Here is a 41,772-nt window from a genome sequence, read left to right as displayed (position 1 = left end):
CGCGGGTGACCGCGGCTTACACGCGGGTGACCGCGCATAACGCGCGGACGACCATACAACGTGCGGGCAGATGCCCGGGGGGTGCCCCGTTTCCTTGACTTCCACGCTTTCATCATTATACTTCATACTACAGACGTTTTTTTAACGGAGGCCTTCTCTTATGGAAGACAAGAACGCGGGTCTGGAGCATCTCAATCTCGTCCGGCTTATGGCTTATGTCATTCAGGCGGACGGCAAGGTATCCGATCAGGAGATCGATTTTTTCAGCAAATATATCAGGGAATATTACCCCAAGGATGTCGCTGAAGAGGTGTTCAACGGTTTCCTTTCCGCGTTAAAGGAAGAACCCGTCCTCGAATCGATCATCGACAATGTCAACAAGGCGTATGGGGAGGATTACCGGCGGAAGATCGTGCTTCTGATAAAAATATATGAATTGTTCGGCGCGGACGGTATTACGGAGAGTGAACTCGGCCTTTTCGACAATATATGCGGTTTTTTTTCCATTTCCGCAGAGGATTCGGACCTGATAAAAAGCCTGCTGGTCGACGCATATCAGTACGAATATATCGGGAACGTAAACAGGAAAATTTCTTTTGGCGGCGATCCCCACACTTTCGATCTCATCTATCCCGGAAGCAATGTCGAAATATTCGATATCAGGGAGAATTTCTTTCTCGTCAACAAACGCTCGTCATCCCGCGTGTTTATCGATGAAGAACTGGTGCACGACGGGCAGATCGTCCCGCTTCACGGGAGGAAGACGCTTTCGCTGGGCGATAAGGACGTCCGTCTCGCGGATATTCACCTCTTTTTCAGACTCAAGCGCAACAATTACACGAAACGGATATATTTTGCCTATGAAAACGGGAATATGGTAAAAAAGATTTCCTTTTCAGAGGCCGATTTCAGAATGGATATCGACGCCAATATCATTCGATTGTACAAAAATACGTCTTCCGGGATATCGCTTGTCATTAATCGGACCGATGTCGAAGATTTCTCCTTTGTCAATCTGAACGATATCGTGGTACTCGCCGGCGGTTTCAGGATCCCGTTGCGGGAGATAATTCTTTCGGAAACCCGTGATACCTATGCCCTCAAGGAGGTTACACCGGAAAAAAATACCCTCGTTATCAGCGACCGGGATCAGTGCGCGGATATTTATATCGATGATATGTCGGAAAAACCATTGTCGTTGACCATCACCCCGCACAGGCGCGATGAGGCCGTGCATTTTACGTTGTCCGCCGAAAAACTGCCGTATCCCGTTTATCTCGGTTCCGAAGAAGTGAAAGAGGGGCAATCCGTTTCGATCGATCGCGACTCGACGCTGACCATCGGAAAAAACCGCCTGCTTTTCAATACCGGAACGGGAAAGATCGTCACCTCATTCGTCCATTTCAACAGGTTTACCGTCGACCGTCTCTCCTACCGGTTTAAAAACGGGAGGATCGGGATCGACGATGTGTCCTTTGAGGCGAAAAGCGGAGAACTCGTCGGATTCATGGGGGCAAGCGGCGCGGGGAAATCCACCCTGCTTCAACTGCTGCTGGGATATTACCGGCCTTCCGGCGGAAGGGTGCTCGTCAATGGAGAGGATTTTTTCGCCAATTTCGACAGGGTCCGGCACTATATCGGGTACGTGCCGCAGGATGATCTGCTTTTGGAAAATCTCTCGGTGTATGAAAATCTGAAGTATGCGGCAAAAATAAGGATGCCGGAAAAGTCCGGAAGGGAAATCGATTACCTCGTACAGACCGTGCTAAAGGATATCGGGCTGCTCGACAAAAGAAATCTGAAAGTGGGAAGCCCCGTTCAGAAGGTTTTGAGCGGGGGCCAGCGAAAGCGGCTCAATATCGGTCTCGAACTGCTTTCCGATCCCGACCTTTTTTTCCTCGACGAACCGACATCGGGACTCTCGTCAAAGGATTCGGAGATGATCATCTCCCTTCTCTCATCACTTTCAAAGAAGGGAAAGATCGTGTTCGTCGTCATTCACCAGCCCGGCTCCGAGATCTACAAGAAGTTCGACAAGCTGCTTCTCCTCGATGTCGGGGGCAAACTCGCGTACTACGGCGACAGCATGAAAGCGATCGGGTATTTCAAGCAATTCTTTCCGGTGCGCGACGATTTTATCGAATGCCCGTCCTGCGGAAACGTGAATCCGGAGATTATTTTCAATGTCCTCGAAAAAAAGGAATCGGGAAAAGACGGTCTTCCTCTCTACAGGGAAAAGGAGGAGTGGGGAAGGGGAGTCGCCGGGATATTCCGGAAGCTGTTCCGGCGGCCGAAATCCGTTCCGGTCCCCGTCCGCCGGTATGAACCCGATTACTGGAAACAGCTTTATCTGTCCAAACAGGCGGCGGGGGAAGCGGACGCGAACAGAGGGGCCGGTGAAGCGGGAGAGGCGGCAGGCGGACTCCCGCCGGCGGTAAAGCGCCCTTTTGCCGTAAAGCTCGGTATTCTTCTGACCCTCTTCAGGCGGACATTCGCGGAAAAGCGGAAGGACCTGACCAACATGGTGATGACCTTTCTCGTTCCCCTCACTCTCGGACTCATACTCGCATTTCTCCTCAGGGGCGGGGGCGAACCGTATATGTATTTTTCCAATACCCAGCTGACCAAATACCTCTTCCTTTCCGCGATCATTTTTATTTTTTTCGGACTGATGTCGAGTGTGAACGAAGTCATCAAGGACAGGCCGATGCTGATCCGCGAAAAGATCGTGGATATAAAACCGTGGCAGTATCTCGTTTCCAAAGCGATTACCTTTTCTTTGTTCGCGTTTCTCCAGGTATGTCTCTACCTTATCCCGGGATTCATCATCCTCCGGATTCCCGTCTCGCTTCCTCCCGAACTGGCGCACCTTCCGGTCTCCAATTCCTTTTTCTATTTCCTTCTCATGGGATTCGTCACCACCTATGTGTCCTTCGCGCTCGGGCTGCTCGTTTCATCGCTTCTCCGGAGCGAGCTCGCCGCGTTCAACATCATCCCGCTCATCATCATTCCCCAGATCATTTTCGGGGGTATGTTTGTCGACTTCTCCGATATGGGCAAACTCGTCAACAAGGAAATTCCCCTTTATTCCAACCTTACCTTTGCCCGATGGTCGTATGAAGGATTTCTTTCCGCGAGCGAGTATTTGAATCCCCTGTATCAGGTCACGGATACCGATCATATCATGACGATCAAAAAGGCGTATGAAAGGGACAATGGCGGCGGCTGGGACAGTGACCGCCTGATATACACCCCGCTCAGGCGGCTTTCCGGGGCGCCGGCCGGGGAAATCCCCGCGAGGATATCTTCAGACACCTTTACGGGCCGGCTTCTTGAGAAATTGGAGACCGAATATCCCGAACGAGCCGAAAAACTCGCTTCCTACTACACTGAAGACCCGGACAACGCCATCTATCGTCTGAGAAGCGGCCTCATGGCGTCCGAAAAGGCCGAGATAGAAGCGATTTTTCAAAAAGCCGGGCCGAACGGGTTTTACACGAAATATTACCTTTATGAGGTAAACGAGGCGGTCCATAAAGAACTCGCCGTCGCGCGGACGCCGGCATGGCTCGCCATGATCAAACACCGCAGGACGGGGGATGTATCGCTCTGGCTGAGGGACATGAATATTTTTCCGGCACATGAAAAGGTATGGGGGCGGTTCACTTTTTTGACGATCCGCTACAATGTGGCCGTGCTTCTGGTTTATGCGGTCCTGTTTCACCTGGCGACGATCGCGATACTCGGAAAATTATAAGGTGTGTGTAAAAATAAAAAATATCCGGGGGCTTTCCGTTTGAAAAAGGCGCCCGAATTCACTATAAAATAAGTGGTTGCAGAATTTATTTAAATTAAGGAGGAATTTGTATGCGTAAAAATCCGAAGGTTTTTACCGGAATACCGCTTTTGATATTCCTGTTGCTCTTCGCAGCCGGATGCGGGCCGCAGGAAAAACCATTGCAGCACAATATTATCATTTTCCGGTTATCGAATCCCGACGAGGCGTTGAACGCGCTCATCGCGGACACGGACATATCGCTGTGGTCCGCCTGGCTCGATACGTCGTCGGGTATTACGGCAACCGACCGTGAGGTGATTTGTTATCACATCGGTGTAAAAAGCGCAAACGCACTGCTCGCCGTTTTCCTGAACGATTACGAGACGGCGGAAAAGATAAGCGGTTCGATCAAGGATGCCGCGGACAGGCTGAATATCAAGTCCGATGAGATAGAGACCGCGGCAAAGGGGCTTGTGGATGCGCTCGGCGAAAAGGACGAGAACAAAAAGGCCCAGCTTGTAAAAAAGGCCCTGAATTCTCTCAAGGATGTGGTCATCGAAGCACTCGAGGCGATCGGCAACAGGGGGGAGTCGGTGATGATCGAGTTCGGCGCCTGGATCGAGGCGCTGCGGCAGACCTCGAGTATTATCCTCGAAAACTACTCGATGAAAACTGCCTCAGCCCTTGTCCGCAAGGCGGAAGCAGGATATTTCAAGGCCAGATTCACGGACCTGAATCTCCAGCATCAGAAACCACGTTACAAAAACATCCTCGAGATGACATCGAAACTGCTCGATCTCATGAGCCTGGACGAAACCGGTTCGATATCAAGGGACGTCGTGGAACAGATAAACGCGCTTGCCATTGAGATCAATGGAATGGTTAAATGAGAGGAGGGGATGAGATGATGAAAAGAATACTGGTATGTATCGTTATAACGGGAGTGTTTTCCTGTGTGTTCCTCCATGCCTCAGAGGAAGAGGCGATCGAGAATCTGCTGACGTACGCGGAAGCCGCGATCGTCTACCTTCAGAACGAGGGATATGCGGTGACGGTACCCGACGACGCGGGACAGATCTTTTACATGCAGGAAGGACAGTACATTCAGATAGACGGGACGTTTTATTACGGAACCAATTACGTTTTCATCGCGTCCGCCAGTTCGGAAGCCACCGATGTGGATATCGAAGTCTACGACAACAACTGGAACCTCATTTTCAACGGTAACACGGACGGGATCGACAGTGACGTCATTCTCACCCCGTCGGTGACCATGGAAATGCATGTCATGGTCAAACTGACCGGTGTGAAGACGGCAAACAGGGCCGCGCATGTCGGGTTCCTCATGTTTTATGTCCAGTAGCCGGACGACGAAGGGGTCGCCCGGTCCTCCGGCCGCACGCGGCCCCTTTCTGCAGGGGTAATGAAATACACGATACACGCGTTTAAGAAAATTTTTTCCCTCAGGAAATATTCAAAGGAATTGAAGCTGTCTCCCCTGTTTATTGAAACCACGGTTTCGATTCTGGCCGGACTTTTCATGTTCATCTGGGGTGTCGTCTTTTTTTCCAATCCCCTCTATCAATTTTCGCTTTTCACGAAGCTGCGGAATATGATGATCCCTGAAAGCGGGGCGGAAGCGTATTTAGAGGATATTTACTGCATCGGGATCGATCCGGAAGCGCGCCTCGCGTTCATGGCGGAAGATGAAGGGATCACGTATTACGATATGATCGCGGAAGCACTCGATGTCATCGCCGATTACGCGGAAAATCACGGAGAAAAGCGTGTTGTCGCCGGCATCGACTACGCCTTTGCCGCACATGAAGCGGCCGAAGTGTTCGGGGAGATGAGGCGGGTGCTCGGCGGGATGCCGGAAAACATGTTTGTCGTGTTCGGCGGGCTTCTGGTCCGCAGGCCCGATACGGTAACGACCCTTCGCTCGCACCTTCTCGAAGACCGTCTCTACTGGCCGCTTACCGATATCGATCCGGCACTCGGCGACAGGATGTTTATCGGCAACCTCCATGTCGCAAAGGGGAGCGTACGGTCCGGGTTCGAGAACGGGGAAGATATCAAGGCGGCGATCGGCTATATCCCGCTCATGATATGGGACCGGAAAACATTTTGCTCCATGTCCCTTGCCATGTTTCTGGCCGGGGAGGTCATGGAGAAGCAGGAAGACGGACGATACGATTTTTTTACCGATTTCGCCGAAGGAATAAGCAGATTCGCGGAAGAAAGCGATATCGAAAGACGGCTCGAACAGTCGACCGGCAAGCGATATCATGACCTCGGGAAACAGATTTTCTACAATTTTTTTACCGGCAGGGATATTTTAGAGTTCAAAAACAACTATATATGGCTTTCCACCGTTTCTCCCCGGTTCGAAAACTCTTCCCGAAGCCTCGACAATTACTTCGGACAGCCTTTTATAAAGAAGAATGACAGCGCTTCGGGGGTTGAGTATTTTTTCGTTTCACAATCCATGATGCCGGAATTCCTCCTTGAGTCCGGTGAAGAAAACGATGTCGTCCTGACGCCCGCTGTGGGAGAAAATCCCTTTACCTACGAGAAAAAGACGGTGATGGGTGTCATGAGCCATGTAACGGCCCTCTCGAATCTGCGGCACCGGTTTTATATCGATCAGTGTCCTTCCTGGCTGATGATTGTGTTATCGATCCTGGTTATCGGCGCGGTCCTGTTTTTTTCATGGACAAAGGAGCTCGGAAAAAGTCTGCTTTTTTCTTTTGGCGTTATTACCGTCTTTATTCTTGTTTCGTTTGTTTCTTTCTGTTTCGGTTGTTTTATTCCGATAACTACCCCGTTCGCCTTCTCGCTCATGACGTTCGGGATTATCGCAATTCTGCGTTTTATTCTGACGACAAACAGGTACGAATTATACGAGATGGTCGCGAGCAGGGTTTTTTCGGCGTCCCAGATGGAGAAGCTGAGGGATGTGGAAGAATGGAAACGGCCGAAAGTGATTCCCGACGGCGTGATTATGGCGGTCTTCCCGAGAAAACTCCCGGATTTCGGAAAAACCGAGGAAGATGCGACACGCTACACCAGCATCTATGAAAAATACCTCTCCCTTGTTTTCAAGGCGATCGAGCATCATGAAGGAAACCATCTTGTTCTGGGGATGGACGGGGTACTTGGTTTCTGGAATATTCCTCTCCCTGAAGAAGGAAGTGAAGCGAGGGCCTTTGCCTGTGCCCGGCAGTGCCTCGATGAGGTCGGGAAGTGGCAGACTTTTATAGACGCACAGTACGGCAGAAAAAAGGCGTATATCGCTTCGTTCGATATCTGCCTGCACGTATGTGAATGCTACGCGGGTTGCGTGGGGGCGGGAAGCGAGATCAATTATTCATTAAGCGGTTCGGGAATCAATGACGCCGTCGAAGCAAGCTTGTTTCAGACAGGTGACAGGCTGAATACCCTGCTCGTGACAAAGGAGTTCATGGACCGGCTATCGGCAGCCGGTGAGGTCGAGGCCCGTGATTTTAAGGAACTATCGTATGCCAGGATTAAGCTTTATCAATGGAAATTTACCCGTTAACGGTGTATAGTATGGACAAGGAGGTGTCACGATGAACAGGGCAAGGTATCCCCGGAAGGCCGTACACGCGGTTTTCATGCTGCTGATCTGTATCGCCGCCCGGGCGGATGATTCCGAGGGGATCATCGGTATCGTTCTATCGGTAAGGGGGGAGCTTGTTCAGACATATGGCGGGACGGCGGCCCCGGTGAAACCGGGCGGAAAAGTGTATAAAAAGAGCGTGATTGCCCTCGCCGAAGGTGAAAAACGGGGAAAAGTCCAGGTCGGGCTTAATTCCGGACCGGTTGTCTATACCCGTTTTCCCGTTTCGTTCGAGAAATCCGCATTCGACGAGATTAATCCCGAACTCAAGGACAATTACATTTCATGTATCGGCGGAACGGTCCTCAGGTCAAAAGGAATAGAGAATGAAACGAAAATCCTCGAATGGTACATGCCGTATCTCGGGGCGATCGGCGCCGGGGAGCTGAAAGGGGGATTTTCTTTAGCGTTCGGAAAAACATATCGCTCCGACGAGAGTCTCGTGATCGATCCGCTTTATTTCAAGTTCAGGCAGGGGGTATCGATACAAAACGCCTCGTTTGCAATCGTCAACAAGGAAACTGAAAAAACGGAATGCGAAGCGGCGTCGTTCGAGAAACAGGGCGGCGATTATACCGTACGGCTCGATCAGATAGTCTACGGCTACGGCGTGGAATACGCCATTGTCGCTGACTTTAGGTTATTCGACGGAACAAGTGAAAAAGTCGAAATCACCTATTATGTGTACGGCGATGAAGAGATCGCCTTTATCGAAGAGGAAGTCGTGGGGATGTTCGGTGAAGGAACGAGTGATTATGAAAAGGCGCTTATCAGGGCGGGCCGGTACCGGTACTATGAGATGAATATCAAGGCGCTTCTCATTCTCAAGTCGATCGGAATCGATCTGGACGGGATGTTGTAGGGGCGGGATGAAACGGGAATACGGCATGTATATGCTGTTTGCCGCCGTCTGCACCGCGGTGAATCTCGGAAGCCAGTACGGGGCGGCAACCGCATTGGAAGCGATGGGCCTTTTCCGCGGCAAGCCGGATGTGTCCGTTTTCGGGCTGGAGCCGGTTTTTGTCGTCTCGCTTCTCACCGGCACGATCCTTGGATTTACCGCCAAGTTTCTTCTCGACAAATTCATCGTATTCGGGGAAAAGCACGAGACGATCGGCCATACGGTCAGACAGGTCGTCGTCTACGGCATGCTCGCCGTTGTCACCACCGCCGTATTCTGGGGTGTCGAAATACTTTTCAAGATTGCCTTTCATTTCGAAAACAGCCATCTCGTGGGCGGTTTTTTCGGACTCGCGGCCGGCTACACAATAAAGTTTTTCCTCGACAAACGCTTCGTATTCACTGAAAGCCGCGCGTCGGGGAAAGAGGCGGGTCGATAACCCGGCTGTAGGCGGACGAACGGCGTGAAGTACGACGGAGAACTCAGCCGCGAAAGCAAGCGATTGTTTTTTCAAAGTGTTTTTCGATTTTTTGGCGGATGAATTGCTTTATTGCCCGAAAGGTTTCCCTGTGCGTATCGGTCTGATAAATAAGAATAACGTAGTGTTCTTTTTTTCCGATGCTTTGCCTGCACACTAACGGATATTCGTTTCCCTTTATCATGAGGGAAACCGGTAACCGTTTCATGTTTTTCAGTTGGGGAATGTCCTCCTCGATATAGCAGAGGAGCGCGGCCGAGCTTATGTTTTCGACGCGGCCGGTGTGTGTCCGTTTGTCGATCGTTATGTCGACACTCACCGCGTCGCCCTCTTCGCAGTCGACCCGTATCTGCTTTCGTAATCCACGTGCCTTATGCCGTTCGGCGTAGGAAAGGATTGTTCGGGCGTTTAAACCGGGATCGTCCGGGTCAATGACGATATATTCACACTTCTGCTTCGCCCCGAGTTCGGGAAAGGGCGGTGAGTTGTTCGAGGTGAGAAGACCTATATTGAGACCCTTGAGTTCCGGCAATCTGGCGATGGATTTTACGAATTCGGAGAACTGAAACCGGGAAGGAATATTGTCGCAGTTGATGAAGAGAAGCGAATTTTTTTGTTCCTTGAGTACCGGTTTGCATATTGAATGGTCGCCGATTGCAAAGGCTTCTATTTCATGGGACAAAAGGATATCGATGTAGTGAACGGTCGATGCGTCCGGAAAGAGAAAATATACTTTTTTACCCAGATTAAAAAAATCGATTGATTTGTTCAATACCGTAACGAATTTACCTATCTCGTTGAGCTGGTTGAGAACCGCAACGGTGGACTGTTTCGATTCCTCGTTCGTCACCGTCACTTTTTCCAGAATATCCAGCGTTTTTGTCGTTGCCTCATCGAGATCGTGGGTCTCGAGATTGATTTTTTCGACATTCTGTTTGATGGCTGTCGAGGCCTCCTGTACCGCTTTTGTGATCAAGAGCATCCGTTCCGTTGCATCCTGAATTTCCTTGGTCTGGTCCGCCATCTGTTGTGCCTTGTTCGAAATCTCAATCCAGGTATTTGCCGCACTTTCGACTTCCTGCGAAACATCACTGAATGTCTTGCCGCTTTTATGACTCTCGCTCAGGGCAATGTTGATATTATTGATCTGGTCGTGGAGCAGGCGGGAGATATTGCCGGCGTTCTTTCTCGTCGAGTCGACGAGTTTCATTATTTCATCCGCGATAACCCGGAACCCCTTGCCGTGGATTCCCGCGTGGGCCGCTTCGATACCCGCGTTGATCGAGAGGATGTTCGTCGATTCGGTAATATGATTGATAATTTCGATTATTTTGAGCATTTCGTCCGTGTTCTCGTTCAGGACCGTGATGATATCGGAAGTGTTCTTTACCTTTTCGCCGCCGCGCTGGGTGATCAGTTTGAGTTCCTCGGCCATTTTATGTTTGTCGAGGGTAAGATCGGTAATCACGGAGATGGCGGAAAGAAGGGTCGTGAGTGCCTCGGATGTTTTATTGATTACATCCGCTTCATGGCTTGTCTGGTTAGCCAGGTCGATGATCGATCCCAGAATCGTTTTCGTGGAGGAAGAGGCGATACTCAGGCGATTACATATCGATTCGAACTGCTGCCGCACATTGCCGATATTCACGACTTTCTGGATATATGAGATCATGATGAGTTTGATGTTTTCAAGCGCGCTGATGCTTATTTTCGTTTCAAAAAGATTTTCTTTGATATCCCAGAAGACCTTTTTTATCTCCTGAAGCATCAGGTTGAGATGATGGGAGAGTTGTCCGATTTCATCGGTTCCCTTTTCCTTGAAATTGAGTTCGACGATGTACGAGAGGCCTTTTTCCGGAATGACCTTGAGTTTTTCCTTGATCTCCCGGCACTCGCTTTTCATTCTGATGAAAAGGAACATGCAGATAATAATCAGGAGAAAAATAGCGATGCCCGTCATCGTTTGTATTACGATATCCATTCCCGCCAGAATGAAGACAACGAGCGCGACGGAAAAAGCCAATGCGAGGGACAGATAAATAACAATGTTTCCAGCTATAACTTTTTTGATCATAAGCACATATATCGATGAAATTCTAACGGCTTGTCCGTAAAAAATCAAGCGACAAACAGTAAAACGTGAAAAAACGGATTGTCCGGTTATTGTGAGTATAGGCGTGTGAAAGACATGCGTGTGGACTCCGGCTGCCCCTGCGGGGGGTCATATGAGGATGAAAAAGTGAAGGAGAACCCTTGTTTTCTCGATCGTCCGGGCCGGTATGAACTCGAGAACTGACGCTGAAATCTGTTTCCTGCTTTCTTTCAAACTAAAAAAAGCAGTACATGGGGAGTATTCCAGAAATCAGTCGTGATATAAGGAGGAAGTGTGTATTAGTTGAGTTCCTTCTTTGCGAGAAGGAATCGGCTTATCCCCCGAGCAAGGGGATATTCTCTATTCATCCCGCATTCCCTTTCGTCTCGTATACAGGGTTCTCCCTTCACCTCTTATATAGAATGGAAGGTTTTCCGTTTCCGGAAAAACCTCTCATTTCCTGGTCGTACGACGACAGACCGTATATGCATTCCTCTGTCTGAATATAAAACATCCCGGGGAAGAGAAAGTTACACATAACCGAACGATACGTATCGATTCCGTTCGCGGGACGTTCGGGTCAGCGTGTGTTGATGTAGTTGCTTATTTCCTTTTTGTCGGATTCTTCTATGTCGACGAACTCGATGCCGTTTTCATAAAGATGGGGAAGTGACTCTTCACTCCAGACGACTTTCCCGAGTACCTTTATCTTTTTGCGGGGCATGGAAAACTCGAGATCCACAAGATGATTGAGAAGAAGCTTCTGGTGGGAGGTGAGGCAGATCCCGCCGTTGCTGATATTCTTTGTTTTCGCGCTGCCCTTTGTGCGGCTTGCATTGTACGAATATTTGACGGAGACAATGAGGCAATACCTTTTGTACGATCGTCTCTCATCCACTTTTCCGTCACCTCCCGCCCGCGGCGAAACAGATATGCCGCCTTCCGGTTATCGTGCGATGATGCACCGTTTTTTACATTATAGGCTGCACGGTATCGTGTTTTGTCACCGCTTTACAATCTCTCGAAAAACCGGGATTTAATCCTTGACTTCGAAATTTATTCCCGCCGTAAACGTAAACCGGGGATTTCCGTAACTGGGATAAGGGATAAAATAGAGATTAAGCGGAACGGAGAAATTTTTCCCCTTGAAATTCCAGCCCAGGCTGTAGGTTAAAGCGAATTGCATCTGGAGTCTTTCGGCCGTATCATTGAAAAAACTGAAGAAAGGACCGATGCCCGCTTCGAGACCGATGTCCATTCGATAACACATGAGCAATGTGATAAAGGGAAGTGCGAAACGCTGATCAAGACCGCTTATGAAGATGTTTTGTTCGATCACGAGGTAATTATTCGAATCGCCGAGATCGATTTGCTGCTGGCTGCTGAATCCGATTTCGGTGAAGACGGGAAAATATTTGTCGTCGCTTGATATGATCTTCTGGATTTGATCATTGAAATCATCTTGATCCAGAATTACCGCTGAGACACCGACCCGTGGTCCGAACAAAAAAGTAACCGGTGCCACCTCTTCCTGGGCGAAAATATGCGGAATGAAGATCAAAACACATAATAAAAGCAAACAGGTTTTTTTCATTATCGTCTCCTTGTTTTTCCGTATGGTTTTTTTAATAGGTTGTATTGGCTTGTTGGTTCGTCTGAATCAGCCGAACGCCACATGTCGCCCGGTGCATAAAGAATTTTCGATATTCGTTTTGACAATACCGCATCTCTGCAACAATGCCTGTGCTCTTTTATTCAACCGATATCCTTTTATACATGAATAAAATTATTTTGTCAATCTCACCCGGTATGGTAACAAGAGTTTGTTTCGGTATGGACGCCCGGTTCTCCCCGGTGTACGCCGTCAGTGCTACTGGATGTCTTTGAGTGCAAACGAAAGAGAATCATCGAGCCATGTATCCATATTGAGCACCGACCGCCGCCTTTTATAAGCGATTGACTGCGCCGTCCACTGTGCCCATTGAATCGCCTGTTTTCCCGCGAATCGTGAACCGGGTATTGCATTACCCACCTGCCACTTTATCAGTTCCCTCAATGACCTCGGTGCGTATCGCTCAACCAATTCATCTTCCATGCTGACAAAGAGACGGGAGCTTCCCGGATCTCCCTGGCGTGCACACCGGCCGAAAAGCTGGCGATCGATCCTTTTTGATTCATGACATTCCGAAGCGATAACATGTAATCCGCCCCGTTCGGCAACACCCTTGCCGAGTCTTATATCGGTACCCCTCCCCGCCATATTTGTCGCGATGGTGATGGTACCGGGTTCTCCCGCCTGTGCGACAATCATGCTTTCTTTCTTGTGGTTCTTTGCGTTGAGAAGTTGATAGGTGAGTTTCTCCTTTTCCAGCCGCTCGGCAAGGGCTTCACTCGCTTTTACACTGCGCGTTCCGATGAGAACCGGCCTGCCGAGTTTATGCATTTCACTGATTTCATGAACAATCGCCCGCCACTTGGATTCCTGATCCGGAAAAACCTCAACGGGATATTCTTTCCGTATACAGGGTTTGTTTTCCGGCACCGTCGCGACCGTCAATTCGTATATATCCCATAGTTCGTGGGCGGATTCCCTTGCCGTTCCCGTCATACCCGCGAGGTTGTGAAAAAAGCGAAAAAAGCGCTGGAAACTCAAACGCGCCAATGTTTCGGTCGGTGAAGTCACGGGAAGGTCTTCCTTTGCTTCGACGAATTGATGAATACCGGCCCGCCATTTCCTCTGGGGCATCTGTCTGCCCGTAAACTCGTCGACGATGACCACCTGTTCTTCCTGGATAATGTATTCCTTGTTCCTGTGAAAGAACTCTTTGGCGATCAGGGCCTGATGAACCAGTTCGTTATAGCCGCTCGTGCTTTTGAATGCACATCCGGAGTCTTTTACCTTCTCTGCGATGAGTCCTGAAATATCTTTTATAAACTCGATATCCCTGAATTTGATGTCGACCTTGTAATCCTTGCCTCGTACAAGACCGTCCGCTATGGCATACGCCAGCCGGCACGCTTCGATAAAGGATTCATTACTCGTCGCCTTCGAAATGATGAGGGGGGTGACCGCTTCATCGATGAGGATACTGTCCGCTTCATCGACAATTGCGGAATGCAGACCCCGCATAACAAGCCCTTGCTCGATGTTTCTCTGGCGTCCCAAAAACCACGCGATTTGACGCCTCCCGGTTTTTTGAAGCGTCCCCAGCCAGAGTCGGTCCCTGAGAAAATCGGCGACGATTTCCTTGCTCGTCGTGTAAACGACATCGTTGTGGTATCCTTCCCTTCGTTCGGCCGGTTCCATTTCACTCCCGACATGTCCCGCGGTCACTCCGCAAAACCGGTAAAGGGGGTTCATCCATTTTTTATCACGTTCGGCGAGGTAATCGTTGACGGTGATGATGTGGCAGGGAAGACCGCTCCAGCCGTAAAGGATGCCGGCCATGGCGGCGGTGAGTGTTTTTCCTTCACCTGTCGCCATTTCCGCTACATGCCCGTTGTAGAGAGTCAGGGCGCCGGTCAATTGTACGACGTAAGGCTTAAGACCCAGCGTACGAAGCGCCGCTTCCCGAATCGCCCCGAGGGCGTCGGGTAGCCGGAGCCTGTATCCCCGTTCACGCCGCCTGAAGCTTTCCTTCAAATGCATCAGATGTTTATGAAGGGTTTCCTGTGAAAGATTATGCCAGTATGTTTGCCGCGAATCGATTGCTTCCGCTTCCTGAAGATATGTACGGACGATATCATGTCCCGTTCTCATATATGTCCCGACAAATGAATGCAGCCATGCATCGAGGCCTTTCAGGAGGGGGGGAGGTGTTTTTATGGTGCTTCGTTGATAATCCCTGGTTAAAAAATACATATTATTTCTTTCAAACCGGTTTTACAGCCGATATCGTAGCTGTGTTACAGCTGATATCGTTTCTGTATGAGCTGAATAAGTTTAATCCACCACTGCTGCAGCAGGGGTTCCATGGGCAGCCTGAATTGGACACGGCCCGTACGCCCGTGAAGCAGGCCGCCGAGACTATCTTCGGCTATGGTGAGTCTCACCTCATAGAAGGGTTCCGTCGTTTTGGTGCCGCTTTGATCCTTTATATCGATGGTAACCTCGCCGCCGGCGGCAAGACCGAGTGCCGGAGAAGGCAGGGAGGTCTGTTCCGCAGGTATGATCGTGAAACCGCTGATCCGGACGGCTTTATCCGATTCTCCGTACAATCTGACCTCGGCGGATTTGATTTCATCGGAGAAAAAACCCGAAACCTCCTGTTGGGAGATGACGGAACTGAAAAAGAATCCCGAATTATTGATAAGCTGGCCGATCGGGGTTCCCCGGTGGATCCACATTCCTTTCAACTCGTCGATATACGGGGCGACCCAGACGCCGTCGATCTCCGCTTTCACTTCGCAATCCCGTATGTCTTCTTCAAGACGATCGTAGCGTTCGTTGATCGCGGCGAGAAGGCTGTTGATCGGTTTTACATCCGCGAGGCTTTCATGCAATGCCTTTTGTCCCATAATCGATATTTCGTCGATCTTGGCGGACATTTCCCTTATTTTAAAATCGAGTTCCCTGTTTTTCAGGTAAAAGAGGGTCTGGCCTTTTTTAACCCAATTTCCCGAAGGAATTGTAATATCCGACACGTAACCGCCCACCTTGTTTGTCACTTTCATGTATTCATATGCTTTTATGACACCCGGCGAGGTAAAGGTATGGGGAAAGGGAATGACGGACAAAAAAAGAAAAACGGTGACGGCAGCGCCAAGACTTACCAGTATGGACCTTATTCTTGTCCGGTCGAGGCGGGGTTCGGTGAACAAATACTTGATGAACCGCACGGCGGGGACCAGAATCCATGAGACGGCGCATACAACGGCCATGATAATCCCCAAAAGCAGGAACCGGTCGGCGACAAAGAGGAGGATCGTCGTGAATACAACGATACGGTAGATACCGCTCAATATCCCGAAAATCGTAATCAGGACCGCTTCTTTCATGGAAGAGACCGGAGTCGTCGATTTTTTATATCCGAACGCATACCGTTCGACAAGATGCCGCAGATGCCGGGTCGCCTGGGTATGGAGATTCGGAATATCGAGAAGATCGGAGAGAATGTAATAACCGTCAAAGCGCAAAAGCGGGTTGATGTTGAACAGAATCGTCGAAACCGACGCGACAAAAATAATATTGTAGGTAAGTGAATGGAGAACGCCCGGTCCCGTATTGGACCAAATTATTGCCGCAATCGCGGCGATGAACAACTCGAATATCATCCCCGCCGCTCCCACAAGGACGCGCTTCCATTTGTTTCTGAACGACCATGCGGCGGTCGCGTCCATATAGGGAATGGGGTTGAAAATCAGGAACATGATTCCCATCGTATGGACTTCTCCCCCATACCGGCGCACGGCAAAGGCGTGCCCGAACTCATGCAGCGCCTTTATAAAGATAAACGAAAGATAGAGAAGGGGGATGTTCGCTGGGGCGAGAATGCCCTGACTCTGGACGCCGAGTTCCCGGATGTTTTCGATTGCGACCTTTATCCCCATCCCGATGACGACAGCCCATATAATTAGACCGACAGGACTTATTATGGCGCGCAATACGGGAAGTATTCTTTTGAGTATGTTATCCGGATCGAAAAGAGGTATACGGAAAAACATAATATTCGAAAGTGTCGCCTGTGTCACCTTTTGCTGTTGTTTTTTATACCGTTCAAAAAGTTTTTCGCTGTCCGCGGGAAGTGAATAATGAAGCAGATTTGCGTGATAAAGCTGCGCGAGGAGATTGATCACGTCTTCCTGTCCGGGGGCGTCGTCGGGATTTTCGGCAATAACCTCTTTCCATACTTCCTCGACGGTTCGGTTCAGCGAAAGGCGTGAAATGAAATTGTATGCTGACGGCCGTATCCTGTAAAATTGATTGGAGAAGGGATCCTGAAGCACATACCAGCGCGATCCGCGGTACAACTGCCTGTTTACTTTTATACACGATCTCAGACTGATTCGTTGTCCCGCGATTCTGTACCATGATTCGTGAAAAAGCTTGCTTTCTTCCATTGTAATTATATTCTCGTTCTCATTGTTATGTTATCCGGCGGTAAATGCATATGAACAGGTTACTCGTCCGGCCGCCTCAGAACCAGAGATGCATCCTGAGAAAATCGATTGTCCGGTGCGTGATAATCCAGAGTATATTTCTTTCACCCCCGTTTATTTTTGCTATGCCGGTCATACCCGGCCGCCACCATTCTTTCCTGCCTTCAGGAAACGTGCATCTGACGATGAAAATATTCCCTTTTTCTTCAGGGATCGCCAATGGTTCGATACGGCCGACTATGACGGGGAAGACATCTTTCGGCCTGCTTGCAAGAATGATCTCACCTTTCTGGGATTCGTGGACTTCATGGATATCCGCTTCATCCACTTTGAGTTCGGAATAAAGCTGATCGACACGTGCGAGCTTAAAAAGTATTTCTCCCTGTTTTATCGGAGAACCGATGCGTTCCATCTGGTCCCCTTCGACAATAATCCCGTCAAACGGCGCAATCAGGATCGATTGATTCAACTGGTATTGCACGAGTTCGAGTCTGGCATCGGATTGTTCCAAAAGGGCCTGGGAAATCCTCATATCCGCAAGCGAATTTGCCGCGCGCGCTTTTTCCACTTCGCGTCTGTAGCGGTTTCTCTCGGCGATGATCCCCGCTTCCTGAAGCCGGAGGTCGCTCTGGTCCAGAAGGAGAAGGGCGTCGCCTTTTTCAACCGCGTCCCCCACCCTGACCTTGACCTTGTCGATATGTCCGTCAAATGGCGCGGTAAGATAGGTGATGTTATCCGTCCTGAGAATCACCGGGGCGCTGATTTTGTATTCAAGTTTACCGAAAACGAGGATACCGACGGCGATCGCGATGACGATCCCCAGTATCTTGATCCATGTATGCGTATATCCGATTATTTTCCCGAGTTTCTCCCTTAAAAAGTCGACGAATCTGAAGCCGAACCATCGGTCTTTTGATTTGAGATCGGAAAGACGGCGTGATACCTGGTCGCAACACAATCTGAGCAGGCGCAATTCCGTTTCGGTAAAGGGGGAGGTGTTTCGTTCACAGGAACAAACGGCGACCGCTTCATTGTCGAGTCGAAGCGGCATTGAACAGATATGGGCGACATCGTTTGCCTGCGAGAACGACATGTGGGCCCTGTTAACGGCACCCCCGCCCCCTTCGGCCGGCCATGTCACCTCGGCGTTCTGATCGATACATTCTTCCTGGGCTTCTTCGAGCTTTCTGACAATTTCCGCTTTTTTATCAAAGCGGTCGACATGACTCATCGCTTTTAGCCTGATGTAGCCCTTTTCGAACCACCCGATACTCACACGTTCGCATTTGAGTCTCGAAGCAATTTCATTGCAGAATGTCATGGCGGAAGGGAGAAACCGTTTTTTCTCGTTCATGAGGGCCATGAGGTCGAGGACGTTCGATAATTGTTCGACACGGATTTTTGCGTCCATTGCAGTCCGTTGAAGCTGCAGACCGGCAGGTATATCCGAAGCCAGCATGAGGCGCCCGCCGATTTCATTTCGCTCTATCCGGCCGCCGGCCTGAAAGAGGAAGCATGCGAGGCAATAATCCGTTGATACGCCCGTATCGAGTCTCACCGCACATATGAGGTGCTCAGCGTGATCGATCCAGGCAATACCGTCCTTTAGTTGATCATGAACAAGACCGACGATCTCTTCCGATAATTTCTTGCGGTCAGCGGAAATAATCGAAGCCGCCCTGGAGAACGCGACAACATGCAGGACGTCCGGCTGTATCGTATTCGCTGCGGTAATGACACCCCCTTCGGCATCGGAGAGCGAGATAAGAAGACCCAGGTACATATTCCAGAACCGGGTGTTTGATCCGTGAAAGTTTCTCAATTTCTGCAGATCCGAGAGACATGAATATAATGTCGTCAATGCGTCTTTGGTTTTCATTGTTCCTGTCGGTTTATTTTATTACCATCTTTGCGGTGATTCCGGGTTTCACTTTCCCGTCCCTGTTTTCAAAAAGCACCTTGACTTCCCGCAAACCGCTCGAAGGATCGATCACCGGTGAGACGAACTCGATAACGCCCTGATAGCTGCCTGCGGAAGAAGTCGAGTCGATTTGTACCGTCACCGACATTCCCTTTTTCAGATTCACGCGAACGCCTGCTTCCACGTACGAGATGAGGCGGACCTTGCTGATATCGACGATGCGGACAAGCGGTTGCTGCGGGCTGCAATTCTCACCGATCTCCAAAAAATGTTTTGTGATAATACCGCTGAACGGCGCCCTGATAATCCGCTTTTCCAGCTGGGCGATCGCGATATTGTGTTCGATCGCTTCGAGTTTTTCAACAACAACAAGGCGGTCCAGTTCTGCCTGCGCCAGTTTGAACTCGAGTTCCTTTTTCTGGAGTTCTTCTTTTGACACCGATTGTGTTTCTTCAAAGAGTTGCCGCGTTCCTTCGAGGTTTTCCTTTATTGTTTCGACCTGGCTTTTTGCGGACTCGATTTCAATCGTGCTTTCGGCGACCAAACGCTTTCGTTCCGTCTCGAGTGATTCCAGCCTTCTTTCGAGTTTCAGGATGGATTCTCCTTTTTTAACGAACTCGCCTTCTTTTATATCGATCACTTCGATGGTGCCCGATACGGTTGCGCTGAGGGTCGCGTCCATAAAAGGTTCCGTTATACCGAAAGCGACAGCGGAATCTGTAAATGCCGGAACGGCGGCGACTGCGAACGACAACATTATCACCACCGTTGCCACGGATGTCTGGATAGTTTTCATCGTATAAGTTTTCTCCACGGATTTAGCGCCATTATATCACAGGTTTACCGGTTTGTAAAGGATAAATTCGTGTGAACTAATCTCCTAAAATCGTTGCAAACACCTTCCTTTAATATGCTTTTTTTATTATAATGAAGAGCAATCCCTTAACATAGTGAAGAATATCATGAAAATAAATGTAATGTGGCTGATTACCATCTGTATATTTCTCATTACGATTACGAATGTTTTCCTGTACGCGGAGGAAAGCGCCGTTGATGAGGTAAAACGGGAAATGACGCTGGCCGATGCGGTGGAGACGGCAGTCAGATTGAATCCTTTAGTCGAAGAAACCCGTTTGGAGTGGCTGATTGCGACCAGGAATGTCAATGCCGAATGGGGCCAGTTTGAGCCGAATATTGTCGGCTATTACAGCCTTCAGGACTTCAATCACAGAAACAACATCAAGGAGACTATTGAGCAACTGGGGAATACCGAATATTTTGAGGACACTGAAGAATACGCTTTGGGCATTGAAGGCAAAACGCCGACCGGTTCGACATATAATATCGGTTATACGCTGAACAAGAAAAAAAGCACGTACGCTTCCGATCATGAATATAATACATATATCGGTATTACACTGGAACAGCCCCTTCTCAGGGGTGCGACGCGCGGCGCGCCGCGTGCCGGGATCAATGTCGCAAACAGGGAGAGGATTATCGCCTTTCACAAGTACAGAAAACAGCTTATGGAGACAATTACGCAGGTCGAGGCCGCATACTGGAACCTCGCATTCGCTCAGGAGTTGTATCAGATACATCTGGACTCGGTAGATATCGCGAAAAAACTCGTGAAAGATGCGGAAGAGCGTGTCAAAACGGGAAAGATGTCGCAACTTGAGTTCACCGAAGCGGAAGCGGGGCTTGCGTTACGGGAAATCGCCCTTGCCGAAAGCGAACAAAACATTATGAGTGCGATGACGGAATTGAGACTGCTTGTTGCGGATTACCGTCTTAACGAGGATCGGGAACTGATCGCAATGGATTCCCTTTTTTCCGTCGAAGAACCTTCGGGTCTCGAAAAAATGGAAATCATGGAGACGATCGTCAGTATGCACCCCGATTATCTCATACGAAAAAACGAAGTGGAGCGGGAATCGATTGCCTTGAATTATTACAAAGACCAGTGCCTGCCGGTCTTGAATGTCATCGGCAACTATAATCTGACGGGCATGGGCGGTTCTTTCGAGGATTCGATACATATGACCTTTGATCAGACGAATCCCTCATGGTCGTTGAAGCTCGAACTTCAGGTGCCGCTTTTTGGAAGTATTTCACGAAACAACCAGCGTGAGGCCGCACAATTAAAGAAGCACATAAGTGAGAAAAATTTCGAAGCGACGGAGTATGAGGTGGTCAATGCGATCACAATGCTGTTGCAGCATATCGAAACCCTTTCAAAACGAAGAGAAAACATGAAAAAAGTGGTGGGAGTGAAGCAACGATTGCTCGATGTCGAGTTATCACGTCTTGAAGCCGGATACAGCAACAGCCGGCTGGTCTATGAGGCAGAAGAGGAACTGTTCGATGCAAGACAAAACGAGATGGATACCATTGTCCGTTACAAACTCGCGGTATCACGGTTGGCAATGGTGTGCGGAACAAGTCTCAGCGACAAAAATCTGGAAAAGCGTGAAAACGGAAAATTTTTCCTCGAAGAACGGCTCGTGAAAAAAACGGGAAAATAAGGGCACCTATAAAAAACCGGAAATAACATACCGGGAAATATATACAACATTACCTTGACACCTCTGTGACGGCATCCCTATAATATAAACAGGAATCGAAGCTTGAAAATACGAGTATTATTTGTTGACGATGACAGAAGTCTCCTTGACAGGTTTGTCCGTCTGTTCAGACACGATTTTGAGGTAATGACCGCAGATAGTGCGGGAAAAGCTCTGGAATTGATAAAGAAAAATGAAAATATAGCGTGTATGGTGGTGGATCTGCGAATGGGCGAGATGAACGGCATCGATTTTCTGTATGAAATCAAACGGCTGAAACCCTTTGTATCGAGAATCATGCTGACCGGTTTCCCGGATATGGAGGCCGCCGTCAACGCCGTGAATCACGGTAAGATACTGGCTTTCCTGCAGAAACCGGTAAAGAAAGAGAAACTGAAAAAGATAATCGAAGAGGGAATCTCTAATTACTATTATCTCAAGGACCTCGAGGATAAATCGGTCAAAGACAGTCTGACGAATCTGTATAATCATAATTCGATAAAGGAGAAATTGAATCATGAGGTCAGAAGGGCCGGAAGGTACGGGTTTCCCTTGTCGGTTATCATGATTGATATCGATCATTTCAAAAATATAAATGATACATACGGTCATCCTTTCGGTGACGGTGTTTTGATAAAAATAGCTGGAATACTGAAGAACAACACGCGTATGGTCGATTCGGTCGGAAGGTACGGCGGTGAAGAGTTTCTCGTCATTTTACCCGAGGTGGAGATGGAAGCTACCTATGCGGTGATGCAGAGAATAATGGAAAAAATGAATCTGGAAAATTGGGGAGAAAAAGATCTCGCCGTCACCCTGAGTGCCGGTATTGCCGTGTATGCCGGAGAGGACCCGGAGACACTTATAAAACTCGCGGACGAAAAACTCTACCTTGCTAAAAGAAACGGAAGGAACAGGATAGAAGGGTAGAAGGCAGCCCGACAAACGATTACCTGTCTCCCGCAAGGGCATGCAAGATAATATCCTTATAATTGTTGGCGTTTTTCACATTCTTTTCACCGGCGATTCTTTTTGCATGATAGATATTGCCGGAGTAAAACCTGTTGAGCAGAAAGAAAAAGACCATTGCCGCATCGGCGTAGTTTCCCTCGACAATATTCATGACGAAGACGGCCATGACTGAGGCATTGAGAATAAATGCGTGTATTCCGTGAAAGAAATCCCCGGCGTAGATCTGGCCGCTTCCCGGAATCAAAGCGGAAAGAAACGCGGCGGCAAGGATGGGGATTTCTTTTTGATTCTCTGCGGCATCGAGAAGGCGATTTACCTTTTTTTTATCGTCATCGGAAACGTGCGTGTTGTCTTCGAAATAGCGTCCAAGCATTTCTTTAGCGTGTTTCCATTTGCCCGTATAAATATCTGCGACGGCGGAAAAGAAGGCGATCCTTTTCTTTTGCGTTTCGGTTTCAGCCAGGGGGGAGAGAGAGGTGAGCTCCTTTTCCGCGAGAATATAGCTGCCCGAGGCGATGAATATCGTTACACGTTTGATCCTGGATTCAATGACGGCCGCGCTATCGGCGGCGGCATTTATCGCGAGCGTAATGTGATATTCCGCCTCGTTCCAGTCGCAGCAAAGCATGTAAAGGTCCGCGAGGGCGGTATGCGCATAAACGGTTTCCTTTTCTTTCCGGTGAAAAAAAAGAAACCGCTTGACTTCCGTAATCGCTTCCTCATAACAGCCGGCGCGGTGAAAGCGACGGGCCAGTACGAGGGCTTTATCATCGGGATACTCGTTCGGATCGGGAAATGAAATTTCAGAAGCCAATGCACGGAGGACCGCCGAGGTAAAAAATAAAATGATCAAAAGCTTTATTTTACCTGCAAAGGTTTCAGAAGAAATTCTCAACGATACCGTCCACCTTTCTCAGGATATCGTCTTCCCGTTCGCGGGTGTATGCGATTGCCGCGTTCACGGAACCATATATATTCCCCAAATAAAATATCCCGCCGATCGATGCGTAGATCCAGGCCTTTACAGAAGAAACGCCTTCCTCATAAAAGCCGTATGCCGCCATTCCGCCGAAAATACCGATGGTTAGCAGTGAAAACAAGCCGTCACCGGGTTTGCCGGCATACATCTTGCCGAGGCCGGGAACAAGGGCCGATAGAACTCCGGCACAGAACGGATTTTTACCACGGATAACCATGGCACTTTCCGACAATTCGAGAAGGCCGGTAATATCCGGCGAACCGGTATTGTCGACCTCATGTAACAATCGGTATGCGGCATGCCAATCCCTGAGATACAGATAGTCTATTCCGGCCAGGATATGAAAACGCCGGCAATCGAAGGAAGAGTCCGGCGTCTCGGCCGCGATAAACTCGAGTGATTCGGCGTACGCCGAGCGTCTGTAATGGATGAGTGCCGTCTCATACCTGCTTTCGCAGATAAAGGCGCTTTCCGGATAAAGCGTGATGAGGTCGCCGAATGTCGTGATCGCCTTATCGTACTCGCCGGATCGTGAATAGCACAAACCGATTCTGAAAAGCGTCCCGTCGTCCGGTGTTTTGTCGAGCATGAAAAAATATCTGAGGTACTCGCCGGCTGAGCGTTTGTAGTCGCCGGTGGCATACAGCCAGTCCGCGAAAGCTTTTACCGATTCCGGACGATAATAGTCGGGTTCATCCGTGAAGACGGGAAATGTGTGGAGTGATATCAGAAGAAGGATCATCGGTGCGATTTTCAACGGGGGTTCCTTTCAACGGGATCGAGAAATTTGCCCGACCGTATGTCGCGGGGATAGTATTCCATGTCGAGGTTGTTGCAGCGAAGAAGCCTGTCGGCCCCCGCCAGTATGCCGCTGATTATTCCGCGAACGCGAATCGCTTCCATTGTATATTCGGAACATGAAGGAATGAAAAGGCAGGACGGCGGTGATTGACCGGAAAAAAGCAGCTTATAGCAGCCGAATAAGCCATAAGCGACGAGAGTAACATCATTTGTGATAAGCGGCGGGTAGTCTGTTTTCGCTGTTTGTGTTTTCGGGGTAACAACGGGATTATGGTAAAGGATGAACGCAAGATCGTCCAGTTCATCACAATAGAGCGTGCTTAAAGAAATGAGAAGCAGAAATGACAATAACGGTTTTTTCTTCATACTCATGAACATATCATCGTGACGCCGTTCTTAAAGGCCGATTATGCATCGATGCCGAACATTAATACCGCTTTTCATCGTATTATGACCTATTCGCCGATATTATTAAAGTGAAATCGAAAAAAATATGAAAGGGTTTTCTGTTGTAACGAGGGACGAGTGTTATTGATTTTTTTCCCGACATCCCGCATGTTCATTACATGCGTGTTCGATAAAATGATTGATTTTTTCCCTGTACAGGTTGTCCATGAAAAAAAATTCGATTCCGGTTTCAAACTCATTCGGACCGCTGTTTCGGGACCATCGAACTTCACCGATTACTTTGACGAGTTCCTTGTCGGGCAGGGTGAGTGCGAGAAAAAGGACGGTGCCTTTTGCCATCATTCTGGATGTGATAATCTTTAATCCTTTGATGCTGATATTTTTTGCAAGCGCTTTTTCCGCGTATGAGTAATTGACCGCTATTTCGACATCGACTCTCGATGTTTCCCTTCTTTCGACGTGTGTCATTTGACCTCCTCCTCCTGCATAGTATACAAGAGTAATTGCCTACTGTCTATAGGTATTATCGATCTAGTACTTTATATCAGTATTGTCTTCATGCGGCACTAGAGTAATTGACTTATGAGATTTTAAAAAAAACTGATACTTACGGGGAGGCCGCGGTCGTTGGCTAAAAAGCAGTCTGAAAAACGGACGGTTTTTTACCTGATCAGTCAACGAGGAAAGCGATATCTTCCGGGGAAGCGACGACATCCTTTCTGTCCGGCCCGAGTATCCGGCGAATTTCCTTACTGTGCTTTCCGATCAACAATGTCAACTCCTTGCTGCTCAAGCCGGTGACGGCTTTCGCCACATTGTTAAGCATCACGACACTTCCCGCCTTGAATATTCCGGAGACACCGGTAATACCGCTGGGGAGAAGGCTTTTATTGTCGCGGAGGGCCCTGATTGCGCCCTCGTCGATCGTGATGATACCCTGCGGTTCACTGTTGAGAATCCAGCGAAGCCTGCTTTTGAGCCGCTTTTTAGGTAAAAAAAGCGTTCCTATCTCTTCACCGTCCATTATCCGGGTAATGATGTTGTTTTCTCGGCCGCAAGCGAGTACCATACGGCAACCGGAGTAAAATACGATTTTAGCGGCTTCGAGTTTCGTTTTCATACCCCCCGTCGCATGCGTGCTTCCGCTGTCACCCGCATAATTCATGATCGTGTCGTCTATTTTCGTGACCAATGTGACCGGGGTCGCGTCGGGATGGAACCTGGGATCTTTGTCGTAGAATGCATTAATATCGGAGAGCATGATGAGAAGGTCGGCGTCGAGTTTGCTTGCAACGAGCGCGCTCAATCTGTCGTTATCACCGAACGCGGTACCGATTTCGGCCGTGGAGACGCTGTCATTCTCATTGAGGATGGGGATGACGCCGAGGTGAAGGAGGGTTTCGACGGCATTCTTGAGATTGTTGAAACTTTTCCGGTTGTTCAGCAACTCGGAGGTAAGCAGCACCTGCGCGATGGAAATCGAGTAAGCGGCAAAGGCCATGTGGTACTCGTGCATGAGAAGCGGCTGGCCGATAGCGGCACACGCCTGGCGCATGTTGACCTTTTTTACCCTTTTTTTAAGCGAAAGCCGGCCCGCCCCCATGCCGATCGCCCCGGAGGTGACGATAACGATTTGTTTTCCCTCCTTGTACAGGCCCCGTATCTGATGGGCGATGTCCCTTACATAGAGGATATCGATTTTATTATTCTTGCTGAGGGTGTTGGTCCCGATTTTTATCACGATTCGTTTTATATCCTTGAATTGCCTCATTACCGTCTTTCCTTCCCACCGCGCGGGGCGTTTTACCTTGACGAATCAAGATGTATATTGTCGATGTCAAGCCTCTTTTTCAGCGGTATATGGGTGAACCGGCGACCTCCGTCCCCGGCGTAATCGGCAACGATATGACCGCCCCCGACGAGGAGCCACCGGTATATAAGTAATCCTTCGATACCGACGGGTCCCCGTGCATGGATTTTTCCCGTGCTTATACCGACTTCGGCACCGAGTCCGAACCGGTACCCGTCAGAAAAGCGTGTGCTGCAATTGACGAATACACAGGCCGAATCGACACGTTTCAGGAATTCGGACGCGCTTTTTTTGTTTGAGGTCACAATCGTATCGGTATGATGGGATCCATATGTATTGATGTGATCAATCGCCTCATCGATATTCTCCGTGACTTTTATCGAGAGTTCCAGATCGAGATACTCGGTTTTCCAATCGTCTTCCCCGGCAGGAGGGACCGGTATGATGGAGACGGTCTTTTCACAGCCGCGCATGACGACACCGCGTTCCTTGAGGGACCCGTGGATTTTGGGAAGCAAAGTTTCGGCGCAACCGGCATGGACAAGAAGCGTTTCGGCTGCATTACAAACGGCGACGTATTGACATTTGGCATCAACGGTGACGGAGCACGCCATTTCGGGATCGGCATCTTCGTCAACATAAACGTGGCAGATTCCGTCCGCGTGTCCTAAAACCGGAATACTCGTGTGCTCTATGATATAGGTGATGAACTCCCTTGAACCGCGGGGAATGAGAAGATCGATATACTGATGCAGTTTCAGGATTTCATTGACATCCTCCCGTGTTTCGAGGAGGGTCAGCCATGACGCCGGAAAACCGGCCCTGACGGCCGAATCCCTGACAATGTCGGCAAGAATCCGGTTCGTATTGATCGCTTCGCGGCCCCCTTTGAGAATGACGGCATTACCGCTTTTCAGGCAGAGTGTCGATATCTGAACGAGTGCGTCGGGCCGTGATTCAAAAACGATCCCGATCACCCCGATGGGCGAGCTTACTTTATAGAGGTCAAGGCCTTTATCGAGTTCCGTTGCACACAGCGTTCTACCGACGGGATCTTCCATCCCGGAAAGCACATCGATCCCCCTGCACAGCGAGTCGATCGTATTTTCATTACAGACAAGTCGTTTGAGAAGCGGGGCGGAAAGGTGTTCATTTTTCGCGTTTACGATGTCGATATTGTTGGCCTTGACGATTTCGTCTTTTTTTTCCCGGAGTGCTTTTTTGATTTCCGTCAATGCCTTGTTTTTTATATGGCCGTCAATCGAAGCGAGGGTGACGGACTGGTTTTTGATTATTTTCAGTTCTTCATCTCGTTTCACGATTCATCTCCTTTTTATTGCCTTATTGCCACACTATACCTGTTTTTGGAAAAAAATAAAAGAGAGTGTTATTGATTTCTTCTTCAACTATTTGCTTGACTCAAAGAGAAAATCATGAAATAAAATAAATAGCCGGAGTATACTATGCGACCCTTTGAAATATTGTTTTCAATCGCCGTTACGATATCTGTGATCGGTATGTTCTTCCATAAAAGACACCTTCCGATATGGGTCCCGGTATTTATCGTTCTGCTTCCCGTTTTATTTTTTCTGCATCTTTTTATCGAACATTTGCGGTGGCAGATGGCGGGACTTTATCTGCTTTCGGTGTTCGTTATCATAGCAGCATTCATTCAAAAAAATAATAAAAAAAGAAACAACAAGATTTTCTTTTCCCGTAAAAGAAGAGGTTTCGCCGTAGCGGGCAGGGTCGCGATTGTGCTTCTTCTTGGTATTTCCTTCCTGCTTCCGGTACTCGTTCCCGTATTCGAATTTCCTCGACCGGCCGGACCGTACAGAGTCGGAACGTCCGTTTTCCATTATACCGATACCGGCAGGAAAGAGACGCTGACAACGGCGCCCGGGGATTTTCGCAGTATAATGATCAGAATCTGGTATCCATGTGAAAATACGGGAACGTCGCGGCGCGCTTCATATTGGGATGATGCATCGATGATGAGTAAAGAACGGGCGGTATCTTCTGACCTCCCGTTCTTCATTTTCAAGCATTTCAATCTTGTAAAAACATGGAGTCATGCCGATCCGCCTTTGAGCGGTAAAAAAGAAACCTTTCCCGTGGTGTTTTCACTCCATGGCGGCAATTGCGGGGATACCGATATGGACAATGTGCTGGCAAACGAAGAGCTCGCGAGCAGGGGATATATCGTCATCGGGCCGTCTCATCCGTATGCATCGCTTCTGGTCCGTTCGGGGAACAATGAAAAGATACGATGTGACAGAGAAAGAAATGAAAAGCTGCAACAACAATCGAGATTGTCGGAGTCCCTCTGGATGGATTTATATAATAAACAGAACCTGGGAATCGAAGAGAAAAAAGAGATACTGCAGCGGATATTCTCGATTGAATCCCTTCTTCTCGATGATATTACGATACGGAGCATGGACGTCGTGTCGGCGATCGCCTGGCTCGAAAAGATCAATGATGAAGCGGGTTCCGTTTTTTATCACCGGCTCGAAATGGACAATATCGGTGTGTTCGGTTTTTCCCTCGGCGGCACGGTCGCCGCCAATGTAAGTATCAGCAATGACCGGATAAAAGCATGTATCAATATCTGCGGGTCCTATTACGGAGAGATGCTCGAGACGCACCTCGATAAACCGATAATGATCATTCGTCCCGATGATGAGACATACGATATGGATTCCTTTATTATAGATAATCTGAAGGGGCCGTACGCGATACTCACGGTCAACGGTGCGGTACGCGACAGTTTCAATCACCGCTATCTCTACACACCGCTGCGCGCCGTATCCGGATATTCCGGAAAAATCGGCGGCGAACGAATCACGGACATATTGAGGTATTATATATCTTCCTTTTTTGACGCGTATCTTTTGGATAAAAAGGAATATATCCCGGATGATTATCCCGAAGTCTCGATAAGAACGGGACCCTGACGACGAAGAGGGTCATTATAAAAAATGAAGATACATAGGAAAGGAGAGAAGTATTATGGATATAACTGTCGAAAAAATGAATGATGACGAAATGAAAAAAAGAGGAATATCCTCATGGCCGGTCTGGACAAAAGAAGTATCCGAGTTTGACTGGCACTATGACAGCATGGAGGAATGTTATCTCCTTGAAGGCAACGTCAGTGTCGTGACGGATGACGGAAAAGAAGTCGAATTCGGCAAAGGGGATTTTGTCACCTTTCCGAAAGGGCTTTCATGCAGGTGGCGGATAACAAAACCGGTGCGAAAGCATTATAACTTTAAATGATGCGGTTAAGGAGATACCGTGTTTCGCCCTCTTTTGTGAGTGGAATGATGTAGTGCCGGTAATATTCCCGGATCACTTTGGGATCGATGACATGACGGATCTCCCTGTTTACCTTTGCCTGAATATAGAAAACCTTGTCAACGATTCGGTCCATTATCTTATCCTCCACTTCCTTTCTGGTAAGGGCATCCGTAATCGCCTTTGTGTCACCCGAGGAAATAAGCTTCTTGTAGCGTTCGGGATTTTTCTGAAATTTGCATTCGGCGACATAGAGGGAACCATAATGGACGCGTTCGGCTATCGCCTGAAGGGCGTACACATCTGCGACGACACTCGAGCCGTATTGTTTGTCGTCACCCGGTCTGCAGATTTTGGTGACAAGCGCGATATAGCTTTCCATTATTTCCTTTGTAAGATTCACTTTATCATAATCCTCAATCCTCAATTCCGAATCCGGGATTGAAACAAGCCGTCTGGGATCGCCGGGGTTTCCGCAGAAAGGGCGTTCTTCCGGTTGGCGATACCGGCCGAAAAGAGCATCCATTTCTTCCTGGTATCGCAGCCGGATGTGAAGAAGACTCATGCCCTGAGAACCTTCAAAACCGCTCATCCCTTCCTGATATATTATTTCATTGAAGCGGAATTGTGCCCTGTCGATAAGACGGTGTATGATCGTCTCTTCGAGGCCTTCGAGTTTAGCGGCAATAATATCGAGTTCCATCTTTTCTACTCCTCAATACGAACGCATTTCGGATATAATCTAACAAGGTTTCTCGATTTTTTCCAGTCGAAAAACACAAATACCTGTTGAATAAACGGCGGAACAGGTATCATACTATTACCTGTATGCAGGTGAAGTAAAAGAGTCGCTTGCCGGCATATATGGATTTTCGGATATATCTATGGACAAACGAGGGAGGGTAGCATAATGAAAAACAAACCGATACTCCTGCGTGTTCTCGAGTTGGAGTCGGAAGAACTCACCGTCCTTTTTAAAATGGCGGTCAGGTTGCTTTATTCGGACGGTATCGCGGGCATCGAGGAGTGGAATCTTCTCACCCTTATTCCGGCCCTTCTGGATGTCGTCAAAGAAGATACGCCCGATGGAATAAAAGAAATATGGATGAAAAAAATAGAACTGGTACAGGCGGCGATTGAAGAACAGAGTGATATGACACAGGATGAAAAAGATGTGCTGCTTTCGATCGAGAATCCCGCGAAACGCGACATTTGCCTCCTTATGCTGTTTATGATCGCGAGCTGCGACAGATCCGTTGATAAAGCGGAACTCGATATCATTGTCAAAGACGTTGCGCGGCCATGGAAGTACTCGGTTGATTCACTCGTTTCACTTGTCAATGGTGCAGCGGATGAGATCAAACGGCCGTCTGAAATCGTGACACTGCTCGATTCATATAAATAACGGGCGTTTATCGATCTCTGTAGCCGGCCTTCCGCCCCTGTTAAAACCGACTAGTCTCGCTGCGTGTCCTGTTTTTGGGGGGTATGCACCATGTATAAAAATATCAGTTTTTTTCAGAAAATAGTACTATATTTTTTTACCTATTTGAATATAATTACATTGATTCTTCCGCGATCTATTTTCGATGAGGAATCACGAAAACTGCGGATTGTCATCCGTTATTGACTTTTATAGCGAAAAATGATTCAACATAAACGGCACAATGTATGTTGATGCTTCGGCAGAATGAAGTGGAAGGTTTGAGGTAATATTGACAGGGGGAGTCAGACGTGAATTTCGGTGATCTGGATCATTTTTATACTGGTGTTGCTGTTTCCGTATCCGCTTTGCGGAGTGAATCGAGTTGCGGAATCGGTGAATTCACCGATATTGAACTTCTGGGGAAATGGTGTTCCGTTTGCGGATTCGAGATTATTCAGATACTGCCGGTCAACGATACGGGCCGCGAACGGTCTCCCTATAGTGCGTTGAGTGCGCTTGCACTTCACCCCATTTACATCCGGCTGGATATGGTGCCGGGTGCGGATCGATACGGGAAAGAAATAAAGGATTTCAGGGTGGCATGTGAAAATAAACCGCATGTCGATTATGAGGGGGTTTTGGCATTCAAACTCGAACTACTATGGAAAATATTCTATGATAATAAAGAACAGATAATGAAAGATGAAAAGGTGACGGAATGGATCGCAAAGAATCAATGGGTAAAACCGTATGCAGTCTATTATCATTTTAAAAAAAAATATAACTTCAATCACTGGAAATCATGGCCGGTTATGCAGAGTCCGACCAAAGAGGATATTGAGACATGCTGGGAAGAAAATCCGGATGGCTCATATTTTCATTCCTGGGTACAGTATCATTGTGAGAACCAGCTAAAGCGGGCAACGCTCTATTGCGAACGGGCAGGGATATATCTCAAAGGCGATATTCCCATTATGATGAATGAAGACAGCGCCGACATCTGGATGTACAGAAAATATTTTAATCTTGATTTTTCCGCGGGCGCACCGCCGGATATGTTTTCACATCTGGGACAAAACTGGGATTTTCCGGTATTTGACTGGGCAGCGATGGAAAAAGATAATTATTTCTGGTGGAGAATGCGATTACGGCAGGCGGCGAAATTCTATCACTGTTACAGAATTGATCATGTCCTTGGATTTTTCAGAATATTTCGTATACCGGTCAAAGAAACGACCGGTATACTTGGTTATTTCCATCCGACGCAATATATCACTTCCGATCAACTGAAAAAGGCCGGATTTGCACCGGAGAGAATAAAGTGGATGAGTGTCCCCCATATTATAAAGGACGATATTGTGCAGAAGACGGGAGAAATGGCGGAGTATGTGATCGATCAATATATGGATCAGATAAATAATGAGCCGCTCTATCATTTAAAACCGGAATATTGCGGGGAAGGAATAATTGAGGACCTCGACGAAGAAAATTTCATAAAAAGAAATCTTCTGCAATGGTACAGGGACAGAACGCTTATACGTGTTTCGGATAATACGTTTCACCATCTCTGGAATTTTAACGAGACAACGGCCTATAAATCCCTCAGTCCCGATGAAAAAAAAAGTATCGATGAAATGATAAAAGGAAATGAAAAAAAAGCCGAAAAGATATGGGCAAAAGAAGGTACCAGACTCCTGGGAATGTTGAAAGAAAGTACGGGTATGTTTATGTGCGCCGAAGATCTGGGGGCTGTTCCCCGTTGTGTTCCCGAAGTACTCCTGAGTCTTTCGATACTGAGTCTCAAAATAGAACGGTGGACGCGTGAATGGGACAAACAGGGCCAGCCGTATATACCGGTTGAGAAGTATCCCCGATTATCCGTCTGCACACCGTCCGTCCACGATACAAGTACGATACGCGGCTTTTGGGAACTGGAGATGTCCGATGAAGAAAAAAAGAAATATTGCGAACATATCAAGCTGAAAACCGCTGAAACGGATGAATACACACCGGCGATTGCCGAAGCGATCATTAAAAATAATCTTCGTGCGAACTCTATATTTTGTATTTTTCAGATACAGGATATTCTTTCCCTTTTCAATGAATTGCGTGTTATAAGTCCCGAAGATGAGCGGGTAAATGTTCCGGGAACGGTGACGGAACGAAACTGGTCATACAGAATATATTCGACGCTTGAGTTTCTCATCAATTATGATAAACTCAATGACTATCTCCGCGGGCTTCTTATGGAAAGGAAACGGCGAAGTCTCAAAAAAAGTCCAAATGAAAAATGAAAGGCAGGCTACCATTGAATTGTCCTTTGTCCCTGAAGATTGAATTGTTTTTTACGAAACTGGAATCGGAACAAACAAACAAAACGGCTATTCCTCATCTTACAATGGAGTTTCATGTTTCAAGGACGGCAAGAGATCGATATGAGTTTGATGAAAGCGTTTTCGAATTGTCGGGGAATGTTGTCCTCATACGGTTTAACGAAGTGAGGATATTTGCTCACAAGATGAATGAAAAAAAAGATTTGCTAAACCATCCGGAAGATGCCGTCAGCGCGGGACAGCTTAACGCAATGGGACTCATCGATGAAATTCTCCATTATATCATATATCTCTATCGAAAAGAAAAGAATCCCGAAATTATCGGTAAAGCGATGGATTTCCTGGAAAAAAAGATCGGGAAAAAGAAATTGGAAAAAACGTTACACGGATTTACACAGGAGTTTCCGCCTGTAAAAATATATAAAGGTGAAACGGGTCTGAATGAATATATTATAGGCGAGACGGCCGGGATATCTCACACGCACCAGATTCTCGAAGAGATGATCAATTTATGGGTCGCGAATAACAACCCCGCCTTCATGCCTTATGCTGAACTTTTCGATGATACGAAATTGAGACAGCATACGGCTTATAAAAAAATAATGGAACTGCTTCATGATTTTTTTGACAACGAGGAACCATTCGGTCCGGATAAACAGAATCTTATCGATATGATAAGAAGTCCTGCAATCGCTTCCCCCAATTCGCTCAAGGGTCAAATTATGTACATCATAGATAAATGGGGTATGTTGATTGGAAAGTTCCTTTTCCGTTTGTTGAGCAGTCTTGATTTCATTCGTGAAGAAGAAAAAATGCGCGGATTCGGGAAACCGGATTTTCTGCCGTATGATTACTCGCTTGAAAGCGAGTATGAACGATTCAGCGCCGACAAAGACTGGATGCCGAATCTTGTCCTGATTGCAAAACATACGTTTGTCTGGCTTGATCAGCTTTCCAGGAAATACGGCAGGAGCATTTCACGCCTCGATCAGATTCCCGACGAGGAACTCGATACGCTCGCCCGCTGGGGATTCACCGGTCTCTGGCTGATCGGCCTTTGGGAACGGAGTCAGGCGTCAAAACTGATAAAAAACCATTGCGGCAACCCGGACGCCGCCGCTTCCGCTTATTCGGTGTATGATTACAATATCGCGGAAGAACTCGGGGGATATGATTCGCTTCTGAACCTGAGAGATCGGTGCTGGAAGCGGGGAATACGGCTTGCGAGCGATATGGTACCGAATCACACCGGGATTTATTCGAAATGGATAAGGGAGCACCCGGACTGGTTCATACAATTGCCGTATCCGCCATTCCCGTCGTATTCCTTTTCGGGACATAATTATTCTGAAGACCCGCGGGTCGGCGTGTACATAGAAGATCATTATTACAATCGGAGCGATGCCGCCGTCGTCTTTAAACGCGTCGATTTTCATACGGGCGAAACCCGCTACATTTACCATGGAAATGACGGGACGCACATGCCGTGGAATGATACGGCCCAGCTCGATTTTCTGAATCCGGAAGTGAGAAAGGCGGTTATCAATACGATTATACATGTTGCAAAGCTGTTTCCAATAATACGGTTTGATGCCGCCATGACACTCGCGAAAAAACATTACCAGCGGCTGTGGTTTCCAGTACCGGGTTCGGGCGGTGATATTCCTTCCCGTGCCGAGCACGGGATGGGCAGTGAAGATTTTAACAGGGCGATACCCATCGAGTTCTGGCGTGAGGTGGTGGACACCGTCGCGCGTGAAGCGCCCGATACCCTGCTTCTGGCGGAAGCGTTCTGGTTGATGGAAGGTTATTTTGTCAGAACACTCGGTATGCACCGTGTGTACAACAGTGCTTTCATGAACATGCTAAAAATGGAAGACAACCAGAAGTACAGGCTCACGATCAAGAACACAATGGAATTCGATCCGGAAATATTAAAACGGTTTGTCAATTTCATGAATAATCCGGATGAAGATACCGCCGTGGCGCAATTCGGCAAGGATGATAAATACTTTGGTGTCTGTATCATGATGGTGACGATGCCGGGACTTCCGATGTTCGGACACGGGCAGATTGAAGGATACACGGAAAAATACGGTATGGAATACAGACGCGCCTACTGGGAAGAACAACCGGACTGGCAGCTTGTCGGCAGGCATGAACGGGAAATTTTCCCGTTACTGAAAAAAAGATACGTTTTCACGCATGTCCGGAATTTTCTCCTCTATGATTTTTATACTCCGGAAGGCTGGGTCAATGAGAATGTATTTGCGTATTCAAACAGAAACGGTATGGAGCGGGGTTTGGTCATTTATAACAACAAATACGAGTACGCGCGGGGCTGGATACGCGCATCGGCGTCATTTGCCGTCAAATCCGTCTCCGGCGACCGGCATCTGGTACAAAAATCTATCGGTGAAGGACTTGCCCTGCGTAATGAGGGAAATTATTTTACGATTTTCAAGGATTATATCACCGGATTGCAATATATACGCAATTCAAAGGAACTCTGGGATTGCGGATTATATGTTGAATTGAGTGCATTCAAGTACCATGTTTTTCTGGACTTCAGGGAGGTTTGTGATAACGAATATCGTCACTATGCCCAGCTTAACGCAAATCTTTCGGGGACAGGGGTATACAGCATCGATGAAGAACTCAAGGAGATAGTTTTAAAATCGATATTCGAGGCCCTTCGTTCCATTTTAAATAAAGAGGTACTGTGCGGTCTCAGAGAAGGGAAAATCACCTCTCCCGATTTACCGCCGGATCACACATTGCCCGAACGTGTAAAAGAAGCGTCTTTAAATTTTTATAACGCTATAAAAGATTTTTGCAAAAGCTTAAGAAACGTCAATGACATCACGGAAATCATGAACATGAAACTCGAACAGGTTCAAATGATCGAGGTGTTTTTTGAAATGAATGGTTTTCCCGAAAAAGGAAAAGCGAAGAAAATGAGGGAATATTTTGCAGCTATAGTGACGGAAAAGCCCGATGTCTATCTCACATTGTATTGCTGGGTGTTTTTTCACCTTATCGGATATATTATCGATGATGAAAAAGCGACATTTCAGGCAAGAAGCTGGATGGATGAGTGGCTTTTCGGGAAAAAAATATATCTTGCACTCGTGGATTCCGGGATGGAACCGGCAGATGCATGGCATGGCGTTGAGATTATCAAAATACTCATTTCACATCAGGCGTGGAATGATATCAAGGGCCCGCGTAAAAATCATCCCTATTTATTTCTCTACAAACTCTTTCAGGATGAGGATGTCAGAAATTATCTTCAGGTAAACAGATTCGAGGGGATTCTCTGGTTCAGCAAAGAAAGATTCGATTCACTGCTGAGATGGCTGTTCGCCGTTTCCTGTGTCCAGAGTACCCTTTTCGATAAATCCGAAAGAGTGAAAATTGTGACGGATAACTATCGTATTATCGAAAAATGTCTCGAGGCGGAAAATGAGTCATCCTTCCGGGTTGAAAAGCTTCTCGATGTGCTCGACGAACAGGGAAAGAAAAAAGGGCGAATCACAAAGCATGAGAAATAGTATTATTCCGGTCCATGTGTGGGCGGCATTATTTTCCTCTCATATATCTTCCATGAGTTCGGCAATCAGAACCGTAATGTCATCGGGGAAAAAATTTTCTTTCATGTACATCATGACATGGGTAATAATCTTGTTGGAAAGGTTTACGATATCTTCCTCCTTTCCTTCCCTGATTAGTCTTATCAGATTTTTTTTGCCGAACTGTAAATTGTCCGCGTCGATAACTTCGATAATGCCGTCGGTGAAGAAGAATAATCTGTCACCCGGATAGACGTCGATTATTCTGTCTTCAAACTCGGTCGTCTCGAACATGCCGATAAAAAAGCCGGGGGAGCCCAATTCTCTGATATCGCCGTTGCGATGAAAGATCAGTTGACGGGGATGTCCGGCATTGCAATAGGTACACTTCATGCGGCCGGTGTCGATTATTGCGTAAAATCCCGTTATATAATGGCCTTTGATATTGTTGACGAACTCCTGATTCATTTTGTTCAAGAGGGAAGACGGTGAATACTCGCTGAAGGCGTAATGATTGAAGACACTCTTAAACATGGCTGTGATAAAGGCGGCGGAAACGCCATGCCCCGATACATCGGCGATAATAATGCCGACATGCTCCTGATCGATACGGATGATGTCGAAAAAATCACCGCCGATGTATGTATGGGGGAGATAGCGGTGAACAAAATTGATCGGGAGATCTTTTGGCAGTTCCTTTGGAAGCAGACTCTTCTGAAGTTCGCTCGCAAGCGTGAGTTCGGTCACTATCTCCTGTTTTCTCAAATTAAGCTGTTCGTTCGCGCTTTTCAGGCGGGAAGTGTGGATTTTTTGAGATAGTGACCATTTGACAATGGCTTTCAGGATATATGCATTCGTATCTCTGGGAAGGTTGAGATAATGATTATTTTCCGGTATTCCCTTTCTGTGGTTATTGAACAGGGTAATAATGATGTTTTCTCTCTTGAGGAGTCTGTTGAAAAGGGAAAATGCCTTGTTGTTTTGGGGAGGAGAGATAAAGAGATACAGTCCGTCCTCTTCGATATTTATTTCATTCCACGGGATTTCCTTGCAGCGTATGTTCGATTTCTCAAGGACGTGCCTTATCTTCTTTTGTTTCTTCTTGTTATCACCAACAAGAAAAACCAAGGGTGCCTCCTTTTTCTTCCGGTAACCGGATAAATCCCCGCTTTATGCGGCTGCCTCACGTCTTGCCTTTGGGCTATTGTATCAGAACCGCTGCTTTTTCTACAATAATATACGCAAACGCTCTCATTAATATTTTATTATCTTTTAAAAGGGATTCAAGCAAAAAGTTCCTTGATACAGATATATCAATGTAATAAAAAAGATTGGAATTCTTATAATGATGTATTATAGTTCATAGAGTGGAGGAGAGAAATGGATATTAGGATCAAAAAAGAAGATACGATTGTAACGGTCTATATCGACGGAAATATCGATATCAATGGCGGAGATATGCTTTCCGAAAAACTCAATGAAATCATGTTCATTAAAAATGTCACGCACGTGATTTTCACCATGGAAAATGTCAATTCCATTACTTCCGCGGGGATAGGAAAATTACTTAATTTTTACAAATATTTAAACGGCAGAAATGCATCAATGGAAATAAAAGGGGTTTCAGATGTTCTTTATGAACAGTTTATCGAAATACACCTTGATCGCATATTTCCCATAAGCAAATCCTGAAATACTATACCTCATAAGGGGCTATTCAGCGGCATATGAAGGCGATGCGCCACATCTTTTTTACTGATTGCCCGTCAATAACATTTGCATCTCGTACTCCTCTTGATTATTATTAATATGAATGGCCGTGAAGGATAAAGCCGCTATCGTTTTTTATTATAACAAGCCGAATCGAAACAGTATCAACGCCCTTGTCGGCGCCATAGAAAATGAAGAAGGCATCGATACCATACCCCTTTATTTGCTTTATACAAAAGAAGAACTGTGCGGGCAGTTTGGGTCGATAGCCGGCCGTGCAAAGAACGTGATTGTCTGTTTCTCTTTTTTAACCACCCAGGTTTTTGAGATGAAAGGAATTCTCGATCATGTAAGAAGCGTATCAGCCGGCAATATCATAACAATCGCCGGTGGAGCTCATCCGACGGCCTTGCCGGTGGATGTATTGCGCATGGGTTTCGATTTTGTCGTCAGGGGGGAAGGGGAGGGAGCCCTCATCTCTATACTAAAACGGATAGTGGATGAACGGCCGGTGAAAAACATTCCGGGGATCTTTTATCTCGACGGTCAGGGAGAGATCGCCTCGTCGCCGGCACAACATTACCTTGACCTTGACCGGTATCCTTCGATAGCGGTAAAACACCGTTTATACGGACCGATCGAGTTGACCCGAGGCTGTCCTCATGCCTGTACGTTCTGTCAATTACCGTATATGGAAGACAGTACGGTGGTAAGGCACAGGAGTGTGGAGAATGTATGCGCGCACATTGAACAGATGCGTCGTGCCGGTATCGGGGATTTCTCTTTTATCTCCACCAATACACTCTCATATGGTTCGGAAGACGGGAGGTCCTCATCCCGCCGGTCACTCGAACAACTCCTCGAGGGAATGAGAAACGCGGCGGGAAAAGATGGTAATATATTTCTTGGTTCGTTTCCTTCTGAAGTTCGTCCGGAGCTTGTTACCCCCGAAGTTTGTGAGCTTCTATCGCGGTATGTCGATAACAAAAAGCTTGTAATCGGCGCGCAATCGGGAAGCGACCGGCTGCTCGAGCAGTGCCGCAGAAACCATACTGTCACGGATGTTTATAATGCGACGGAAAACGCGCTAACGGCCGGATTCGAACCCCACCTCGATTTTCTTTTCGGTATTCCCGGCGAAACGGAAGAGGATGATGACCGATCGATGAAGGCTATTGAAAAACTGGTGCACATGGGGGCAGCCATTCATGTCAATACCTATATTCCGCTTCCTTCCCGGCCGCAAGAGGCAAGTCCGTCATCGTACAGGAACTCCAGGCTCAGACAATTCTTGAGAACATATACGGGAAAGGGAATCCTGTACGGCCAGTGGGAAAAACAGGAAGCGACGGCACACCGGATCGAACGTTACTTGAAAAAACCGGGATGTCCCCTGTAAACAATATCATCAGCTTTTATCTGCACAACGGATTGCGTAAAGCCGGCGGGATACGGTGTCGACGAATATCCATATGGAATGCGGCAGATGGGTGAAATGAATTTGAGACGGAGAGAGGAATATTGACAATGAAGGTCTGAGTGTTTATCATGTGTGTGGATGATCTGAAAAAGGGGATATGATCGTGATGTTGAAACCTGCCGCTTTCATGGTGATGGCCTGCTATATCGCTTGCCATATTACCTGCTTTATCGCTTGTTCGACTGTTCCGGAAGATTCTTTGTTTGTCGTTAAGCAACTCGATGATTCGGAGGAATCAAAAGCATTGACCGAAAAGGGTGTTCGACGCTATATATCGGAGCTTGAAGAAGAAGAAGCGTATGAAAAGATAACGGAAATAAAGGAGTATTTTATCGTGGCTTTGAGATTGGATCCGGAGAATCAGCGTGCCGGGGACTATCTTAAAAAAACCGAATCCTTTGTTTCGAGAAAAGTCGATGAAAAAGTCGCAAAAGCAAGGGCATTTCTCGCAAAGAAAAAACGGACGGAAAAGGAAGATTTTCAGCTCGCGGTTTTGGTACAACAGGCGTATGAACTGGAACCCCGGAACGGGGATGTTATTGATCTTCGAAACGGGATTCGGGAACTCCGCGAAAGACTTGTCGCACAATATCTGGAAATCGCGCGTCTGTGCGGGAAATCGATTGGAAATAACGATGATGAGGAAAAAAAGACAAAGCAATATACCGAATGCATGGAGAATATAACCATGGCATTGCTCATCGATCCGGGACACAGGGAAGCAAAAAAAGAAAAAAAAGTCATGCAGGACGATATCGCAGGACTGTTCGATGCGCGAGTGAAAAAAGCCGCGGCATTGTATAAAGCGGGAGAATTTCAAAAAGCGGAAAAGTCGCTCGATACTCTGCGGGAACTCGATGTTCTGCTTGATAAACGGTATGACGGCGTTCTTAAGGATCTTTATTATAACATCAATTACCGATGGGCTCGAATGTTGTTCGGTGAACGGGAGTATGCGGCCGCCGAGGCTAAAATCAAGAAAGCGGCGGGGATAAAGAAAACACGTGAAGCGGCGGTCCTGATGAACGACATCGAGAAACAAAAGGAAAAAAACGATTTTACCGAAGGTTTCGATGACTTCATCGCCGAATTGGACGGTTATATCAAAAGAAGGGATTTTCTCCGTGCATACGATAAACTTGCCTACGGACTTGAAAAAGCGGTCGAACCTTCGCAAAGAAACATTATCAAAAAAAGGAAACAGACGTTTGACGAAGAACTGGGAAAGGTTTATGAGGAGGCGGTTGAGTTTTATGTCGAAGAGAATTTCAGGGAAGCGATACGGTTGTTCGGAATAATTATCGATGTCAAAGAGAATTATAAGCAAGCAAAAAGCTATTATCACAAAGCGCTATCAAAACAACGGTTACTCGATTCCTATGAGGAGAGATAGGTGAACAATGTCCGCCAAAGGAAGTTACCGTTCGTCCTTCACGGTCTTGAGGTGTTTTACGCATCCGTCGTTATAGCGTGGTATACGATTCCATTCGTTTTCCCGGACGTAT

The 41,772-nt window shown here is 47.5% G+C and carries 31 protein-coding genes; 16 read left to right on the top strand and 15 right to left on the bottom strand.

Annotation, left to right across the window (positions count from 1 at the left end):
- The first annotated feature begins 160 nt into the window (after positions 1–160).
- From JW881_04825 to JW881_04800, 6 genes are all read left to right on the top strand, one after another.
- A complete protein-coding gene (locus JW881_04825; GenBank protein MBN1696816.1) occupies positions 161–3,757 on the top strand; it encodes an ATP-binding cassette domain-containing protein in 3,597 nt (1,198 codons plus the stop codon).
- 110 nt (positions 3,758–3,867) lie between these two features.
- Positions 3,868–4,668, top strand: coding sequence for a hypothetical protein (locus JW881_04820; GenBank protein ID MBN1696815.1), 801 nt, complete (start codon positions 3,868–3,870; stop codon positions 4,666–4,668).
- A gap of 14 nt (positions 4,669–4,682) precedes the next feature.
- A complete protein-coding gene (locus tag JW881_04815) occupies positions 4,683–5,141 on the top strand; it encodes a hypothetical protein (protein MBN1696814.1) in 459 nt (152 codons plus the stop codon).
- Positions 5,142–5,201: 60 nt separating this feature from the next.
- Positions 5,202–7,340, top strand: coding sequence for a hypothetical protein (locus tag JW881_04810; GenBank protein MBN1696813.1), 2,139 nt, complete (start codon positions 5,202–5,204; stop codon positions 7,338–7,340).
- Between the two features lie 31 nt (positions 7,341–7,371).
- Positions 7,372–8,283 (top strand): hypothetical protein, encoded by a 912-nt coding sequence (locus JW881_04805; GenBank protein MBN1696812.1) that lies wholly within the window; start codon positions 7,372–7,374, stop codon positions 8,281–8,283.
- 7 nt (positions 8,284–8,290) lie between these two features.
- Positions 8,291–8,761 (top strand): GtrA family protein, encoded by a 471-nt coding sequence (locus JW881_04800; GenBank protein MBN1696811.1) that lies wholly within the window; start codon positions 8,291–8,293, stop codon positions 8,759–8,761.
- A gap of 43 nt (positions 8,762–8,804) precedes the next feature.
- On the opposite strand, the gene JW881_04795 is transcribed toward JW881_04800, so the two are convergent.
- The 7 genes from JW881_04795 to JW881_04765 form a co-directional block, all read right to left on the bottom strand.
- On the bottom strand, positions 8,805–10,874 hold the full coding sequence (locus JW881_04795) for a hypothetical protein (GenBank protein MBN1696810.1): 2,070 nt from the start codon (positions 10,872–10,874) through the stop codon (positions 8,805–8,807).
- 598 nt (positions 10,875–11,472) lie between these two features.
- Positions 11,473–11,790 carry a PilZ domain-containing protein gene (locus JW881_04790; GenBank protein MBN1696809.1) on the bottom strand — a complete coding sequence of 106 codons (318 nt, stop codon included), beginning with the start codon at positions 11,788–11,790 and terminating at the stop codon, positions 11,473–11,475.
- Positions 11,791–11,928: 138 nt separating this feature from the next.
- A complete protein-coding gene (locus tag JW881_04785; GenBank protein ID MBN1696808.1) occupies positions 11,929–12,486 on the bottom strand; it encodes a hypothetical protein in 558 nt (185 codons plus the stop codon).
- Positions 12,487–12,762: 276 nt separating this feature from the next.
- Positions 12,763–14,754: a hypothetical protein gene (locus JW881_04780; GenBank protein ID MBN1696807.1), complete on the bottom strand. Its 1,992-nt coding sequence runs from the start codon at positions 14,752–14,754 to the stop codon at positions 12,763–12,765.
- 44 nt (positions 14,755–14,798) lie between these two features.
- Positions 14,799–16,952: a hypothetical protein gene (locus JW881_04775; protein ID MBN1696806.1), complete on the bottom strand. Its 2,154-nt coding sequence runs from the start codon at positions 16,950–16,952 to the stop codon at positions 14,799–14,801.
- Positions 16,953–17,028: 76 nt separating this feature from the next.
- Positions 17,029–18,870, bottom strand: a complete 1,842-nt coding sequence (locus tag JW881_04770; protein MBN1696805.1) for an HlyD family efflux transporter periplasmic adaptor subunit — start codon at positions 18,868–18,870, stop codon at positions 17,029–17,031.
- 13 nt (positions 18,871–18,883) lie between these two features.
- On the bottom strand, positions 18,884–19,708 hold the full coding sequence (locus JW881_04765) for an efflux RND transporter periplasmic adaptor subunit (protein ID MBN1696804.1): 825 nt from the start codon (positions 19,706–19,708) through the stop codon (positions 18,884–18,886).
- A gap of 166 nt (positions 19,709–19,874) precedes the next feature.
- On the opposite strand from JW881_04765, the gene JW881_04760 reads away from it, so the two are divergent.
- Positions 19,875–21,437, top strand: coding sequence for a TolC family protein (locus JW881_04760; GenBank protein MBN1696803.1), 1,563 nt, complete (start codon positions 19,875–19,877; stop codon positions 21,435–21,437).
- A gap of 102 nt (positions 21,438–21,539) precedes the next feature.
- Positions 21,540–22,406: a diguanylate cyclase gene (locus tag JW881_04755; GenBank protein ID MBN1696802.1), complete on the top strand. Its 867-nt coding sequence runs from the start codon at positions 21,540–21,542 to the stop codon at positions 22,404–22,406.
- A 19-nt stretch (positions 22,407–22,425) separates the two neighbouring features.
- On the opposite strand, the gene JW881_04750 is transcribed toward JW881_04755, so the two are convergent.
- The 6 genes from JW881_04750 to JW881_04725 form a co-directional block, all read right to left on the bottom strand.
- Positions 22,426–23,343 (bottom strand): hypothetical protein, encoded by a 918-nt coding sequence (locus tag JW881_04750; GenBank protein ID MBN1696801.1) that lies wholly within the window; start codon positions 23,341–23,343, stop codon positions 22,426–22,428.
- Entirely contained in the window at positions 23,327–24,184 is an 858-nt protein-coding gene (locus JW881_04745; protein MBN1696800.1) for a tetratricopeptide repeat protein, read from the bottom strand. The genes JW881_04750 and JW881_04745 overlap by 17 nt, the downstream gene beginning before the upstream one ends.
- Complete coding sequence (locus JW881_04740) at positions 24,181–24,600, bottom strand: membrane protein insertion efficiency factor YidD (GenBank protein MBN1696799.1); 420 nt, start codon at positions 24,598–24,600, stop codon at positions 24,181–24,183. Before JW881_04740 ends, JW881_04745 begins: the two co-directional genes overlap by 4 nt.
- 156 nt (positions 24,601–24,756) lie before the next feature.
- Positions 24,757–25,104, bottom strand: a complete 348-nt coding sequence (locus JW881_04735; GenBank protein MBN1696798.1) for a PilZ domain-containing protein — start codon at positions 25,102–25,104, stop codon at positions 24,757–24,759.
- A gap of 202 nt (positions 25,105–25,306) precedes the next feature.
- Positions 25,307–26,407, bottom strand: coding sequence for a glutamate 5-kinase (proB, locus tag JW881_04730; protein MBN1696797.1), 1,101 nt, complete (start codon positions 26,405–26,407; stop codon positions 25,307–25,309).
- Between the two features lie 32 nt (positions 26,408–26,439).
- Positions 26,440–27,765, bottom strand: a complete 1,326-nt coding sequence (locus JW881_04725) for a glutamate-5-semialdehyde dehydrogenase (protein MBN1696796.1) — start codon at positions 27,763–27,765, stop codon at positions 26,440–26,442.
- Between the two features lie 144 nt (positions 27,766–27,909).
- Here JW881_04725 and JW881_04720 point away from each other — a divergent pair, with 144 nt between their 5' ends.
- Both JW881_04720 and JW881_04715 read left to right on the top strand, forming a co-directional pair.
- Positions 27,910–29,403, top strand: coding sequence for a hypothetical protein (locus tag JW881_04720; protein MBN1696795.1), 1,494 nt, complete (start codon positions 27,910–27,912; stop codon positions 29,401–29,403).
- Between the two features lie 55 nt (positions 29,404–29,458).
- Positions 29,459–29,728 (top strand): cupin domain-containing protein, encoded by a 270-nt coding sequence (locus JW881_04715; GenBank protein MBN1696794.1) that lies wholly within the window; start codon positions 29,459–29,461, stop codon positions 29,726–29,728.
- Here the strand turns inward: JW881_04715 and JW881_04710 are convergent.
- A complete protein-coding gene (locus JW881_04710; GenBank protein ID MBN1696793.1) occupies positions 29,721–30,449 on the bottom strand; it encodes a chorismate mutase in 729 nt (242 codons plus the stop codon). The genes JW881_04715 and JW881_04710 overlap by 8 nt on opposite strands.
- Positions 30,450–30,656: 207 nt before the next feature.
- Here JW881_04710 and JW881_04705 point away from each other — a divergent pair, with 207 nt between their 5' ends.
- From JW881_04705 to JW881_04695, 3 genes are all read left to right on the top strand, one after another.
- Positions 30,657–31,151 carry a hypothetical protein gene (locus JW881_04705; GenBank protein ID MBN1696792.1) on the top strand — a complete coding sequence of 165 codons (495 nt, stop codon included), beginning with the start codon at positions 30,657–30,659 and terminating at the stop codon, positions 31,149–31,151.
- A 329-nt stretch (positions 31,152–31,480) separates the two neighbouring features.
- Positions 31,481–33,466, top strand: coding sequence for a 4-alpha-glucanotransferase (locus tag JW881_04700; GenBank protein ID MBN1696791.1), 1,986 nt, complete (start codon positions 31,481–31,483; stop codon positions 33,464–33,466).
- Between the two features lie 224 nt (positions 33,467–33,690).
- Positions 33,691–37,059: an alpha-amylase gene (locus JW881_04695; protein ID MBN1696790.1), complete on the top strand. Its 3,369-nt coding sequence runs from the start codon at positions 33,691–33,693 to the stop codon at positions 37,057–37,059.
- Positions 37,060–37,098: 39 nt separating this feature from the next.
- Here JW881_04695 and JW881_04690 read toward each other — a convergent pair whose 3' ends face one another.
- Entirely contained in the window at positions 37,099–38,205 is a 1,107-nt protein-coding gene (locus tag JW881_04690; GenBank protein ID MBN1696789.1) for a PP2C family protein-serine/threonine phosphatase, read from the bottom strand.
- A 252-nt stretch (positions 38,206–38,457) separates the two neighbouring features.
- Between JW881_04690 and JW881_04685 the strand changes: the two genes are divergently transcribed.
- The 3 genes from JW881_04685 to JW881_04675 all read left to right on the top strand — a co-directional run bounded on the left by JW881_04685 (position 38,458) and on the right by JW881_04675 (position 41,660).
- Complete coding sequence (locus JW881_04685) at positions 38,458–38,769, top strand: STAS domain-containing protein (protein MBN1696788.1); 312 nt, start codon at positions 38,458–38,460, stop codon at positions 38,767–38,769.
- 127 nt (positions 38,770–38,896) lie between these two features.
- A complete protein-coding gene (locus JW881_04680; GenBank protein ID MBN1696787.1) occupies positions 38,897–40,186 on the top strand; it encodes a TIGR04013 family B12-binding domain/radical SAM domain-containing protein in 1,290 nt (429 codons plus the stop codon).
- Positions 40,187–40,370: 184 nt separating this feature from the next.
- A complete protein-coding gene (locus tag JW881_04675; protein ID MBN1696786.1) occupies positions 40,371–41,660 on the top strand; it encodes a hypothetical protein in 1,290 nt (429 codons plus the stop codon).
- Positions 41,661–41,772 lie beyond the last annotated feature (112 nt).

The organism is Spirochaetales bacterium (assembly GCA_016930085.1).
Taxonomy (GTDB): Bacteria; Spirochaetota; Spirochaetia; order SZUA-6; family JAFGRV01; genus JAFGHO01.
This window is presented reverse-complemented; position numbering and strand designations above follow the sequence as displayed.

What these genes read in the sequence shown, in the direction of transcription:
- JW881_04825 (MBN1696816.1), top strand. Translation starts at nt 161, where the DNA reads ATGGAAGACAAGAACGCGGGTCTGGAGCATCTCAATCTCGTCCGGCTT.
- JW881_04820 (MBN1696815.1), top strand. Translation starts at nt 3,868, where the DNA reads ATGCGTAAAAATCCGAAGGTTTTTACCGGAATACCGCTTTTGATATTC.
- JW881_04815 (MBN1696814.1), top strand. Translation starts at nt 4,683, where the DNA reads ATGATGAAAAGAATACTGGTATGTATCGTTATAACGGGAGTGTTTTCC.
- JW881_04810 (MBN1696813.1), top strand. Translation starts at nt 5,202, where the DNA reads ATGAAATACACGATACACGCGTTTAAGAAAATTTTTTCCCTCAGGAAA.
- JW881_04805 (MBN1696812.1), top strand. Translation starts at nt 7,372, where the DNA reads ATGAACAGGGCAAGGTATCCCCGGAAGGCCGTACACGCGGTTTTCATG.
- JW881_04800 (MBN1696811.1), top strand. Translation starts at nt 8,291, where the DNA reads ATGAAACGGGAATACGGCATGTATATGCTGTTTGCCGCCGTCTGCACC.
- JW881_04795 (MBN1696810.1), bottom strand. Translation starts at nt 10,874, where the DNA reads ATGATCAAAAAAGTTATAGCTGGAAACATTGTTATTTATCTGTCCCTC.
- JW881_04785 (MBN1696808.1), bottom strand. Translation starts at nt 12,486, where the DNA reads ATGAAAAAAACCTGTTTGCTTTTATTATGTGTTTTGATCTTCATTCCG.
- JW881_04780 (MBN1696807.1), bottom strand. Translation starts at nt 14,754, where the DNA reads ATGTATTTTTTAACCAGGGATTATCAACGAAGCACCATAAAAACACCT.
- JW881_04775 (MBN1696806.1), bottom strand. Translation starts at nt 16,952, where the DNA reads ATGGAAGAAAGCAAGCTTTTTCACGAATCATGGTACAGAATCGCGGGA.
- JW881_04770 (MBN1696805.1), bottom strand. Translation starts at nt 18,870, where the DNA reads ATGAAAACCAAAGACGCATTGACGACATTATATTCATGTCTCTCGGAT.
- JW881_04765 (MBN1696804.1), bottom strand. Translation starts at nt 19,708, where the DNA reads ATGAAAACTATCCAGACATCCGTGGCAACGGTGGTGATAATGTTGTCG.
- JW881_04760 (MBN1696803.1), top strand. Translation starts at nt 19,875, where the DNA reads ATGAAAATAAATGTAATGTGGCTGATTACCATCTGTATATTTCTCATT.
- JW881_04740 (MBN1696799.1), bottom strand. Translation starts at nt 24,600, where the DNA reads ATGAGTATGAAGAAAAAACCGTTATTGTCATTTCTGCTTCTCATTTCT.
- JW881_04735 (MBN1696798.1), bottom strand. Translation starts at nt 25,104, where the DNA reads ATGACACACGTCGAAAGAAGGGAAACATCGAGAGTCGATGTCGAAATA.
- proB (MBN1696797.1), bottom strand. Translation starts at nt 26,407, where the DNA reads ATGAGGCAATTCAAGGATATAAAACGAATCGTGATAAAAATCGGGACC.
- JW881_04720 (MBN1696795.1), top strand. Translation starts at nt 27,910, where the DNA reads ATGCGACCCTTTGAAATATTGTTTTCAATCGCCGTTACGATATCTGTG.
- JW881_04715 (MBN1696794.1), top strand. Translation starts at nt 29,459, where the DNA reads ATGGATATAACTGTCGAAAAAATGAATGATGACGAAATGAAAAAAAGA.
- JW881_04710 (MBN1696793.1), bottom strand. Translation starts at nt 30,449, where the DNA reads ATGGAACTCGATATTATTGCCGCTAAACTCGAAGGCCTCGAAGAGACG.
- JW881_04705 (MBN1696792.1), top strand. Translation starts at nt 30,657, where the DNA reads ATGAAAAACAAACCGATACTCCTGCGTGTTCTCGAGTTGGAGTCGGAA.
- JW881_04695 (MBN1696790.1), top strand. Translation starts at nt 33,691, where the DNA reads ATGAATGAAAAAAAAGATTTGCTAAACCATCCGGAAGATGCCGTCAGC.
- JW881_04685 (MBN1696788.1), top strand. Translation starts at nt 38,458, where the DNA reads ATGGATATTAGGATCAAAAAAGAAGATACGATTGTAACGGTCTATATC.